At 41.8% G+C, this 44,799-nt stretch carries 39 protein-coding genes and 1 pseudogene; 19 read left to right on the plus strand and 21 right to left on the minus strand.

Annotation, left to right across the window (positions count from 1 at the left end; genetic code table 11):
* Positions 1-213 precede the first annotated feature (213 nt).
* Positions 214-672: a 50S ribosomal protein L9 gene (gene rplI / locus UYI_RS0120850; RefSeq protein ID WP_016868609.1), complete on the plus strand. Its 459-nt coding sequence runs from the start codon at positions 214-216 to the stop codon at positions 670-672.
* Positions 673-847: 175 nt separating this feature from the next.
* A complete protein-coding gene (dnaB, locus tag UYI_RS0120855; protein WP_016868610.1) occupies positions 848-2,200 on the plus strand; it encodes a replicative DNA helicase in 1,353 nt (450 codons plus the stop codon).
* Between the two features lie 79 nt (positions 2,201-2,279).
* Here dnaB and UYI_RS0120860 read toward each other — a convergent pair whose 3' ends face one another.
* Both UYI_RS0120860 and UYI_RS0120865 read right to left on the minus strand, forming a co-directional pair.
* On the minus strand, positions 2,280-2,804 hold the full coding sequence (locus UYI_RS0120860) for an FKBP-type peptidyl-prolyl cis-trans isomerase (protein ID WP_016868611.1): 525 nt from the start codon (positions 2,802-2,804) through the stop codon (positions 2,280-2,282).
* 149 nt (positions 2,805-2,953) lie between these two features.
* Positions 2,954-3,277, minus strand: a complete 324-nt coding sequence (locus UYI_RS0120865) for a phasin family protein (RefSeq protein ID WP_016868612.1) — start codon at positions 3,275-3,277, stop codon at positions 2,954-2,956.
* A 334-nt stretch (positions 3,278-3,611) separates the two neighbouring features.
* Between UYI_RS0120865 and UYI_RS0120870 the strand changes: the two genes are divergently transcribed.
* The 3 genes from UYI_RS0120870 to UYI_RS0120880 all read left to right on the plus strand — a co-directional run bounded on the left by UYI_RS0120870 (position 3,612) and on the right by UYI_RS0120880 (position 5,453).
* Positions 3,612-3,926, plus strand: a complete 315-nt coding sequence (locus UYI_RS0120870) for a TIGR03792 family protein (RefSeq protein ID WP_016868613.1) — start codon at positions 3,612-3,614, stop codon at positions 3,924-3,926.
* Between the two features lie 271 nt (positions 3,927-4,197).
* Positions 4,198-4,875, plus strand: a complete 678-nt coding sequence (locus tag UYI_RS0120875; RefSeq protein WP_016868614.1) for a potassium channel family protein — start codon at positions 4,198-4,200, stop codon at positions 4,873-4,875.
* Between the two features lie 5 nt (positions 4,876-4,880).
* A complete protein-coding gene (locus tag UYI_RS0120880) occupies positions 4,881-5,453 on the plus strand; it encodes a DUF3124 domain-containing protein (protein ID WP_016868615.1) in 573 nt (190 codons plus the stop codon).
* A 7-nt stretch (positions 5,454-5,460) separates the two neighbouring features.
* Here UYI_RS0120880 and UYI_RS33040 read toward each other — a convergent pair.
* The 3 genes and pseudogenes from UYI_RS33040 to UYI_RS0120895 form a co-directional block, all read right to left on the minus strand.
* Positions 5,461-6,243 (minus strand): annotated as a pseudogene (locus UYI_RS33040) (cation:proton antiporter domain-containing protein); the annotation flags it as partial.
* Between the two features lie 116 nt (positions 6,244-6,359).
* On the minus strand, positions 6,360-10,178 hold the full coding sequence (locus UYI_RS0120890) for a CHAT domain-containing protein (protein ID WP_026086078.1): 3,819 nt from the start codon (positions 10,176-10,178) through the stop codon (positions 6,360-6,362).
* 656 nt (positions 10,179-10,834) lie between these two features.
* On the minus strand, positions 10,835-12,019 hold the full coding sequence (locus UYI_RS0120895; RefSeq protein WP_016868618.1) for an NAD(P)H-quinone oxidoreductase subunit H: 1,185 nt from the start codon (positions 12,017-12,019) through the stop codon (positions 10,835-10,837).
* 440 nt (positions 12,020-12,459) lie between these two features.
* Here UYI_RS0120895 and rsmH point away from each other — a divergent pair, with 440 nt between their 5' ends.
* Positions 12,460-13,356 carry a 16S rRNA (cytosine(1402)-N(4))-methyltransferase RsmH gene (gene rsmH / locus UYI_RS0120900; protein WP_016868619.1) on the plus strand — a complete coding sequence of 299 codons (897 nt, stop codon included), beginning with the start codon at positions 12,460-12,462 and terminating at the stop codon, positions 13,354-13,356.
* Between the two features lie 491 nt (positions 13,357-13,847).
* On the opposite strand, the gene UYI_RS0120905 is transcribed toward rsmH, so the two are convergent.
* Together UYI_RS0120905 and glmS are read right to left on the minus strand one after the other, a co-directional pair.
* A complete protein-coding gene (locus tag UYI_RS0120905) occupies positions 13,848-14,483 on the minus strand; it encodes a hypothetical protein (protein WP_016868620.1) in 636 nt (211 codons plus the stop codon).
* A gap of 91 nt (positions 14,484-14,574) precedes the next feature.
* Positions 14,575-16,476, minus strand: coding sequence for a glutamine--fructose-6-phosphate transaminase (isomerizing) (gene glmS / locus UYI_RS0120910; RefSeq protein WP_016868621.1), 1,902 nt, complete (start codon positions 16,474-16,476; stop codon positions 14,575-14,577).
* A gap of 184 nt (positions 16,477-16,660) precedes the next feature.
* Here glmS and UYI_RS0120915 point away from each other — a divergent pair, with 184 nt between their 5' ends.
* Entirely contained in the window at positions 16,661-17,533 is an 873-nt protein-coding gene (locus tag UYI_RS0120915; protein WP_016868622.1) for a 6-carboxytetrahydropterin synthase, read from the plus strand.
* 26 nt (positions 17,534-17,559) lie between these two features.
* Here UYI_RS0120915 and UYI_RS0120920 read toward each other — a convergent pair whose 3' ends face one another.
* The 3 genes from UYI_RS0120920 to UYI_RS0120935 all read right to left on the minus strand — a co-directional run bounded on the left by UYI_RS0120920 (position 17,560) and on the right by UYI_RS0120935 (position 20,412).
* Entirely contained in the window at positions 17,560-18,519 is a 960-nt protein-coding gene (locus UYI_RS0120920) for a PrsW family intramembrane metalloprotease (RefSeq protein WP_016868623.1), read from the minus strand.
* Positions 18,520-18,668: 149 nt separating this feature from the next.
* Positions 18,669-19,295: a Uma2 family endonuclease gene (locus UYI_RS0120925; RefSeq protein ID WP_016868624.1), complete on the minus strand. Its 627-nt coding sequence runs from the start codon at positions 19,293-19,295 to the stop codon at positions 18,669-18,671.
* A gap of 193 nt (positions 19,296-19,488) precedes the next feature.
* Positions 19,489-20,412: a class I SAM-dependent methyltransferase gene (locus UYI_RS0120935; protein WP_016868626.1), complete on the minus strand. Its 924-nt coding sequence runs from the start codon at positions 20,410-20,412 to the stop codon at positions 19,489-19,491.
* A 42-nt stretch (positions 20,413-20,454) separates the two neighbouring features.
* Between UYI_RS0120935 and UYI_RS0120940 the strand changes: the two genes are divergently transcribed.
* The 4 genes from UYI_RS0120940 to UYI_RS0120955 all read left to right on the plus strand — a co-directional run bounded on the left by UYI_RS0120940 (position 20,455) and on the right by UYI_RS0120955 (position 25,434).
* A complete protein-coding gene (locus tag UYI_RS0120940; RefSeq protein WP_016868627.1) occupies positions 20,455-22,581 on the plus strand; it encodes a hydantoinase/oxoprolinase family protein in 2,127 nt (708 codons plus the stop codon).
* Positions 22,582-22,616: 35 nt separating this feature from the next.
* Positions 22,617-23,162: a protein-tyrosine phosphatase family protein gene (locus UYI_RS0120945; protein WP_016868628.1), complete on the plus strand. Its 546-nt coding sequence runs from the start codon at positions 22,617-22,619 to the stop codon at positions 23,160-23,162.
* Positions 23,163-23,236: 74 nt separating this feature from the next.
* Positions 23,237-24,793, plus strand: a complete 1,557-nt coding sequence (locus tag UYI_RS0120950) for a hydantoinase B/oxoprolinase family protein (protein ID WP_016868629.1) — start codon at positions 23,237-23,239, stop codon at positions 24,791-24,793.
* 314 nt (positions 24,794-25,107) lie between these two features.
* Positions 25,108-25,434 (plus strand): hypothetical protein, encoded by a 327-nt coding sequence (locus tag UYI_RS0120955; protein WP_016868630.1) that lies wholly within the window; start codon positions 25,108-25,110, stop codon positions 25,432-25,434.
* A gap of 136 nt (positions 25,435-25,570) precedes the next feature.
* Here the strand turns inward: UYI_RS0120955 and hisC are convergent, their stop codons facing one another.
* Genes hisC through UYI_RS0120975 form a run of 4 tightly spaced genes read right to left on the minus strand, consistent with a single transcriptional unit; the run spans position 25,571 to position 27,632 of the window.
* On the minus strand, positions 25,571-26,623 hold the full coding sequence (hisC, locus tag UYI_RS0120960; RefSeq protein ID WP_026086080.1) for a histidinol-phosphate transaminase: 1,053 nt from the start codon (positions 26,621-26,623) through the stop codon (positions 25,571-25,573).
* A 47-nt stretch (positions 26,624-26,670) separates the two neighbouring features.
* Positions 26,671-26,916, minus strand: coding sequence for a hypothetical protein (locus tag UYI_RS0120965; RefSeq protein WP_016868632.1), 246 nt, complete (start codon positions 26,914-26,916; stop codon positions 26,671-26,673).
* Between the two features lie 30 nt (positions 26,917-26,946).
* Positions 26,947-27,393: a type II toxin-antitoxin system VapC family toxin gene (locus tag UYI_RS0120970; RefSeq protein ID WP_016868633.1), complete on the minus strand. Its 447-nt coding sequence runs from the start codon at positions 27,391-27,393 to the stop codon at positions 26,947-26,949.
* A complete protein-coding gene (locus tag UYI_RS0120975; RefSeq protein ID WP_016868634.1) occupies positions 27,390-27,632 on the minus strand; it encodes a hypothetical protein in 243 nt (80 codons plus the stop codon). Before UYI_RS0120975 ends, UYI_RS0120970 begins: the two co-directional genes overlap by 4 nt.
* A 483-nt stretch (positions 27,633-28,115) precedes the next feature.
* Between UYI_RS0120975 and UYI_RS0120980 the strand changes: the two genes are divergently transcribed.
* The 3 genes from UYI_RS0120980 (at position 28,116) to UYI_RS0120990 (ending at position 30,925) form a co-directional block, all read left to right on the plus strand.
* On the plus strand, positions 28,116-30,149 hold the full coding sequence (locus UYI_RS0120980; RefSeq protein WP_016868635.1) for an FAD-dependent oxidoreductase: 2,034 nt from the start codon (positions 28,116-28,118) through the stop codon (positions 30,147-30,149).
* A gap of 120 nt (positions 30,150-30,269) precedes the next feature.
* A complete protein-coding gene (clpS, locus tag UYI_RS0120985) occupies positions 30,270-30,596 on the plus strand; it encodes an ATP-dependent Clp protease adapter ClpS (RefSeq protein WP_016868636.1) in 327 nt (108 codons plus the stop codon).
* A gap of 5 nt (positions 30,597-30,601) precedes the next feature.
* On the plus strand, positions 30,602-30,925 hold the full coding sequence (locus UYI_RS0120990) for a DUF2103 domain-containing protein (RefSeq protein ID WP_016868637.1): 324 nt from the start codon (positions 30,602-30,604) through the stop codon (positions 30,923-30,925).
* Between the two features lie 213 nt (positions 30,926-31,138).
* Here the strand turns inward: UYI_RS0120990 and hemW are convergent, their stop codons facing one another.
* Entirely contained in the window at positions 31,139-32,323 is a 1,185-nt protein-coding gene (gene hemW / locus UYI_RS0120995) for a radical SAM family heme chaperone HemW (RefSeq protein WP_016868638.1), read from the minus strand.
* A gap of 355 nt (positions 32,324-32,678) precedes the next feature.
* On the opposite strand from hemW, the gene UYI_RS0121000 reads away from it, so the two are divergent.
* The 3 genes from UYI_RS0121000 to glgB all read left to right on the plus strand — a co-directional run bounded on the left by UYI_RS0121000 (position 32,679) and on the right by glgB (position 36,786).
* On the plus strand, positions 32,679-33,755 hold the full coding sequence (locus tag UYI_RS0121000) for a PIN/TRAM domain-containing protein (RefSeq protein ID WP_016868639.1): 1,077 nt from the start codon (positions 32,679-32,681) through the stop codon (positions 33,753-33,755).
* Between the two features lie 168 nt (positions 33,756-33,923).
* The gene (locus tag UYI_RS0121005; protein WP_016868640.1) at positions 33,924-34,244 is read left to right on the plus strand and encodes a hypothetical protein; all 321 of its coding nucleotides are present in this window, start codon (positions 33,924-33,926) and stop codon (positions 34,242-34,244) included.
* A gap of 244 nt (positions 34,245-34,488) precedes the next feature.
* Positions 34,489-36,786, plus strand: a complete 2,298-nt coding sequence (gene glgB / locus UYI_RS0121010) for a 1,4-alpha-glucan branching enzyme (protein ID WP_016868641.1) — start codon at positions 34,489-34,491, stop codon at positions 36,784-36,786.
* Positions 36,787-37,006: 220 nt separating this feature from the next.
* Here the strand turns inward: glgB and UYI_RS0121015 are convergent, their stop codons facing one another.
* From UYI_RS0121015 to UYI_RS37730, 5 genes are all read right to left on the minus strand, one after another.
* Entirely contained in the window at positions 37,007-38,326 is a 1,320-nt protein-coding gene (locus tag UYI_RS0121015) for an ABC transporter substrate-binding protein (RefSeq protein WP_026086081.1), read from the minus strand.
* A 19-nt stretch (positions 38,327-38,345) separates the two neighbouring features.
* Entirely contained in the window at positions 38,346-38,999 is a 654-nt protein-coding gene (locus tag UYI_RS0121020) for a glycosyltransferase family 2 protein (RefSeq protein WP_016868643.1), read from the minus strand.
* Positions 38,999-40,105, minus strand: coding sequence for a class I SAM-dependent methyltransferase (locus UYI_RS0121025; protein ID WP_016868645.1), 1,107 nt, complete (start codon positions 40,103-40,105; stop codon positions 38,999-39,001). The genes UYI_RS0121020 and UYI_RS0121025 overlap by 1 nt, the downstream gene beginning before the upstream one ends.
* Before the next feature lie 82 nt (positions 40,106-40,187).
* On the minus strand, positions 40,188-41,231 hold the full coding sequence (locus UYI_RS0121030) for a S66 peptidase family protein (RefSeq protein ID WP_016868646.1): 1,044 nt from the start codon (positions 41,229-41,231) through the stop codon (positions 40,188-40,190).
* Positions 41,232-41,386: 155 nt separating this feature from the next.
* Positions 41,387-41,533, minus strand: a complete 147-nt coding sequence (locus UYI_RS37730) for a hypothetical protein (RefSeq protein WP_016868647.1) — start codon at positions 41,531-41,533, stop codon at positions 41,387-41,389.
* 321 nt (positions 41,534-41,854) lie between these two features.
* Here UYI_RS37730 and UYI_RS0121045 point away from each other — a divergent pair, with 321 nt between their 5' ends.
* Positions 41,855-42,985 (plus strand): M14 family metallopeptidase, encoded by a 1,131-nt coding sequence (locus UYI_RS0121045; protein ID WP_026086082.1) that lies wholly within the window; start codon positions 41,855-41,857, stop codon positions 42,983-42,985.
* A gap of 545 nt (positions 42,986-43,530) precedes the next feature.
* The gene (gene era / locus UYI_RS0121050; protein WP_016868650.1) at positions 43,531-44,442 is read left to right on the plus strand and encodes a GTPase Era; all 912 of its coding nucleotides are present in this window, start codon (positions 43,531-43,533) and stop codon (positions 44,440-44,442) included.
* A 120-nt stretch (positions 44,443-44,562) separates the two neighbouring features.
* On the opposite strand, the gene UYI_RS0121055 is transcribed toward era, so the two are convergent.
* On the minus strand, positions 44,563-44,772 hold the full coding sequence (locus UYI_RS0121055) for a hypothetical protein (RefSeq protein ID WP_016868651.1): 210 nt from the start codon (positions 44,770-44,772) through the stop codon (positions 44,563-44,565).
* Between the last annotated feature and the right edge of the window lie 27 nt (positions 44,773-44,799).

Below are 44,799 nucleotides of genomic sequence, written 5' to 3' on the forward strand. Positions count from 1 at the left end.
GAACTACTTCCTACAGAATTTAATAAATCTATAGCGAGTTGAACTTTTTCGCAGCTATGGGTTGCGATCGCACCGTGCATTTCGCTAGGATCTGTAGGCTTATTGGCTATAAGCAAAAGCTTGTTGGGGATAAAGCTACACTATATTGTGAACTATCTTGCCCAAACCCCAAGAAATTGAGATTTTAAAGACAACAACAGAAAAAGAGAAACAATGGCCAAACGTGTACAGTTAGTTTTAACTCAGGATGTCAGCAAGTTGGGTAAATCCGGCGACTTAGTAGAAGTAGCTCCCGGCTATGCTCGCAATTATTTACTCCCCAAAAGTTTGGCAACCTTTGCCACTCCTGGTATTCTCAAGCAAGTAGAACGCCGTCGAGAAGTAGAACGCCAACGGCAACTAGAACTCAAGCAACAAGCACAAGAGCAAAAAGCAACGCTGGAAAAAGCAGGTAGCTTCAGCATTGCTAAACAAGTTGGTGAAAAAGAAGCTATTTTTGGTACTGTCACCAGTCAAGATGTAGCCGATGTCATCCAACAAACCACCGGACTGGAAATTGACCGACGTGGTATTACCATACCCGATATTAGCAGGTTAGGTACTTACGAAGCAGAAATTAAGCTCCACAGTGAAGTAACAGCAAAAGTCAACATTGAAGTTGTAGCTAGCTAGAATCAGTGAACAGTTATCAGTTATCACTGGTAACTGCAAAACACATCTGTTCTCATATATTTGTGGTGTGAAGACGTTGCATTGCAACGTCTTTATATATTTAACATGTAAAAGAAATTTTGGACTATAAGGGAATATAGTCACATTAATCTAATATCTAAAATTTTATATGTCTATGTCTGAAGAACTTAATTTTCAAGGAATAGGCAACGATCGCCTACCTCCGCAAAATATTGAGGTGGAAGAAGCGATATTAGGGGGGATTTTGCTCGATCCAGAAGCAATTGGTAGAGTGAGCGATCGCCTAGTTCCAGAAGCATTTTATATTAGCGCTCATAAAGATATCTACCAAGCTGCCATTGTACTCCACAATCAAGGTAAACCTACAGATCTGCTCTCAGTCACAAGTTGGTTGGCTGACAACGACTTACTCAACCGTGTTGGGGGTAGAAATAAATTAGCAACGCTTGTAGATCGCACAGTTTCAGCGATTAATATCGACGCCTTAGCCTCATTGGTAATGGAAAAATATATGCGGCGTCAGTTAATTAAAGCTGGTAATGAAATTGTGCAATTGGGTTATCAAACAGAAAGCGAATTACCTCAAATTCTCGATCAAGCAGAACAAAAAATCTTCGCCGTTACTCAAGAACGTCCCCAATCTGGTTTAGTTCACATTTCTGATAGCTTGGTTAATGCTTTTGAAGAAATAGAAACTCGCCATCAAGGTGTAGCATTACCAGGTATTCCTTGCGGATTTTATGATTTAGATGCTATGACTAGCGGTTTTCAGCGTTCAGATTTAATCATTGTTGCTGGCAGGCCGTCAATGGGGAAAACCGCATTCTGCTTGAACCTTGGTTATAACGTCGCCGCTTTATATAAACTACCAGTTGCTATTTTTAGTTTAGAAATGTCTAAAGAACAACTGGTACAGCGATTAATCGCTAGTGAAGCAGAAATAGAATCTGGTTATTTGCGGAGTGGACGTATCAGTCAAGCTCAATGGGAACCTCTCAGCCGTGCGATCGGCTTACTTTCAGAAATGCCAATTTTTATTGATGATACGCCTAATATTACAGTTACAGAAATGCGTTCTCAGGCGCGACGTTTGCAAGCCGAAGTAGGTTCAGAACTAGGATTAATTATTATAGACTACTTGCAATTAATGGAAGGAGCAGGCGACAACCGTGTACAAGAATTGTCTAGAATTACTCGTAGTATTAAAGGTTTAGCTCGTGAATTATCTGTACCAGTAATTGCCTTATCTCAGTTGAGTCGAGGAGTAGAAGCACGTACAAATAAGCGTCCTATGATGTCTGATTTGAGAGAAAGCGGTTCGATTGAACAAGACGCGGATTTAGTAATCATGTTATATAGAGATGAATACTATAATCCCGACACTCCTGATCGAGGTATTGCAGAAGTTAATATTACCAAACATAGAAATGGCCCAACTGGAACTATCAAACTTTTATTTGATCCACAATTTACGAAGTTCAAAAATTTAGCTAGACCAAATTATTAATAGTTAGTAGTTGATTGTTATTTGTTGTTTGAAAAAATCAACAACCAACAACCAACAACCAACCATCAACAATCAACTATCAACTAACTTTTAACAACTCCACATCAAAAATTAGAGTGGCGTTGGGAGGAATGACACCGCCAGCACCACGAGCGCCATAACCTAATTCTGAGGGAATGATTAACTGACGTCGTCCGCCGACTTTCATAGTACTAAGTCCTTCATCCCAACCTTTGATCACTTGTCCCTGGCCAATCTTAAACTTGAATGGTTGGTTGCGATCGCGTGAACTATCAAACTTCTTACCGTTTTCGAGTGTACCAGTGTAGTGAACTGTAACCGTTTGCCCTGGTTCAGGAGTCGCTCCTGTCCCCTCTTCTAAATCTACGTACTTTAACCCAGAAGGGGTGGTAACGACATTAGCATCAGACATAGGAGCGCTCGCAATCAGAGTATTGTTTTCAATAACAGTAGTGGGTACTGGTGTATTGTCTGTGATTTGGGCAGCGATCGCAGACTCTTGCTTACCACTGCCAATTTGGGCTACCACCAAAACCACAACACAAATCAGCATGAAACCCACGCTGAGTAAAATCGCTTTCAAAATTAACCCTCCCTACTTAAGCTGGTTTTAAAATTTAGCATAACCAGTAGGATAAAATTCAGTGTAAATCAGAAAGCGCCCCTAAATGGAATATTAGATTTTAGATTTTGGATTACAAAACTGTTAATAGCACAATTAACCATTAGCTATTAGCGCCAGAGTTTATTTTCTAAATCTCGTACTTGACGCTCTAATCGGTCAATTCTACCCCGCAATTCATCTACTTCTGACTGGCGTGCAACGCCTAAGTCTTGCATCATATTCCGCATTTGCCGTTGCATATTAGCTTCCCAGTTGCCCTGCTCAGACTTTAACTGGTTTACCATATCATCCATTACTGCTTTAGCTTGCTCAGGATCGAGTTTGCCATCTTTGACTAACTGATCACTTACTTGTTTCATTTTCTCTGCTACCAAGGATGTTGTACCAATACCAAGCATTAATAGCTGCTGCATCCAGTTGTTGCTGTCCATACCTAATCCCTATTAATCTTTATCTCACCAGAAACAATAACCTTACTTTTGCATCTAGCCAGAAACCAATGCCGCAAGGATAATTATCAAGGTTGGGTGATGTGAAAGCCTTACTTTTAAAAGTGAATGGATCAAACAGCACATCACCCAGTAATTGGTAATTGGTAATTGGGAAGATTGCAAACAAGTTTTACCCATTACCCATTACCTATTAGCCATTACCGGGACAACCCCGCTACCAAAATATGGGCGAATTCCCCAAAATTTAATCGGGGTGTCCCCTCAATCTAGACTATAGCTCTATTGTGACAAACCTACACGGGGATTAAAAGGAGTGATTATCGAACTGCTGCGGGTGAAAGTACCACCTGAACATCGGGAACAATACATCCAAAAGGACGCCGAAATTTGGACAGCAGCACTTGCTCGTTATCCTGGTTTCCTCGGTAAAGAAGTTTGGATTAATCCTAATGACACTGGAGAGATTATTTTAGTAGTGCAGTGGGCGACAAGGGAGGAATGGAAAGCGATTCCCCAAGCTGAAGTAGATGCTATAGACCAAAAGTTTAATCAAGAATTAGGATTTGAGTCTGAGATCGTAGAGTTCTGTGAGTACCAGGTACGGAAATTTCCTAGAAAGAGTGAGTGAGCTTTGAGGATCACCCCTCTGTTAAGAAGCATCATAAATCTTCTAATACCAATTCAAAAAATATTTAAGAGCAGATAATCCCACCCGCTTGACGACACCCTCCCCGATCTCGGGGAGGATTGGGGAGGGGTCTGATACCATTCATGTGTTGCATTCTTTTTCCAAATTGGTATAACTGTGAACACTCCAGCGTTTGAGAATTGGCTCGGCCATGCAGATCTGGACTAACCTGTAAAGTGAAATAGGAAGTCGAAGAGTATCAGGAGCATCCATGTACGTGCTAATTGGTGGAGCAGGCTTAGTAGGGCTAAATCTGGCTCAAAAATTGGTAGAAATAGGGCACACTGTTGCCATGATTGACATTGATCCTAACGCTTGCCGCTATGCCCGCGAACAAGTGGGAGTAATGGCTTTTGAAGGCAGTGCTGTGAGTACAGAAGTATTGCTAGAAGCTGGAATTCGTAAAGCCGACGCCCTAGCCGCTGTCCTCAGAAGTGATGCTTTGAACTTAGCAATGGTAACACTTGCCAAACATTACGGTGTTCCCCACATTCTGACTCGGATGCGCCATTCCGATTTTGCTGAACCGCTGCGTTTGGCAGGAGCAAATCATATCATTAGTACTGTAGAGCTAGCAGTTTCAACGATGGTGAATGCCATTGAGTATCCGCAAGTAGAATCAATGATGCATTTTGAGCAAGGGCAGATTGAGGTGTTGAAACTTTCCATCCCCAACAATTGCTATGTTGTTGGTCGTAGTGTTGCTGAAATTGCTCAGGATTCTCGTTTTCCCACTGGCTCTCTCATTATCGGTTATCAACCTCATCCCCACGAAGCTTTAACGATTCCTAACGGGAGTACAGTACTCGAACCGGATTCAACTGTGCTGATTGTGACAAAACCAGGGTCATTGCATCAAGTGATTGATTTTATGGAAGGCTGTAAATAAATTTAATGAAATTATACCGACATTTTTATTTAGCAATTGCTTTTATTTTTCTTGTGTCTTGCACATCATCAGAGAATCCACCAAAATCACAATCGGATACTAATCAGCTAAATCCATCTCCAAAGGTGGTAACTCTGGATAAAAATTTTCAGATAGCTATGGGTCAAACTATTTATGTACCTGTTTATTCCCATATCTATCATGACGATCAACAAAAGATTTTAGATTTAGCAGCTACGCTCAGTATTCGTAATACAGACTTGACCAACTCTATCATCATTACTTCTGTTCGCTACTATGACTCAAACGGTAAATTAGTCAAGCAACATTTAGAGCAACCTATTCAACTAGATGCGCTAGCTTCTTATGATTTTTTTATCAATAGAACTGACACTAGTGGAGGTTTAGGAGCAAATTTTATTGTAGAGTGGGTAGCTCAAACAGAAGTTTCTGAACCTATAGTAGAGGCAGTGATGATTGCAACTGAATTCCAACAAGGAGTTTCTTTTGTTAGTCCTGGCAAGGTAATCAAAACTCAAAAAAATAACAAAAACCTGCCTTCAAAGCAGGGGTCATGAAAAATTATCAATCATCATCTAGTTTCAGCAATTGTTTATCTATTCTCGTTAACCTGCCACGGGCAATTTCTTCTGTGAGAATTCGCTTACGTATTGCCTCGTTGAGTGCTGCTTTCTCTGCTAGTAGTAATTGACGACGAATAGTATCAAGTTTTTTGTGTTCGCCACTTTTGGCATCAAATTCGTCCGGGCGGCGATTATAGAATTCTCGTAATGCCTTTTCTGCTCCTGCTATTTGCACTTGGTAGGCTGAACGCATCTCTTCATACACAGCTTTTGGTAGTACTCCTGTTTTCAATAAAGTCTCTAATTCATCCTGTGCTGCCTTAGCAGTAATTAACTGAGCTTGTAACTCTTCAACTTGCTGTTGAGTCTTTGAAAATTTAGATAATTTTAAACGTTTTACCAGCCAAGGCAAACTTAACCCTTGACCTACTAATGACACCAGGACACTACCGAAGACTAAAGCAATGAGACTTTCTCGCCCTGGCAGTGTGGCGGGTAAACTTAATGCCAGAGCCATTGAGAGTGAACCCTTGATGTTGCCTAAAAATAGTAAATGTTGCCAGCGCAGTGGAATTGGACGGTCAAGCCAACGCATCATAGCTAGCAGGGGATAGACTGTCAGAACTCGCCCGACTTGGTACGCCAAAACAGCAAGTACAATTGCAGGTAAAGCCCTCCAGAGTGTTACCAGGTCTATTTCTACACCAATCAGTAGAAAAATAAAGGTATTGGCAGTAAAACTGGCATATTCCCAGAAACTCAATAAGGTGATGCGACTAGAAGCAGGAGAATAATTGAAACAGTGATTAAGGAGGCAACATCCACTTTGGTTTAGGAAATTTGTTTTGACTTCTTTAATCAACGTCGTCAAAATGCGATCGCGTCTCACCAAAATATATCTCAAATATGGAAATTGCCTGTAATTTTGAATCCTGCCCAATAATAGGGATGACTATAAACTTTTGTATCTGCCGCCATTTGACTAGTTCTATACAGTTCTGATGCTAAATGGGTTTTAATTCTTAATCCCTCTGAAGGCATTTGCTTTAACAAATCTTCATACCATTGTGTCAGTTCAGCAGCAGTTAATTCCTTCAGCCATAAGATGGCTTCACCTAAAGCGAGAGCAGGTGATATATTTTGCTTGATTCGTTGGTAAAACTCTATCATTACCAAAGTACTAGCTGGTGATTCTACAGTCCAGAGATTACTAATAATATGAGGAATTCTCTGATTCAGCAGAAAGTTGAATAAGTCACTAAATTCAGTAGTTATACTTTGGGGACAAGCTGTTGTAGTTTCGATATTGCACAAGGTAACTAGTTTGTAGTTTGCCAGTTGATGAATATCGAGTTCTGCAAGAGTGATTTTCTCTTGATTTGCTAATACTAATTCTGAGGCATACGGCTGGCTATAATTAGGAATTACCTGCCCCAAAAAGTGAAATATATTGTAATCTTTTTGTAGAGAATTGAGCACAAACTCTTTAGTAGCTCGTGCTTCTTGAATGCATTGAGAATGAGTAAATATTTGACTAATTACTTCAGCTTCTACCTTAGCAAATTTGAGTTTCGACGAACCTGTAGCTTGTTCAACATATAACAGCAGCTTTTCATCTGTTTTTTCTATGGGTTTTGAATTTAACGATAAACCCATCTGAACGCTTGGTAGGTAGGTAATTGTGAAATGAGAGGACACATTTAAGGATTCTTCCTCACTCGCAGAGTGGAGATAGAAAAGCGCATGAAGAGGTAATTTGTGCAAGTCGCGGTGGGGAATCAAAATCAATTGGTTAATGTCTTCAAGTTCTTGCACAATCGCAGAAATATTGAGAATTTTTTTGAGTTGTAGCAGTTTGCGTTCAATGTCCGAGTCCCAAGCATACTTGTTTCGGCTTTGTTCTTCTTCACCGAGACTAGAATATTCTTGATATTGTTGATGCCATTGTTCTATCCAATCTTCAAATGCACTTAAACGTGCAACTGCTTCCGGTACAGGCAACTCATCAATTGAGGCAAAATTAAGTATTGGTGTAAAAATGGGTATAGGTTCAGGGGATTTGTATTTAATAACAAAAGTGCGTAATGTACAAGGGCTAATATGCCAGTAAATTATTGCTGTTTTGGGATTAAGTAGTTGGTGAATTTCGTTGTAACTGGGTGAGAAAATTTGCTCACGCCAACCAGAAAATAGCCAAGTAAAACAAGCATTTTTGCCGTATTCGGCAATTTCCCAACCTTGTGCTAACTCCCCAAATTGTATGGCTATATCAACAGTCAACTGCCATAAACCCACAAATTTTAAAGCCAGCTGCTTTTTATCTTCGTTGCTGCGAGTCGGTTCTTCTAACAGACTTTGCAATAAATCGGTAGCACGCTTTTGGTATTGGTGTGCTAGTTTTGTTTCTCCCAAAACAACTAAGGTTTTGATGAGATTTTGCAGAGTCTCTAAATGCAGCACAGGAAAGACTTCGGCTGTGAGGGTAGTCAGTGCATTTTCGTAAGCAGCAACAGCTTCTAGCCAATAATGACGGGGTACAGGATGTCTTTTACCTCGATCATAATGAGCATTACCAATTGCTAAATGTAATCTACCCCAACCTTCAGGGTGGGTATTTGAGCTAATATATTTGAGTCCTTCTTGATAACTGGCCAATTTTCCCTCATAGCCACGTTCGTTGAGGGCATGATTATCGGCTGCGATGCTGCTAAACACAGGCGATCGCCATTCCACCATAATTGCATTGCCAGCAGCGCTACCCCGACCTAGCCAAGCTTCCCAGTAGTCTGGTTTAATTTTTAAAGTGCCATCATAAGAGATAATCGCTTCTTCATATTGCCCCAAATAAAATTGGGCTACACCCCGGTTGTACCAAGCAAGATAAAAGTCGCTTTGAATTTCTATGGCTTTGTCGTAAGAGGCGATCGCTTCTTCTCGGCGTCCTAAATTGTCCAACGCCACACCCCGGTTAAACCAAGTTAAATAAAAATTAGGATTAATTGCTATGGCTTTATCCCACGAGGCGATCGCTTCTTCCCAATTTCCCAAACTGGCTAAGATGACGCCTCGATCAATCCAGGCTTCGTGGAAGTTGGGTTGAATTTGTGTAGATCGATCATAGGCGGCGATCGCTTCTTGGATGTTGCCTAATTTTTCCTTAACACCAGCCAATCCATACCAAGCTTGGTAACATTCAGGGTTAATTTGAATTGCTTGATGATAATTGGCGATCGCTTCTTCCCAGTTACCGATGTTAAATAATGCTACCCCTCGCTTATACCAAGCTAAATCAAACTCTGGATAACACTCAAGGGCTTGATCGTAACAGGCGATAGCATCATAATTTTGTCCGGCTTCTGCTAAGGCAGTCCCCCGGAAATACCAAATTTCTGGATCTTGGGGTTGCAGTTGTAATGAAGCATCAAAACTAGCAATAGCTTCAGATAACTGTCCTAGCTTGAGCTGTACTAGCCCTCGTCCAGACCAAGCTTCTTGATAGTCGTTTTTCAATTTTAAGGCTTCATCAAATGAAGCGATCGCTTCGGTAAAATTTCCTAACTCACTCAGGGCTGCGCCTCTGTTGTACCAGCCTTTATAAAAATCAGGTTTAATTCCAATCGCCCGATCATAAGAGGCGATCGCTTCTGGGAAATTTCCTAAATAAAATAGCGTTAAACCCCGGTTAAACCAATATTCATAAGCATCGGGATTTAATTCAACGCTCTTATTGTAATATGTCAACGCTCCTGCCAAATCTCCTATCTTAGCCTGTTGCAGACCTTCGTAAAACCATGCCTCTGCTTGGACACTGTTGCCATTTGATTCATCGCTAAGTGCTTCAATAATCGCATGAGTATCGGTGGTTTGAATTCCCAACCCCACAGCTAATTGTTGTACTAAATTAGTACTCTGCTCTAACCTCAGCAATAGATCATCAAGTGAAGTTTCTACAATTGGCGGTGAGTTTTGCCAAGTTTCGTCTAATGCTGTAGCTGCAAGACTTTCTCTGACCCAACTTTCTTCTTCGTATTCTTGCCAAGCAGTATCCTCTTTTACTACATCTAAAGGTGGAACAAAATGGTCGAGTGTTTTGCTTACTACACCATCTTCTTGGTACTCCCATAAAAGTTCCCCAAGATTGCGTATCAAATCTATCCCTGGAGTTGCCGATACAGGTGTGGGTATAGTATTTTCCTCATGCTGATTTGGCAGATTTGCGGGTAATTCTGCTTGTGGTAAAGGAATAGAGTTAGGTGTCGACTCTGGGGTTTCAAAATCTATGGTTAAATCTTCTGCGTCAGTGTGCCAATATTCTCCACCTAAATTCCGTGTTAACAGGCGTATACCAATATCGTAGGCAAGGTCTCCGACTGTTCCAATCCTCAATTCACCTAATTGCACCATCCTTTCTGCCAGCTGATTATTTGGTGCAGGTGAAGATAGTAATTTTTCACCAAAGTTTAATAGCCACTCTATCCAGCGATCTGTACTGATACGATGTTCCATCCGTTGCAGATACTTAATTGCCCAGTGCTGTCCTCGTGCCTGATACACGCCTTCCAGCAGTTGGGTGAACAAAAATTCCAGATCCGCGTTGGTCAATTCCGGTAGCTGCTGTTCCACCTGATACCCCGCCATAGCCTTGCTATAAGCAGTCTGCTTTCTGCTATAGGGGGACTTCCATAACCTTTTTAGCCAATGTACTAGCCACTTGAGCATTTGAGGGACTCTTGGATGCTTTTCATATAGATTTTAGCGATCGATGTTAAAAAAAACTCACCATTTACGTAAAATCTCGTTATAATTTTTACATAGAAAAATGCTAAATTTATCACTCCACGTCTAACTAATTCTACAGTAAGACACTGGTCTAAAATTTATAGCGATTATCTCAGTGATGGTCAAGTGCATAGTATACATAATTTTGTCTGGAAAATGGGTGTGGGGGTAATAAGGCTTGGTTAAGGGGAAAAGGGTAAAGGGTAAAGGGGGAAAAATAAGCATTATCCCCTTTTTCCTTTCACCTTTAACCCATAGGTTGACCAGATCCCCGACTTTTTGGAAAAGTCGGGGATCTGACGCCTTGCAAAGAGTCAAAACTTATGTGGTCGAGTACCAGAAATAGTAATTTTAAATAACGCGATCGCACTTCTTCCAATTCTTTCTCTGCGTCCTGGTGCAATTGATTCCAAAACCAACCCAAAAAATAAACTCGGAATTCGGAATCAAAATCAACTCCGACTTCCGAATTTCAAATTCATAACTAAACTAGTAGTTCACCAAATTGATTTTGACAGTTTGGCTAGATCCCCGACTTTTTTAAAAAGTCGGGGATCTGACATCTCGCAAGCTGTCAAAACTTGTGTGGTAGAGTACTAGCGGTCTACAGAACCCATAATTACGTCGATACTGCCCAGAATCACCACAATATCGGCTACCTTTACACCCCGCAGCAAATGAGGGAGAATTTGCAGGTTGTTATAATCTGCTGGGCGAATCTTCCACCGCCAAGGGAAGACATTATCATCACCAATCAAATAAATTCCCAATTCACCTTTACCGCTTTCGACGCGGCTGTAAATTTCGCCTTTAGGAATCTTAAAGGTAGGAGCAACTTTTTTGGCAATGTATTGATAATCAAAGTCATCCCACTCAGATTTTTTGCCCGCCTGCATCCGCTTCGCTTCTAAGTTCTCGTATGGGCCACCTGGAAGTCCTTTGATAGCCTGGCGAATGATTTTCACGGATTCGCGCATCTCCCGCATCCGCACCAGGTAACGGGCTAAGCAATCTCCGGCTGTTTCCCACTGTACTTCCCAATCGAAGTCATCGTAGCATTCATAGTGGTCTACTTTCCGCAAATCCCACTTGACGCCAGATGCACGTAACATTGGACCAGAAAGTCCCCAATTAATTGCTTCTTCGCGGGTAATAGTACCAACACCTTCTACACGTCGGCGGAAAATAGGATTATTGGTGACTAAGCGTTCATACTCATCTACTTTGGGTAGGAAGTAATCGCAGAAGTCTTGGCATTTATCTACCCAACCGTAAGGTAAGTCAACCGCCACTCCCCCAATGCGGAAGTAGTTGTTGTTAACCATGCGATAACCTGTAGCAGCTTCCCACAGGTCATAAATCATTTCCCGTTCCCGGAACTGGTAGAAAAAGGGAGTTTGAGCGCCCACGTCAGCAAGGAACGGGCCAAACCACAATAAATGGTTAGCGATGCGGTTTAACTCCAGCATGATGACGCGGATGTAGCTGGCGCGTTTGGGGACGGTAATCCCTGCTAACTTTTCTGGGGCGTTGACTGTGACGGCTTCGTTAAACATACCCGCCGCATAGTCCCAGCGACTCACGTAGGGAACATACTGGATATTAGTGCGGTTTTCCGCAATTTTTTCCATTCCCCGGTGTAGATAGCCAATTACCGGCTCACAATCAACAACGTCTTCGCCATCTAAAGTGACAATTAACCGCAGAACCCCGTGCATTGAAGGGTGATGAGGCCCCATGTTCAGCACCATTGGTTCAGTACGGGTTTCTATTCTTGCCATAGATTTCAGTGTTCTCCGGTTTGTGAACGATGAAGCCAGTAACCCCTACTTGAAAATTATTTGACGTTTTTGGTTTCGGGTGGCTTTTTGAAGATATATTTGCTACTAATACACATAAATTCCACAAGTTAGGATTGGAGAATTCATGCGTTTGCCTTGGATTCAACTAATCTAATTATATTGAGATGGGTGTAGACAAGCCGATTCACACTTACAGAACTATCCATAGGCATTCAAGAAGATTACTATAAGCTATCCTAGTGTTTTCTCGCACCAAATTCAAAAAGTGTAGTTTCAATCAGTAAACAGACGTATGGTGTAGTGTTACCGCCCACCAATGCTTTCGACCAATTCGTCGGGAACTTAAACCCAAACCGAAGATGCGCTCTTTACTGATAACTGATAACTGTTAAAGTCGTCTATTTTTATGTCCAGTTAACATGAACTCTCATGCCTCCGAACCAATAGATATCGAAGAATCGGCTTTTTCCCATATTCCTGTGTTACCTCAAGCAGTGATTGAGGGTTTAGCGGTACGTGCAGGGGGACACTATCTTGATGCCACGGTAGGGGGTGGAGGTCACACTCGTTTAATTTTAGAAGCTGCGCCCGATGTACGAGTAACTGCTATTGATCAAGATGAGGATGCTTTAGTGGCGGCGCAAAAGGAATTAGCAGAGTTTGGAGAATGTGTTACATTCATCCACACTAATTTTGCTGCTTACGAATTTCCACCTAGTACTTTTGCTGGTATTCTCGCAGATTTGGGCGTGAGTTCTTACCATTTGGATACAGCAAACAGAGGTTTTAGCTTTCGCCACGAAGCTAATTTGGATATGCGAATGAATAGGCAACAATCTCTGACAGCAGCAGATGTGATTAATGAGTGGGATGAAGCTGAATTAGCAGATATTTTTTTTAAGTACGGGGAAGAAAGACTATCACGACGCATTGCTAAACGCATCGTCGAACAGCGTCCCTTTGAAACTACTACAGAGTTAGCACAGGCGATCGCTTACAGTGTCCCCCCGAAATACCGTTATGGCAGAATTAATCCTGCTACTCGTGTTTTCCAAGCACTGCGAATTGTTGTTAACGACGAGTTAAAGTCTTTAGAAACCTTTCTGGATAAAGCACCACAAGCACTTGTCCCAGGTGGCAGAATCGCGATTATCAGTTTTCATAGCTTGGAAGACCGTTTGGTTAAACATGGTCTGAGGAATTCACCCTTGTTACAGGTTTTGACCAAAAAACCAATCACAGCACATGAAGAGGAAATTGTCAACAATCCCCGTTCTCGTTCTGCAAAATTGAGGGTTGCCCAGAGGGTTGGGTGATGGGGGGCTAGGGGTCCCCACTTTGTGGGGTTGGGGGGCAATGGGGAACTCACCGGCCCCCACTCCCCTAAGGCAGGACTGTTTCATTCTCACAAGAAAAATGGTTGAATCAGGATGATAACAGTATTGAATCAGAGTGCTATGACTGCCAGCTTAATTGTAGAACTCAAAAAAGTACCAGATTTCTGGTCACTGGGGTATTGAAAATCGTCTTCATTGGATTAAGGATGTTGTTTTTGATGAAGACTCTTCCCAAATGATTGATGGCTATGCTGCTGCTAACTTCTCGATTATTCGTAGTTTTGTCATTAACCTCTTGCGTCACAATGGTTTTAATTCCCTAACCAGACCAATACGACATTGCGCCCATGATATTAAATTACTTTTTTCCTTTCTAGAATGAAACAGTCCTGCTTTGTAAGGGGAGGGAACAGTTTCCCCCATGTTGCGAATAGGGTTTTTCTGACCACGCACCACTAATAACTACTCCCTTAAGTCAAATCTCTTCTAATCCGAGTTAATGCCTGGTTTAAACCTTCGCTGTGAATCCAACCGACAAACCCGCCGTAAATCATTCTGTCATTACGATCGCCTAAAAAAACATGGTCAACTCCAAGGAGGTTTTTCCAAGTCCTCACCACTGTCCCATCCCTGAGTCTCATCATCGGATGAGAACTTTTAAAATCTCTGTGGTGGGCGCGAGTCATGCCAGGGACATTCTCTAAAATCGCGATCGCTTCTGTTGCATCATCTGTTGTATTAGAGTGAACTACCGTTGCACAACCGCATCCATCAGTTACAGTCGTCTTGAGTCTATCTTTCATATCACCGTCAAACAGCGACAAAGACTCAATCTCTTCTAGCAACTTGCCATGTGGTTCATTCTGTCGGCGCTGGCAATAAATTGCTGTAAGAAAATCCTCGAGACTGACTTTTGCCAAAGCATCGGTAATCAAACCTGTCAGACCCAAAACTGCAATTCCACCCAACATACCCGCAGGCCCACCCAGAAAAGCTAAAGCTGCCGTAATGGCTGCTGCACCTGTTAAACCTGTAGCTGCCATTGTGATTACCAAAATTACACCTGGTAAACCTAAAGCGGCTACTTTTTTGACAACCTCATCCATAAATATACAACCTATAATAAAATGACTTCACAGAAGCGATCGCACTTCTTCAGAAGCCATTTTATCATCCAATATTAAGTATAATTTTACACTATTCTACAGTCACACTCTTCGCAAGATTACGGGGCTGGTCGACATCTAAACCACGGCGGGCGGCGATATGATAAGCCAGTAATTGCAAGGGAATTACCGTCAGGATGGGAGAAAGTAATTCATCCACAAAAGAGACAGGAATTAAATCATTAAAAATTTCTCCTGCTTCTCCATCTTTGACGGGGGTAACACCAATTAAGCGAGAATCACGGGCTTTTGCTTCTTGGGCGTTGGAGATCACTTTTTCATAGACACTACCAGGCATAGCGATCGCTACTACTGGCACTTTTGCATCCAATAAAGCAATGGGGCCGTGCTTCATTTCTCCGGCTGGGTATCCTTCAGCATGAATGTAGCTGATTTCTTTTAATTTCAATGCCCCTTCCAAAGCAATCGGGAAGTTTATCCCCCTACCCAAAAAGATAAAATCTGTGGTTTCAGCAAATTCATGTGCTAATTGTTCGGTTAATTTTTCCTGACTTTCCAACGTTGCTTCTATTTCTTTGGGAATCTGCCGTAATCCTTTGAGGATATCTTCTAAGCTTTCGTGGGGAAGCGTTTGGCGACTATAAGCCAAATCCAACGCTAAAGCGTAAAACGCCATTAATTGCGCAATAAAAGTTTTTGTCGCTGCTACTCCAATTTCAATACCAGCAAGGGTATTAATAATATGGGGAACCATATGCCCCAAACTACTTTCGGGACGATTGGTAATACCTAACAGTCGTGCTTGATACTTTGGTTCTCGACCCTGACGACGTTCCTGTTCCATTGCCAAGGCTGCTAATGTATCAGCAGTTTCACCTGATTGAGTAACGCCAATAGTTAGGGTATTGGGTGTCAGGGGTGAGGGAGCGTAGCGAAATTCAGAGGCATACTGTACCTGAGTGGGAATTTGTGCTAGTTGTTCGAGTAAGTATTTACCGACTAAAGCTGCGTGCCAACTAGTACCACAAGCTACAATTTGAATCTGTTCTAAATCTGCGTAAACTTCAGTTGGTAAACCAATATTGATTGGAGAATTGCTACTGTTTTCTGGATGCGAATTAGTGTTAAAGTACGCTTCTAAACTTGCCCGCACTACTCCTGGTTGCTCGTAGATTTCCTTGAGCATGAAGTGCTTGAATCCTTGTTTTTCCACCATCATTGGATTCAAGCTGAGTAGGCGCGGGTGTTTTTTGAGCCTCTGCCCAGCAAAGTTGTAAATTTCTACGCCCAAAGGAGTAAGACGGGCCAATTCACCATTTTCTAGGGGTAGTACCGCCCTAGTATGGGAAATAATTGCTGGAGTATCGGAGGCGCAGAAAAATTCCCCTTGACCAAAACCAATAACTAGAGGAGCCTGTTGCCGAACGACAATTAATTCATCAGGGTAGTCAGCATTGATAATTGCGATCGCAAACGCACCATGTAATTCGTTAACAGCTTTTCGCACAGCCTCCAAGAACAGAGAATCAGAGTTAATCTGTCCTAAGGCTATTTCTTCTTTGAGAAATTGAGCGATTAAGTGGGGTATAACTTCTGTATCTGTGTCTGAGCAAAACTGATGTCCTTGGTTTTTGAGTTGTTCGCGTAGTTCGCGGTAATTTTCCACAATCCCATTTTGTACTACAGCTATGCGCCTTGCTGTATCTATATGGGGATGAGCATTATACTCTTCTGGTTTACCGTGAGTCGCCCAGCGAGTATGACCAATGCCAATTTGGGCAGGAGTTTGTAAATGTTCTAACTTGGAACGTAGGTTAGATAGTTTACCTTTAGCTCGGACACAATGAACTTCTCCTTCCCAAATCGTAGCAACTCCAGCAGAATCGTAACCTCGATACTCCAGTTTTTCCAGCCCAGATAAGAGAATTTCTGTCGCCGCTTGAGTCCCTACATAACCGACGATACCGCACATTACTCACACCACTAGAATTTTCAGGATGATCAAATTCCAGTATAGATGCTAAGTAGAGGGGAGGTGGGGCTGACGGGTGTAGGTTTTTTACAATTAATTTAGGGAGAGGGGTGTCGTGCCAAAATTATTGAAACTAGAAGCGTTAAAATATTAAGAAATATTAAATAATACTCCCAGTACACTCATGCAATGCGTTGTAAATCGCCGCGCTCAATTTTCGGCCAGCCATCGCTATTGGTTGCCAGAATTGAGTGAAGCTGAGAATTTAGAGAAATTTGGTGCTTGCTCTCGCTTTCCGGGACATGGACACAACTATGTCTTATTTGTCTCCCTAATAGGGGAACTAGATAAATATGGCATGGTGTTGAATTTGTCTGATGTCAAACACGTGATTAAGCAAGAAGTAACTAGCCAACTGGACTTTTCCTACCTCAACGATGTGTGGTCAGAATTTCAACAAACTCTGCCTACTACAGAAAATATTGCAAGGGTGATTTGGCAACGGCTAGCACCCCATTTACCTCTAGTCCGTGTGCAGCTATTTGAAAATCCTGAACTTTGGGCAGACTATATGGGAAACGGAATGGAAGCTTATCTCAATGTTAGTACTCACTTTAGCGCCGCTCACAGGCTAGCGCATCCTGATCTTAGCGATCAGGATAACTTCGAGATTTATGGTAAGTGTGCCCGTCCTAATGGTCACGGACACAACTACCATTTAGAAGTGACAGTAAAAGGGGAAATAGATCCACGCACTGGCATGATTGTAGATTTAGGTGCTTTAAATCAAGTGATTGAAGATTATGTGGTTGAACCATTTGATCACACTTTCTTGAACAAAGATATCTCCTATTTTTCAGAAGTTGTACCTACTGCTGAAAACATAGCACTTCACATTAGTAATTTATTGCGATCGCCTATTCAGAAATTGGGAGCAAGTCTTTATAAAGTCAAATTAATCGAAAGTCCGAATAATTCTTGTGAAATTTACTGCACACAGACAGAATCCAACTCTGTTAATGTCGCAGCTAATCAGCCAGTTTTAGCGCGTATTTAGTTAAAGATTGGTTCGTAGTAAGGACTTTAGTCCTTAAGTACGCAAGCGCTAAAGCGCTTACTACGAACCTGATTTCGTAAGTAGCGATAAATTTTCCAGGCTATTAGTCCAAAAGTGAAATTTAGTAAGAGGCGACTAAATATAAACCAGAGAATCTTAGGCTCAAAAAGCTGTGTTAAAGTGACAGAATTCAAACTTCTGAGCAACAGAAAAAATCCAAAAATTGCATTACCACCCAATACAAGCGCAAACATCACCAAGCCCCTCTGCCAAAAACGGTGCTGTGGTGTATAACCACTAATTAAAGCAATGGGTGGTATTCTTTGTACTTTTCGCAGCAACTGTTCTAGTCGCCAAAACATCCACAACAAAAAGGGAAATAAACCATAGCTGAGGAAAGACAATGGTTGTGGATAGCGCCAAGCACTAGATAAAACATTAACTAGAGCATGACAAACAACAGAATTGAGCCAAGCTTTGGCAACCCTGGGGTGATATCGAGGAAAAGATAATGCTAAGGCATAACCCCAAGGTGCAGAGAACATAGCATGGACTGGTGTGGTGAGCGATCGCTCGAAAACTGATGCTGTATCATGGATAAAATAAATCCAGTTTTCTTCAGCGGTGAATCCCAAAGCAACAGCTATGGTAAAGAGGAAGACTGTAGTGGGGCGTAAGCGATATTGACGATGCTGAAAATACCAGCCTAAAGCAACTACTACTATTAACTTACAACCTTCTTCTATTGGCCCCACCTCTAGCAACTGTCGCAAAGCAACACCCACAACAGTAGTGCGAATTTGTCGCCAGAGTGCAAATGAGTTGACTTGTGTTTCCACCAGCCACTCTAAACTAAGGGCAACGACACCAGATATTGCTCCAGCAACAAAAAATAACAGCAGTCGCAGCAGCGATGGGCTATTGGCTAAGCGCCAATAATAGTAAACCAGAAGCAACAAAGGGGGTGCAACTGCCCATAGAAACATATTATACAGAACAATTTAGGGAGCAATTCAAAAGGAAACCAGTATCAAGACAGTTAACTCCAGAAGCAGTAGACGCTGATGCCCATGAGCGTGACCGCTTGTTAACATATGATCGAGATTACATTGAGGGTAGTCGAATCATGGTGATTTTACCTACCAGCCCTCAACACCTGTTCAGCCGTCAGCTTTAAATCTAGGAAGGTTAGAGAGACGATGGTTTGATTGCCCCGAAACTGCTGAATTTCATACTCTCCATTCACTAGTGTGCACACAGAGAGGGTGGGTTGTTTGGGCTTCCCAATGTGTCGAGTACCACCATTACCTGCGTAGTCTGCAATCCAGTATTCGGGAATGCCTAAAACCGCGTAGTCCTCGACCTTACGGGCATAATCATTTTGCCAGTTGCTACTAACAACTTCCGCCACAAATTTAATCGAACTGCCCAATGTCAGGATCGACTGGTCAGACCACAGCGGTTCTTTGGTAAGTTCATCTCGATCAACAACTGCAACATCAGGTCGAAATGCTGTCATACTAATATTAGAAGGACGCAACAGTCCGCGCTGAAGGACAAACCAAGGTAAGCCTGTTCTGTCGATCTGAACGCAGAGCCTTGCTGTAATGAAGGCTGCTGCTTCTTCATGTAGGCCTGTTGGTTCCAAGTCGAACACCTCTCCATCGATCAGCTCATAGCGGTTATCGCCACCATAACGGGTGAGAAATTCCTCAAAGCTGAGTGGCTTTTGTTGTATTGGTTGGTTGATCGCAATACTCATAGGTCAACTTAGCCCAATCTAATGACTTCAGTCTACCAGACAGAACACGATTGGAATTTTAAGCAACTGGCACAATGGTAGTCCGTCTAGCATTGCTATTTGCAGACCTTGGACATCAGGTTGTCCTGGGTTCATGCGATCGCGATCAAGCCATCCAAATTCTCCAGAAGCTGATGATGGAACTGTAATGCACTTACTCCCCAATGAACTGAGCAATAATAGTGCGGTGACGAGGACTGTTGCAAGTGATGGTAGGAGTTTGGAAACCCGCCTCTACTATTGCTTGCTCAATATCCAAACTGAAATATTCATCTAAATATGGCTCAGTACTTTTAAGCAGCGTCAAAATGTAGGGAGGCATTTTTTTATAAGCTTCCGCTTGAGGATTCATATCCATGATTGCCAAATGTCCACCGGGACGTAGCAACCGTCTTGCTTCAGCAAAAATCTGCCGGGTAGGGGACTGGGGTAATTCGTGACACACCAAAAAAATAGAGACTAAATCAAAAGCAGCGTCTGGTAAGCCAGTTGATTCAGCCGCTGCGTGAACCCAATTGACGTGACGTTGCTGCTGTTGGGAACGGTAGTTAGCAACAGCTAAAAAGTAGGGAGATAAATCTACGCCAGTAACTTGGGCTTGGGGGTAAAGTTCTTGTAGGGCAAAAGTACTCATACCCACACTGCACCCTAAGTCGAGGATATCTCGCGGTGGGGTGGTAATTTGTTGCTTGAGGATATCATGGTAACTCTGACGCAGCTTAGCATCACCTTTAGCTCCTGCACCAGCCCAGATAGTAGCATGGACGGCGTAAGCAGCAACTTCTACTTCTAGGGCTGCATCCCAGCTGAGATTGCCTTTGTCGTAAGCGTGAAATGAAGTGAAGTAGTAGTCTGGGTATTTGAGTTGGGGATTTTGTATTTTTGCTAGTTCGTTTTCCCAGTTATGCGATCGCAGCGCCTGTACTTGTTTTCTCCAAGGCACTCCAATTTTCTCTGCCCGTTTGATCATCATTTGCCGGGCTTGATGTTTGGCAAGGTTGTACAGTGGCTTGATTGCCAGTACTCCGTTTACCAAGCGCGAAGCAAATCCTGGAGTATTATTTACAGCCGTATTCATCAGTATGTTACCCTACTTTTAGACCAATGACAAATAACTAATATGTTAAAAGTCTTTGCCGATCGCGGTGGTACATTTACAGATATTGTTGCTGTTACTGATAATCAAGCCATCATCAACAAACTCTCCCAACACCAAGAACGTTTTTTGATTGTTCCCCTGCCCAATCAGCAATGGATCATAGTTTACAAATTACTTTCAGAAAATCCCGAACAATATCAAGACGCTGTCATTCAAGGTATTCGAGATATCATCGGACTTTCTCGTAATCAACCCATACCCCAAGAAGCCATCGAAGTGGTAAAAATGGGAACAACAGTCGCTACAAATGCCCTGTTAGAAAGACATGGCGATCGCGTAGTTCTCCTGATTACCAAAGGGTTTAAAGATGCATTGCGAATTGGCTACCAAAACCGCCCTCAAATCTTTGCCCGACATATCATTTTACCCACAATGCTCTATGAACAAGTGATTGAGGTAGACGAACGCTATGATGCTCAAGGTAACGAATTAACCCCCGTCAACATTGCCCAAGTCAAAAAAGACCTACAAACAGCTTACAACACAGGCATTCGTAGTTGTGCCATTGTGTTTATGCATGGCGATCGCTACCCTCGTCACGAACAACAAGTCGCCCAACTTGCCCAGGAAATTGGTTTTACGCAGATATCTATCTCCCACCAAGTTAGTCCTTTGATGAAGCTGGTAAGCCGCGGCGATACAACAGTTGTAGATGCATATTTAACTCCAATTCTGCGTCGCTATGTCAACCAAGTAGCTAGCCAGTTACCTGGTGTAAGATTAATGTTCATGAAATCCGATGGTGGCTTAACCGATGCACAGCAATTTCAAGGTAAAGATAGTATTTTAAGTGGGCCGGCTGGGGGTATTGTCGGCGCAGTCCAAACCAGCAAAAGAGCAGGTTTTGATTTAGTTATAACCTTTGACATGGGCGGAACAAGTACAGATGTCGCCCACTTTAAAGGAGAATATGAACGTCAACTAGAATCAGAAATTGCTGGTGCACGGATGCGAGTTCCGGTATTAGCAATTAACACCATTGCTGCTGGCGGCGGTTCAATTTTGTTTTTTGATGGTTCTAGTTATCGTGTCGGGCCAGAATCAGCGGGATCAAACCCTGGCCCTGCTTGTTACCGTCGTGGTGGCCCCTTAGCCGTCACCGATGCTAATGTCATGTTAGGCAAAATTCACCCCCAATATTTTCCCTCTGTCTTTGGCACAGACGGCAATTTACCCTTAGATAAAAATATAGTTGTTGAGAAATTTACTCAACTAGCTCAAGATATCCAAAATGCTACAGGTAACACCCGTACTCCCGAACAAGTAGCCGCCGGATTTATTGCGATCGCTGTCGAGAATATGGCAAACGCAATTAAAAAAATCAGCTTACAACGAGGCTATGATGTCACTCAATATGTGCTTTGTTGTTTTGGTGGTGCAGGCGGTCAAGTTGCTTGTTTAATCGCCGATACTTTGGGAATGAAAAAGATATTTTTACACCCTTATGCAGGAGTTCTTTCAGCTTACGGTATGGGATTAGCTGATGTGAGGGCAATCAGAGAAAGCGGAGTTGAACGACCTCTCACCCAAGAACTAATCCCACAATTACAACAATTAATGCAAGTTTTAGAAACCCAAGCTAGAAGTGAACTAGATAGCCCCCTTACTAAAGGGGAACAGAGGGAGGTTAAAGCAAGCAACGAACAAGAAATAGTCCGAAAAGTTAACTTGAAATATGAAGGAACCAACTCGATTTTGACAATTGATTTTGCCTTAGATGTAGCAATGATGCAGCAAGAATTTGAAGTCGAACATAAATCGCGCTATGGTTTCATTCAAATAGAAAAAACCTTAATTGTCGAATCCGCCTCAGTTGAAGTAATTCAAAAAATGGATACCCCAGAAGAACCATTAATTACTCGTACCCATCCTCTTAATCAACCTGCCAACTCTGTTGAGACAGTACAGATGTTTACTGCTGACCAATGGCATAATACACCTGTTTATCGGCGAGAAGATTTACAACCAGAAGATAATATTAATGGACCAGCAATTATTGTCGAAAAAATTAGCACAATTGTCGTTGAGCCTGAATGGCAAGCAAGCTTAACTGAACGCAATCATTTAGTTTTGCAACGTCTTGATTAGGACTATTGTTTTTGAGTTAAATAATAAAAACAATTATGTACAAATTTGCTGCGGCTTGCCAAAGTGAACCCATTGTATTTGGTTCAGCCAGACCTGGATACAGTAGTGAGCAAGTTAACCAGTGGATTGAATTTATGCAAAATCAAGACATAAAACGCATTTGCTGTTTACTCCCTCATACTCAGCTAACTCGCTATTCAAATTTACTGGAAATCTACCGACAGAAATTTGGAATTGATCAAGTTTGTTGGACACCAATAGAAGATTTTCAATATGGCGATCGCCAAACCCTAACCCAGCAAATCCTACCCTTCCTAGCAGTTGCAGATCAGCGAAAAGAAAAAGTAGTAGTTCATTGTTCCGGGGGAGTGGGACGCACAGGACACGTCTTAGCCGCTTGGTTAGTCAGCAAAAGAGGATTCTCAAACCAACAAGCGATCGCAGCAGTCAGAAAAACAGGAAAAAACCCTTATGAAGCAGCAATTGCTGGCGTCCTCAAAGGAAAAAATCCTTGGAAAATGGTTGCAGAACTAAACGCACTTTTAGATGATTGTCGTCGTGCTGGAATAATCTTTATCTAACTCAGTAAACCAAAAAAATCCACACTTTCCTCTGCGTTCTCTGCATCTGGTGCGGTTATTTTATAAATAAAAATATGTACACAACATCTCAACCCGATCCTGTCCGCCTCGAAATCTTCAAAAACCTCTATCAATTTATCGCCGAACAAATGGGAATTGTTCTGCAAAACACAGCAGCATCAGTCAATATCAAAGAACGTTTAGATTTCTCCTGCGCAATTTTTGATGCATCCGGATTACTAGTAGCTAATGCCCCTCATATTCCCGTACATTTAGGCTCAATGAGTGAAAGTGTTCGTAGTTTAATTAATGATAAAGGTGACACCCTCAAACCAGGAAATGTTTATCTATCTAATAATCCCTATAACGGCGGCACCCATCTCCCCGATGTCACAGCAATTACCCCCGTTTTTAATGAAGACGAAAAACAAATTATTTTCTATGTAGCTTCCCGTGGACACCAAGCCGATATAGGCGGAATTACCCCTGGTTCTATGCCTCCCCACAGTACCACAGTCGAAGAAGAAGGAATTCTCTTTGATAATTTCCTCTTAGTAGAACAAGGCAATTTCCGAGAAAACCAAGTACGAGAAACACTCTTAAATCATCCCTACCCGGCTCGTAATCCTGAGCAAAATATTGCTGATTTTAAAGCACAAATTGCTGCCAATGAAAGAGGAGTACAAGAACTCCGAAAAATGGTTTCTCAATATGGACTCGAAACCGTCCAAGCTTACATGAAATTTGTTCAAGATAATGCCGAAGAATCTGTCAGAAGAGCAATTGATGTTCTCAAAAATGGCTCATTTATTTATGAAATGGATGACGGCGCACGTATTCAAATCAAAGTCACAATCAACAGAGAAAAACGCAGCGCTACTATTGATTTTACAGGCACATCTCGACAATTAAATACTAACTTCAATGCTCCGAAAGCCGTCACTCAAGCAGCAGTTTTATATGTCTTTCGGACTCTAGTTGATGATAGCATTCCCCTCAATGCCGGCTGTCTCAAACCTCTAGAAATTATTATCCCTGAAGGTTGTATGCTGAACCCAACCTATCCAGCAGCAGTGGTAGCCGGAAATGTAGAAACATCGCAAACTATTGTCGATGCTTTATATGGTGCTTTAGGCGTCATGGCTGCTTCTCAGGGAACCATGAACAATTTTACTTTTGGTAACGATCGCTATCAATATTATGAAACTATCTGCGGTGGTTCTGGGGCAGGCGCTAACTTTGATGGTACTGATGCAGTCCATACCCATATGACTAACTCCCGCCTTACCGATCCCGAAGTTTTAGAAACTCGCTATCCTGTTTTAGTAGAAAGCTTTAGTTTGCGTCCTGATAGTGGCGGTAAAGGAAAACACTCAGGTGGGAATGGCGTCATCCGCCGCATCAAGTTTTTAGAAGTGATGACAGCTAATATTCTCTCTGGACATCGAGTTATTCCTCCCTTTGGGTTAAATGGTGGAGAAGCAGCACAAGTTGGACGCAACTGGATACAACGTCAAGATGGAACCCAAGAGAACTTAAACAGCACAGCGACAGTACAAATGCAACCAGGAGATATTTTTGTCATCGAAACTCCCGGGGGAGGAGGATTTGGGGAAAAAGCTGAGAGTTAAACACTGAGGAGTTACCACCTAACCACCAACGGAAATTTTATCTGTGACCATCAGTGTTAATCTGTGTTCATCGGTGTACCCCTTGGGAAGCCTATGAGCGCGTCTACGACTTTCAAGTTAGAACACTTGGTATAGTTTTAGTTCCAATCCTACCAAAACTCCGAATTCATTAGGCATAAACTAAAATTATTAATTTTTAGCAGTTATTTACATACCTTCTAGAATCTATTTCAGTTTGTAACTATTTGCCTATGTCGTTATATCTATTCCTTTAGACTGATCTAAAAATAGAAAAAAATTTGGAATAAAGAAAAATGTCTTCAGTAAACTTTCTTTGTCATGGTTTTTTTGTTGCTGTTTCTTGTGTAGCCTGTATGATTGGTTTGCTTCTACTTTGGCAGAACAAACAGCAAAAAGAAAAAGATGATGCAGATGCAACAGAGGTAATTTTATTTAGAATGACCTTTTGTTACTGGCTAGTTTACTGCGTTGCTTTTGGTATTGAAAAATTAGTATTTCCTCACTGGGAAGCAGTACATATGACTTTGAGGATTACAACTGCTTTGTCATATTTCTTAACATTTTCTTGTATTGTTAGTTTGCCTCTACATAAGTTTGCAGTCCGCCAAGTAGAGGAATAGTGATTAGTTGTTGAGGATTGTCTGTAGTAAGCACAAAGGATGCTTACTACGAACTGAGTAGAGTAGTAATTTTAAACGCAGAGGAGCGCAGAGTTAGCGCGGAGGTTCGCAGAGTTTTTCACGGTTGTAATCGATTTTATTTGAGCAAGCTGACTAAAGCTTCAATTAATGTTTGATTCTGTTCATCAGTGCCGACTGAAATTCGTAGTTTATTATCTAATCCCGGTTGTTTGAAGTAACGCACTAGAATTCCTCGTTCCTTCAATCCTAAATAAAGCTGTTCTGCATTGCCTTCGGGAGGTGTAGCAAGGACAAAATTTCCTTGGGAATCAAGAACAGTGAAACCTAAGTTCTTTAAGTCAACAGTCAACTTTGCTCGTGATATTTTTACTTTCTCAGCACAAGCATTTTTATAAGCTTGATCCCGCATCGCAGCTGCACCAACTAAAGTGGCGATCGCATCAATGTTGTAACTATCTTTGACTTTAAACAAGCCTGTCAGTAATTGGGGATTAGCTACAGCAAAACCCATGCGTAAGCCTGCCAGAGAGTAGCCTTTGGATAAAGTACGCAAGACAATTACATTCTCAAATTCCTGTACCAACGGCAAAGCAGAAGATTCAGCAAAATCAACATATGCTTCATCGATCGCGACAATTCCTGCAACTTGCCGTGCTAAAGTACGCAAATCATCTAAGGGTACAGAATGACCAGAAGGACTGTTGGGAGAAGCAATAAAGGTAATCGCGCCATTAGCAGCAACCAGTTCATCAATAGGCAGTGTAAAATCTTGGGGATAGGGAACCTCAACAACTTCTGCTGGTTGCATCGCTGCTAGGGTACGATACAAAACGTAAGTCGGCATCGGGTAAACAACTTTGCGATCGCGTCCTTCCGCACAAGCACGCACCAGCACATTCAGCACATCATCACTACCGTTACCGACAATGATCCAATCTGTGGGTACACCCAATGCTTCACTGACAGCAGCACAAAACTCACGCGCAAAGGGATCAGGATAACGCCGTAACCACTCGCTGTCTAGGGTTCTGAGGATATTGAGTGCGTCTGGTGATGGCGGGTAAGGATTTTCATTGGTATTCAGCTTAATAATTTTGGTTCCCGGTTTCGGTTGTTCTCCGGGAACGTAACCAGTCATAGCATCAATGGCGTGACGGAAGTAACTCATGAAGTTCAAGTTCGCAGACTACTAGGATGATTATCGCTTCAGATGCTTTAGTGTAAAACACAGCAGGTTATGGGTTTCATTGCCAAAACTCTAGCTACTGAGGGGGTGACAAAGGGGATGTAACTTAGGCTTGGCTTGCCTTTCACTTTAATCACTGCTGAAAAGATGAGAATTAATTGAGCGCGATCGCGCTTTGTGAAAATAGGAGTTTTGAGTGCTGATGAATAAGAAAAATCTTGCTGTTGCTTTTTATCTTTGAGGGCGTCCGTCACCTGAAAGGCTTGCCCTGCCACAAGTTGACTGCGGTTGTCACCCCCTCAGCTCTAGCTATTTATGCTGTTGGGATGAACAATAGTAATTCCTTCGACTTCTATAAAGTCTTTTGGATTTAAAGTCAGAATATGGCCGATGTTATGGGCAAGCACTATTGCTTGTATGCGTAAATCGTGGATGCGTTTCCCTGAAATCTTATGAGTTGTAGCGAGGCTCAACCAAATGCGAAATATATCTGGTGTTTCTTCCAGCCACTCAAACTGATTTATGAGCATTTGCACTGCTCGTTCGGTTTCTTCTGGTGTCCATCCCAACCCATTTACAGTAACGGGACGGGTGGCTACAACCCAAAATTCAATTAAAACTTGAGGTGTAATAAAACACTGACCACCTTGTAGCAAGATTTGAAAAATAGCATTATTAATAATTTCGTACTCAGAGGAATGGGTCTCAGTAAACCTAAGAATAATATTCGTATCTAGTAAATAGCTTGTCATACACCGCGATCATCATAAATATTCTCACGCAGGCTTGCTTCAGCAGGCAAACTTATACTACTTTTCGGGAATTGAGCCATCCATTGACGAAACTGCTCGGCTTTTTCTGTTGGTGTTAAGTTTTTGTTAGTTGCTGTCTCTAGCTGTCTACTATGGAGTCTTGATTGAAAGAGTTTCTGGTCTTCGGGGGAGAGGTTTAATACCACTTCTACAAGGGAATTAACAAGTTGTACATTCATGGTTGTGTGTGTGATTTACTCTTTCTTACACTACGCGATGCGGTAGCCACTCCTATAGAGTATCGCTTTATTATAATATTCCACTCCATTCTTTTCTTAGCAACGCGAACCTACCCCAAAAAATTACATTTTTTACGTTTCTGTAACACAACCCTAAATAAACTAAAGAAAAAATTGCCCAGTAAAAAACACTAAAGCAGTCTTCTCTACTTTCAGTATTATTTTTTCTGATAATACTTTTCACTAAAATTGGGGAATGTAGGCTATCTGTCATCAAGAGCTGATAAAGTACGTAGCGAAAGTAAAATCGCGGCTTGTCATATTTAGACACCCGTAGCGGTTGAATTTACTTGCAAAAGAAGCCGTAAAATAAATTTCCGGCTTCTATATTCAACCTGTTAAAACGGGTTTCTACTTTCAGCTTGAACTTTAGTTCCAGGCTAGGAAGCCGTGATCGAGGAGTTGAGCGGAATTTTATTTAACATGAAGCGTAAACGTCTAGCATCTCGTCACTACACCTCTTTAATTAGTCTCACTCTCATTTCGAGTTTTGTTGCACCTGACGCAGCGATCGCAGCACCACCCAGAACACCAGACAAAACGGTAAACTGTGAAATTCTGGTTGTTGGTGGTGGACTGTCTGGTGTGGCGACTGCTTACGAAGGTTTACTAGCCGGGAGAACGGTTTGTCTGACAGAAATTACCGACTGGCTGGGAGGACAGATTTCTGCTCAAGGAACTTCAGCACTGGATGAACGACCAACCCAACGAGCAAAGTTATACTACTCTCGCGGTTACTTAGAACTGCGAAAGCGGATTGAACGCAAGTACGGCAAACTCAACCCTGGTGACTGCTGGGTAAGTGATTCCTGCTTTATGCCTAAGGATGGGCATGAAATCTTGAGTTCCATGCTCAAAGATGCGGAAAGAAAGGGTAAAGGGAAGTTGCAATGGTTCCCAAATACAGTCATTAAGGAATTGAATATCAGTTCTGATGGCAAAATCATTAATAATGCGATCGCCATCCAACATAAACCAGCACCTAATGCCCCCCCACTCAATACTTTTACCCTATCCCAAAGTATCCAAGACGCTTATACCTATCTCAATTCTTCCCGCTTTACCAAAACAATTATTCGCCTGGCTCCCAAACAAGCACAAAAAGGCAATGTTCCTAACTGGTATATTGTAGATGCCAGTGAAACTGGAGAAGTTGTTGGTCTTGCTGATGTTCCCTATCGTCTGGGTATTGATGCGCGTTCTTATTTAGAACCTTCATCTTCCAGCGCTACCAACGATCCCTATTGCACTCAAGGCTTTACTTACACCTTTGCAATGGAGGCAACTAAGGAACCGCAAAAGCAAACCATGCCCCCATTCTACATGCAGTACTCGCCCTACTACAGTTATGAATTGCAACGACTGGCAAGCTTTCCTTTAGTATTTACCTACCGTCGCATCTGGAGTCCCCGCAGAGGCGAAGAAATGAAATTTGGCGGTGTAACTTTTACGGCTCCCGTACCTGGCGACATCTCCATGCAAAACTGGACTTGGGGAAATGACTACCGTCCCGGAACCGCCAAAGATAACCTGATTTACACTCGTGAGCAACTCAAAGCCACCGGACAGCTTAACCCTGGTGGTTGGATGGGCGGACTGCGAGTAGAAACCTTGCGTAAAGGTGAGGAAAATGCCCTTGGTTATTATTACTGGTTGACAGCAGGGACTACAGATTCTCAATTAGGAAATGGCGTTAAGCAGCCACAACCAAACAATCGCTTCCTTTCTGGGTTAGATTCCCCGATGGGAACAGCCCACGGTTTGTCAAAATATCCATATATGCGTGAAGGCAGGCGGATCATCGGCCGTCCCAGTTGGGGTGCGCCTCAAGGCTTTAGTATTTGGGAAGTTGATATTTCTCGCCGCAAGTATGATGATCCCTATTATCGTCAGGTGCTTTCACCTGGTGAATATCGCCGTTTACAAGCAACCTTGGCAGGTTTAGAAGCTTTATCAGTCCTTTCAGGTCAAAAACCTCCAGAAACAGTTGCTCGACGCACTCGTTCTACAGTTTTTCCCGATGGTGTCGGTATTGGACATTATGCGATCGACTTTCATCCTTGCATGACAAAAAGCCCACCAGAAGCACCAGGAAACACAGAACGCGAAGGTGAAAGACGCGGTGCAGGCCAAGCTTATCCCTTCCAGATAGCTCTGCGGGCAATGATCCCACAAAAAATTGACAATTTGTTGGTAGGAGGTAAAAGTATTGCTACCAGTCACATTGCAGCAGCAGCTTACCGCGTCCACTCCTTTGAATGGTCTGCTGGTGCAGCAGCAGGGACTACAGCAGCTTTCGCTTTGAAAAACAATATCGCCCCCTACCAACTAGTAGATGAATTACCAAAAATAGAACCGCAATTACTAAAATTGCAACAACTACTCAAGAATAACGGCAACCCCACCGCTTTCCCTGATACCTCAATTTTCAATCAAAATTGGGAAGATTGGAAATAATTTTGTTGGGTGTTGGTAGTTGATTGGTGGTTGTGCCAAACAACAAACAACAATCAACTACCATAGACTAAACTGTTAATTGTAGTGTAGTTTTGTAAAGACCTGTTGGTTAATTCTTTTATGATTACCAAACTTTCAGCAGCTGTTTACGGGATGGCAGCGACACCAACTATAGCTCCTGAACGGTCAACTCAAGTTACCCGCAAGACCTATCCAAATTACAAAGTCATCGTTTTAAACGATGATTTCAATACTTTTCAGCACGTTGCTGAGTGCCTGATTAAGTATATTCCGGGAATGACTAGCGATCGCGCTTGGGAACTCACAAACCAAGTACACTACGAAGGCCAAGCCATTGTTTGGACTGGGCCCCAAGAACCCGCTGAACTTTACCATCAGCAATTACGTCGAGCCGGTCTCACGATGGCTCCTCTAGAAGCAGCGTAAAATTTATGACAAAACCCACCCCAGACACCCGCAAAGCAACACCTGTTAAAGATGGCAGATTAGTTTGGAATCACTCAACCCATATTCCTGGACTTATTCCCATTCTTGAACGTCTGTGCAAACTAGATGGCATTCAAACCGTCACACCAGGACAACTTGGACGAGTAAAAGGTCACAGCCCAAAGTTGCAATTGCGGGTGTCTGTACCCATTCGGGGCGGGTTTAAATTAATTGCACGTCACGGTAAAACTGTACAAGAAGTATTTATTTTAACTACCCTACCGCAGCAACAACTCGAAGAAGCGATCGCATCTGTAATGCAAAAGTAGTCAATTGTCAATTGTCAATTGTTAGTAGTTAGTAGTTAGTAGTTAGTAGTTGGTAGTTGTTTGTTGTACCAGACGTGCCATGGCACGTCTGTACAGTAGTTGGTAGTTGGTAGTTAGTAGTTAGTAGTTAGTAGTTTATTGTCTCCCCACCTCCCCACTGCCCCTAATCCCCACTCCCTTGGGGGAGTGGGGGCCGGTGAGTTCCCCACCTCCCTATTCCCCCAATTCAGCAAACAACTTTGCCAAAATCACGTTAGAAAACAAAAAGCCATCGGGATCACTCAAACGCAACTTTTCTCCCTCGAGTTTTACCCAGCTTTTTTGCAAGTACGGCTGTAAACATTTCTCAATCTCTTCTACCTTCTTTTCTCCAAACTGTTCTTTTAGCACTGCTAAATTGACGCCTTCTGCTAACCGCAACCCTAGCATTAAGGTTTCTAACAAAATTTCATCTGCTGATATTACTTCACAATCAATTACACAGCCAGTTTCTACCCACTGATAATATTCTTTGGTTTTACGGGGACGAGTATATCTTTTCCCTTCCACATAACTGGCTGCACCCATGCCAAAGCCATAGTAAGGGCGATTTTCCCAGTAAACTCGATTATGCCGACACTGGTGTCCTAGTTGGGCATAGTTGGAGATTTCATAATGTTCATAACCTGCACCAGTAAGGATTTGCTGCGCCATCTGGTACATTTTGACTGTAGTTTCATCTGTAGGTAGGGGATGAGTACCCCCTTTGTAATAACGACCAAAGGCAGTTCCAGGTTCTATAGTCAGGTCATAAATAGATATATGGGTTGGTGCGATCGCAATTGCTTTTTCTAATGACTCCTGCCACCTATCTAGGGTTTGATGCGGTAATCCTGATATGAGGTCTATGCTAAAGTCAGCAAACCCAACTTGCGAAATTAATTCTACTGCTTTGTAAATTTCGTTAACAGAATGCGATCGCCCACAAGCTTGCAATAAATCTGCATCAAAAGCTTGTACACCCAAACTCACACGGTTGACGCCTGCGCTACGATAACCTTGAATATGTTCTAAATCAAACGTACCTGGGTCTATTTCCATAGAAATTTCTACCCCAGGAGAAATACCAAATTTTTGCTCTAACGCTTTTAATATATGTTGCAATTGTTGCACAGATAAAAGCGAGGGAGTACCGCCACCAAAGAAAATTGTCTGCAAAGATTGACCAAAAACAGGAGCAAGGGCAATTTCTTGACACACAAAGTCTACGTATTGAGAGATTGTACCCGATGTTTCACCACGCAAGCGATCGCCTACGACAGAAATAGGAAAATCACAGTAAAAGCATCGGCGTCTGCAAAAAGGAATATGTATGTAGGCAGAAGTTGGAATAGCTGAAAATATATCTTTTTGTGCCATTTTAAGTGAAAATTAAAATATGATTATTAGAATTACAAAACATGAAAATTAATAAGTTAAGTAAAAGACAAAATCCAGAAGATATAAGCCCAGAGGTGAAAACAGCTTACTGCCAGTGTTCTTGGAGTTAGCATTTTATCTTAATTATTTCTAGCTATTTATTAACAATTTTTTATCGTTTTTCAGCAAAAAGATGGCAATAATAGAGCATAAAAATCTTTAGTTATAATGAGTGCAGATGTTGTCAGTCTCAACTTCTAGAATGAGCGTAATTATTCTAAATCGCTCTTAACGATGAGATAAAAATTACTTTACTTCTTATCGACTAACACTGTTGCAGGAAAACAACACAATTATGCTAGATGCAATTATCATTTTCTCATTCATCCTAGCAGCAGCAGGGGTAGGCTTCTATAGTATCGAGTTTCTACCAAACGGGGCACTCGAACGGGTGACAAACGAAGAAGCTCTGCGCTTAGTTTTTGCTGCTTTTGCTGCTATTATTGGCGGTGCAGTCGGTCTGAGATTTCAGACTGCATATCGTCGCCTAGAAAGTCAAGTCCGGGAGATGCCCTTTGAAATCATCTTAACCCGTGCGATCGGTCTAGTCATTGGGTTACTAATTGCTAATTTAATGCTAGCACCTCTATTCTTGCTACCGATCCCCACCGATTTTAGTTTTATTAAGCCATTGGTAGCAGTTGTTGGCAGCATCGTGCTGGCATACACTGGTATGAATCTGGCAGATACCCACGGACGTGGTTTATTGCGTTTGATCAATCCCAATACTGTAGAAACAATGGTGGTAGAAGGGACACTCAAACCAGCTAGCACCAAAGTATTAGACACCAGCTGCATTATTGATGGTCGTATTGAAACACTTCTAGAAACTGGCTTTTTGGAAGGACAATTACTTGTACCGCAATTTGTCTTACAAGAACTGCAACAAGTAGCGGATGCAAGCAAAGACCAAAAACGGGTACGGGGAAGACGGGGACTAGAAATACTCAACCGGATTAAAACAGTGTACCCCGATCGCATTTTGATTAACTCAATAGACTACGACGATATCACAACCGTAGATGCGAAGTTAGTTAGGTTTGCCCAAGAAATCAACGGCACACTCTTAACCAACGACTATAACTTATCCAAAGTCGCCAGTGTGCAAAAAGTGCCTGTTTTAAACGTTAACGATTTGGTTAATGCTGTACGTCCTACCTACTTACCAGGCGATAACATTGACCTTAAGATTCTCAAAGAAGGCAAAGAACCCAGTCAGGGTATTGGCTACTTAGACGATGGCACAATGGTTGTGGTTGAAGAAGGAAGCAATTATGTAGGTGGTGAATTGCGGGTAGTTGTCACCAGCGCCCTCCAAACCTCCGCCGGTAGAATGATCTTCGCCAAACCCCAAGCATCTGCATTGGCATGAAGGAAATGTCCAGTTCAAGTTTGCTAAATTTTTTTCTTGCCGATGCAATTTGATTGCATCGGTTATTTTTTGGTTAATTGCTCAATATATACAAGTTGTGCGGCAGCAACTGTGGTATAAACTGTCTAGCAATAAATAACCGAAATTAAAAATCAAAAATTAATCAAGATGAAATATATAAAATACATTTGTTTGACAGCTATTAGTAGCATTGTTGTAAGCATAACGAACTATCAGGGAGCAATAGTAGCAGCATTACCACCACCAGAAGACATACCAGAAGAAATATTACGGACAGAAATTATCTTAGCAGCGCGATCGCCGATTGATGGCAAACCCCTATCCGCAGCCGACTATGCACAACTGCAAGCCCAACTACAACAAGCCCCACCACCAAAACTAAGTCCTAATATCAGAGAAAATATCTTTTTGCTGAGACTGCGTAAAGCTTTACTTCAGCTTTTCCCATTTTTGGATACATTGATTTAGTCAATGGTCAAGTGTCAATTGTCGATTGTTAGTGGTTAGTGGTTAGTGGTTAGTAATTACAACTTCCGACTTCTGACTTCCCCCAAGTCGTCGTCCGACCTGTCCCCTTTCCCTTGTCTCCCCCCAAATTGATGATGACCCTCAAGACAAAATTTGCAAATAATTGTAAAGAATAATATATAGAACTTAATAAAGCAGTTTTACTTAGCCACTTTATTCAACCAACATAGGTAGCTCCATGTCTATGACCATGATTGCCCCCGAACAAGTAAACCGCATCGTTTGGAATCAACATCAAGATCCTTTTGAAATATTGGGTTCCCATCTTGTAGAAGCAAATGGCAAAACTGTCTGGGCTGTGCGAGCCTACCTACCCAATGCCAGCGAAGCGTGGGTGATTCTTCCCGAAGAAAGAAAAGAATATCCCATGCAAAGCGTGCATGATCCTCACTTTTTCGAGTGCGCGATTGAAACAAAAGAATTAGCTAACTACCAACTCAAAATCAAAGAAGGGGAACACGAACGAGTCATCTACGACCCTTACGCTTTCCGTTCTCCCCGCTTAACTGAGTTTGATTTGCACTTGTTTGCTGAAGGAAACCATCACCGGATTTACGAAAAACTAGGAGCGCACCCCATAGAAGTAGACGGCGTTAAGGGTGTTTATTTTGCCGTTTGGGCTCCCAATGCCCGCAACGTTTCAGTGATCGGCAATTTCAATCAGTGGGACGGACGCAAACACCAGATGCGTAAAGGACAAACTGGGATTTGGGAATTATTTATTCCTGGGCTTGGGGTAGGAGAACATTACAAATACGAAGTCAAAAATACAGAAGGTCACATTTACGAAAAATCTGATCCCTACGGTTTCCAACAAGAACCGCGTCCCAAAACAGCATCGATTGTCACTGACTTAAATAGTTATCAGTGGAACGACGAAGACTGGATGGAGGTGCGGCGTCATACTGATCCTCTGACTCAACCCATCTCAGTTTACGAAGTACATTTAGGTTCTTGGTTACACGCCTCTAGTGCAGAACCACCCAGACTGCCTAATGGGGAAACCGAGCCTATCGTTCCTGTTTCTGAACTTAATCCTGGTGCGCGTTTTCTGACTTATCGAGAGCTAGCAGACAGGTTAATCCCCTACGTCAAAGATTTGGGCTATACCCACGTGGAATTATTGCCCATCGCTGAACATCCCTTTGATGGTTCTTGGGGTTATCAAGTCACAGGCTATTACGCCCCTACTTCCCGTTATGGTAGCCCAGAAGACTTTATGTATTTTGTTGACCAGTGCCACAAAAACGGTATTGGCGTAATTGTAGATTGGGTTCCCGGTCACTTCCCCAAAGACGGTCATGGTTTAGCTTTCTTCGATGGTACTCACCTTTATGAACACGCTGATCCCCGTAAAGGCGAACATAAAGAATGGGGAACTTTGGTGTTTAACTACTCACGCAACGAAGTCCGTAATTTCTTAGTTGCCAATGCTCTATTTTGGTTTGATAAATTCCACATTGACGGTATTCGCGTTGATGCGGTCGCTTCCATGCTTTACCTTGATTATTGCCGCAAAGAAGGCGAATGGCTGCCCAACCAGTATGGAGGTAGAGAAAACCTAGAAGCAGCGGATTTTCTGCGTCAGGTAAATCACCTCATCTTTAGCTATTTTCCGGGAGTTGTTTCTATTGCTGAAGAATCTACAGCTTGGCCAATGGTTTCCTGGCCAACCTACACTGGTGGTTTGGGCTTCAACCTAAAGTGGAACATGGGCTGGATGCATGACATGCTGGATTATTTCAGTATGGATCCCTGGTTCCGTCAGTTCCACCAGAACAATGTTACTTTTAGTATGTGGTATCACCACAGCGAAAACTTCATGTTGGCATTGTCTCACGATGAAGTTGTGCATGGTAAAAGCAACATCATCGGTAAAATGCCTGGTGATAGATGGCAGAAATTTGCTAACGTGCGTTGTCTGTTCACCTATATGTTTGCTCACCCAGGCAAGAAAACCATGTTCATGAGCATGGAGTTTGGGCAGTGGAGTGAGTGGAATGTTTGGGCTGACTTAGAATGGCATTTATTGCAGCATGAGTCACACCAACAACTCAAAGACTTTTTCAAGGATTTAAACCATCTCTACCGCAGTGAACCGTCTTTGTATACCCTAGATTTTGCCCGAGAAGGGTTTGAGTGGATTGACTGTAGCGATAACCGCCACAGCGTTGTGTCCTTTATCCGCAGAGATAAGGATTCAGAAGATTTTGTCATTGTGGTTTGCAACTTCACCCCTCAACCCCATTCCCACTACCGCATCGGTGTACCGGAACCCGGATTTTATACCGAGTTGTTCAATAGCGATGCACGTAAATACGGTGGCAGCAATATGGGCAATTTAGGTGGTAAATGGACAGATAATTGGTCGATGCACAATCGCTCTTATTCGCTGGATTTATGTTTACCACCTTTGGGTGTGTTGATTCTCAAGTTGGATAGGGAGAAGACTGCTGAGGTGATGGAGTCTCAACAAGAATAATCTTAATTTTTGTTTCATCTGGTAGAATTTAGGTTAAATTATCCTTAGATAGGTCTTGTTGAGAATACTTGACCTATCTTTTTTTACACCAAAACTGTGACCCGCTTTGTCACCCCGTCAGTTCTCAGTATTGCGATCGCAAACTCTCCAAATATTAGTCGCTGTTTTATCTAATACATTAACAGGCTTAGTTGGTCTAGGAGTTGGAGTTAATGGGATTTTACTTTCCCCAAATCATATCTAAACGTTCTTGAGCAGCTTTGAGAGCCTTTTCAGGAGATTCACCTAACAAAGTCGCCTCAATAGCTCTCCCCAGACTATCAGAAAGACGGCTATATCCAGCAATTATTGGTCTAGCACGTGTCACAGACATTTGGTCTAAAAAGACTTTCAACACTGATTTTTGGTTGATCAGTTCCTGGAAAGCTTGACTTTGAGCAGATTTAATGTTTACTGGTAAAAAACCTGTTCCAATACTCCACTCAGTTTGAAATTCTTCACTCAACATGTACTCAAGAAACTTGAGTGCAGCTTGCTCTCTTTCTGGCGTGGTTTTCATGACGTACATGTTACCAGTACCAGCGACTGTAGCTTGTTGCAAATTTCCAGGAATAGGAAAGACATCAAAATCAACATCAGATTTCATGATGTAAGTCCAAGGCCCCGTAATTTGCATAGCCACGCGACCAGAGGTAAAATTATCTTCCTCGTAACCCCGCTCTGGAGGAGATAATTTAGCTGAACCATCTTTAATTAAATCTTGCCAGAATTGCAAAGCTGCGATCGCTCCTTTGTTCAGCAAATCTGGTTTGTCATTTTTGATTACCTCTCCCCCAGCACCAAATAGGAAAGGGAACCAACTAAACACAGTCCATTCTCCCTTTCCCAAGGGTAATAACATTCCGTATTGTTCAGGATGGTTGTCGCCATTACGATCTATAGTTAATTTATTAGCAACTTGCCGCAATTCTTCCCAAGTCTTCGGTAGTTCAGTTATTCCCGCAGCTTTAAATAGATCCCGTCGGTAAAAAATGCCCATATTGCTGGTATATAGTGGCACTGACCAAGTGTGACCATTTAACTGTAATTCTTCAAATAAATTTGGGATAATTTCTGATTTAATTGACAATTTATCTAACCAATCTTCTAACGGTCGAATTGCACCTAATTCTACCAACTGACCTGTAATTTGTGGGTAATATGTCAAAATATCGGGTGGAACATTACCGACCACTGCTGTTAAAACTTTCGGCAATTGTTGGTCAAGCTGACCAGCATAAATAGATTCTACTTGAATATCTGGATGAGTTTGATTAAACTTATCCACCAATTTTTGAAACACATCTCGATTGACAGGGGGATTAATTCCCTGCCAAAGTGTTAAATGAATAACTCCATTGTCTTTATTTTGTGTAGCTTGACAACCATATATAACTAATAACAAACATAAGCAAACTCCCACAATTGAAATTTGCCAAGCCGAACTCATAAACTGGCGTACATAATTTCTAATTTGGTATATTAAAAATTTTATGTTCATGCTCAGCAGTAAATATAAATCAGGATAGATTTTCTAACACACTCTTAGTAATACTAGTTTCTGCTCTTGTATAGTTATAAGTTTGGGGTTCAGCTAACTTGTAAGTTTTAAAGATTTTTTCTGCTCGTTCCCACAAGTCTGTATCTTCTCCATAGGAGATATTATTAAACCCATGCAAATCCAAAAATACCTGTCTTTTTCCAAAAAAAGTAGGACCTAAGACACATTCCCTTAAATTAATTGTTTTTCCTGGTTGAAAATAATCTGCTACCCAAATTTCTTCATCGCTTGCAAATCCTCCTTGAATCAAATCAATTTCTGGGTTAGCTTGCATGAATTGCAGCCGGGATTCTAAATGATTTGGTTGATAAGTATCATCACTATCGATAAATGTAATGTACTTGCCGAATGATGCTTGAATTCCAACATTTTTAGAGTAGGCTAACTTACGATTTTGATGTTTCAGATAACGAATATTCTGGAACTTCTGAAGATAAAGATTGACAATCTCAAAAGTATTGTCTTGGCTACCGTCGTCAACTACAATCAATTCCCAATTTGTAAAAGTTTGATTGATAACACTATCAATACAGTTATTTAAATATTTTGCTCGGTTGTAAGTACATAAAATTACTGATATTTCAGGCGTGTAGTCGAAAATTATACTACTCATTATTTTTCAGCTACGATACAAGTTGCGACGGGATAATCTGGATGAAAAGCGTCTAGTTCTTCGGGGGTTAATTCTTCAACGGCAATACCATGATAACTAGCTATGACAGTAATAGGATTGCCGTAAACATACAATTTCTGCTGAGAAAAATTTCTAAACATCCAGGCAAAAGCATCTGGTAAAGGTCGCCAATAGTCAACCGGGGTAGCATGAACTCGAATCGCATTTGGAACCATCGCAAAACATTTGCCACCAGGTTTTAACCAGGTATGGATATTTTCAATAGCAATCCAGGGTGCGTAACAATGTTCTAAAACATTAAAGATAATCACTGAATCTAAAGACTTTGGTTCGATTACAGATACATCGTGAACATCCCCCACTATATCTACCCCTGGCCCTGATTCTAAATTGAGAATCCGATAGGAACTACCTGGATTCATTTGATAGAAATCTTTATCTTTGGGAGTACCACCTATTTCCAAAATATTGCCAACTACTTGTGGATGAATATCGTCAATAAATTTCCGGAGATAGTAGCGATCCACAGGAGTTCCTCTTGTCAACCCAAATGCTTGACAAATAGGAACTGTTTTTTTCAAATCTCCCCAATCAATAGAGCCTGTGGCAGGAGATAATAAACCTATATTTTCTAGTTTTTCTACTAACTGGCAAAAGTCTTTGATATTCTGAATTTTTTCTAGGTCATCTTCTAATTGCAAATGAGCAAATAATTGTGGAAGAACTTGGTAAGTTTCTCGACTTAATGAACCAAGTTCAAACTGCATATCTTTTTCGATAAAACTCCGAAATCCTTTGCCATAAATTGTAATTTGGCTATCTGCTACAAATACTATGGCATTGGCAACTAAATCTGCATATTTATTGATTTCATCTATGACTTTATTGGCAGTTGGAGCTAATTTAATTTTTTGAAATATTTGATAGGCTTTTTCTAGAGAATGTTCGTGAACAAATATCTCCATTAAAGTCAACCATGATTTTGCCGGAATTATTTCCGCTTGTCTTTGGCTCCAAGCAAAAATAGCATACAGCTTGCTGTCATGCTGCTGTAAATAAGTGGTAGATATATATTGTTTAGCCATGCAATTAATTCCTCAAAATATTTGAAGACTTGAGGACAACTTGCGTATTATAAGCTATTTCTGGATTGCTCTCGGCAATAGTTCATTTGACAATATCCAATATGCCTTGATCTGCATCTAAAATCACCTGTACACCTACTGGTAATGCTGCATTTGGTGCTTCATGACCAAAGGGTAAATCCGAGACAACAGGAATACCCAAATCACCCAACCGATCGCGTAAAACTTCTTCCACTGTAAAACTAGGAATACCCACTGGCACTTCACATTTAGTAAAGCTACCCAAAGCGATACCACGAACTTTAGACAAAGCACCACACAGGCGCCACTGCGTCAACATTCTATCAATCCGGTAGGGTGCTTCTGTCACATCTTCAAAAGCCAGGATGACCCCATCTAAATCCGGTTGGATGGGTGTACTCAAAAGATGGGTCGCCACAGTCAGATTAGCTGGTAGCAAAATACCAGTAGCTACACCACCTCCCCAACCACAACCTTTGATAGGAGGAAGGGAATGTCCTTCCACCCAATCAAATAAACGTTGAACTGACCAATCTGGTTCGTCAGCGATCGTGGTTAACAAAGGCGCGTGTACACCAGAAATTCCCACCTGATAAAGACTCCACAGTAAAGCGGTAATGTCAGAAAAGCCGATCAGCCACTTGGGAGAAGAAATTGGGGAGATGGGGTGATGGGGTGATGGGGTGTAGACGCGCAAGCGGCTTCCCGTAGGGTAGGGGTGATGAGGAGAACTTAGAGTGAAACTCTCCCCACCTCCGGTTCTCCCCACCTCCGGTTCTCCCCACCTCCCCACTGTCCCTACTCCCCAACTCCAATTTTCCAAAACCCGCGTACTACCAAAACCACCCCTAGCGCAGAGAATACCGCGACATTCGGGGTCTTGCCATGCTAATGCTAGGTGGTGACAACGAGTTTCATCTTTACCAGCTAAATATCCCCATCTGTCATCTATATCTGGTATTACTTCTACTCGATAGCCGCGCGATCGCCAAATTTCTACTCCTCGTTCAAATGCTGTAAGTTCTCGCAAAGCACCACTAGGTGCAATAACTCGTAGTAAGTCACCAGGTTGGAGGGGTGGCGGAATGATAACTTGAGATTGCATTGATAAGTAGAGATGTTAAGAAGTAGATGGAATCACTAAGACAGTGAACCATAAAGTTATCACAAAGAAAATCTCAACATCAAAAGAATAATGAGAATTTAGTTGTTGGTTAGTGGTTGATTGTTGATTGTTGATGGTTGGTTGTTGGTTAATGGTTAGTGATTGTTAACCATCTCCAGTACCCACTCCTCACACTCCACGCCAGTCGCTCTTTGTTGGAAACCAACAAGACCGCGCTGGCTCCCCCACTCCACCCTTACGGGAAGCCAAGCCGCCCTCCGGACGTCTACGGGGGTTCGCATACCCTTACCTTAAGCCTATGAGCGCGTCTACGTGACCCAAAGCCCAGCCACTGCGGTGGACTCTTCTGCCGGCATAAAGGAGCCACTGCGCCCTTGGGAGTTCCAACAGTTGTAGCACGTGGCGTCACGTGGCGTCCAAGACTGCGACCCCCTCACCGTTGTTGCGTCTACACACTCCTTACACTCCCCACACCCTCTTCCTAAATTTTGAATTTTGAATTGTTTTCTCCCCATCTCCCCACCTCCCCTAATCCCCACTCCCTTGGGGGAGTGGGGGCCTCGAGTTACCCACCTCCCCATCCCCCTTTCCTCTTACTTAAAATGCTGCCTACTATTTCTACAATTCCTCTACGCCAGATGGCTTCTGGTGATTTTTTGTCACTGCAATTATATAAATTTACTGGTGCTTATCCAGGCAAGAAAGTTTACATTCAATCTAATCTGCATGGTGCAGAAATAGCTGGTAATGCAGTCATTCACCAATTAATTGAGTTTTTATTGACACTAGATGCTACCAATTTAATTGGGGAAATTTGGTTAGTTCCTGTTTGTAATCCGATGGGAACGAATACACGTATACATCACTTTTCTCCTGGTAGATACTGTCTTTATGAAGCCAAAGATTGGAACCGTATCTTTTGGGATTACGAAAAAGAAGCTGATGATTTAGCTATATTTGCTAAATCTCAACTTCATCTAAATTCGGAGGTCGTCAAACAAAATTATCTTGCCTTAATTCAGCAAAATTTTACTAAACTTTTAGAAAAAATTAATTCTCCTAGTAGCGTACCTTATACTGAGAAGTTTCGCTACAAACTACAATCTCTAAGTTTAGATGCTGATTACTTAATTGATTTACATAGTTCTACCAATCAAGGTTTAAATTACCTTTATTACTTTCCCAATCGAGAAGACAGCGCTAAATACTTTTTACTCAATTTTGGAATTGTACTTGATGAATATGATGGAGATGCTTTTGATGAAGCATTTATTAAGCCTTGGTTAGCATTAGAAAAATATTTAAAACAACTAGGAAGAAATATCAAATTTGATGTAGAAGCCTGGACACTTGAGTTAGGTATGGGTATGCAAATGAATCCTGATTCAGTAGCCAAAGGTATTTTAGGAATCAAAAACTATTTAGCATCCAAAGGAGTACTTAAAATTACTGGCTTTCCTTTAGCAAATAGTGAATCTCACAAAATGACGTTTAGAGCCAGAAGTCAAATTAAGAAATATTATGCTCCTGTCGGTGGAATGATTCAAGCGAGAGTTGAATTAGGCAGTGAAATTAAACCTGGAGACAAGCTTTATCAAATTTTGAGTTTTAATAAAGCAGGGAAGTTACCTCAGTTAACTGATATTTACGCTGAACAAGATGGATTAGTTTATGATGTTGCAACTAATCAAGCCGTAAATGAAGGGGAGTTTGTATTGGGAGTAATTCATTAAATATATATTTATGGAGATAGGAGTGTAGCGGTATAGGCGTTATGCAGAAATTTGATTCAGATTATTTCCCTTATACCAAATTGCGATAGTTAGTGTTGTTTGAGATTCCAGAAATAGCCTTTTAGCAAAGGCTCCCAATCTAAAATCCTGTTGGGTAAAATCCAAAATTGGTATTATACCCTCTCTATTGATAGATAGACAAAATTCAATAAAGGTACACAAATATATATATTCATAAATAAATATCTATCCTATAGGTAGTTTTAGATAGCTGGTACTAGGGTATTATTTAGTTTAGCTTTGTTAGTGATTCTTAACATTGTCTGAGCCAAATGTTTTGATATTTGGTGTGTGAAATGTATTTAGGTAGTTAAATATATTTAGTAGTAGATTAAACTTAAGCAAAGGCAATAGCTAAAAACGTCAGGGTGATTCTATGTTTCTTTTGTCTCTACACACTAAATTACTTCTTGCAAACGTAGAGTAAATCGGAGTCACAGGTGAATAGTAGTAATAATGACATCTTCTCTTTGGCAGGGGAAGTAATGATCCCACAGGCTCCTCCTGGTTTTAAATCAGGCTTTATCGGTATTGTTGGTCGTCCCAATGTCGGTAAATCTACGTTGATGAATCAGTTAGTTGGACAAAAAATAGCCATTACATCACCAGTAGCCCAAACTACACGCAATCGATTGCGGGGCATCTTAACCACAAAAGAGGCACAATTAATTTTTGTGGATACACCAGGAATTCATAAACCTCATCATCAATTGGGTGAAGTGCTGGTGCAAAACGCCAAAATAGCGATTGAATCTGTGGATGTGGTGCTGTTTGTGGTTGATGCTACAACTTTTTGTGGTGCAGGCGATCGCTACATTGCCGATTTACTGAGTCGCAGCAGTACACCTGTAATTTTAGGTCTAAACAAAATCGACCAACAGGTAGCAAATTCTCTGGCTATAGATGAAAGTTACACGCAGTTAGCAAGTACTCATCAATGGCAGACAGTAAAATTTTCTGCCAAAACAGGTACAGGATTGGGCGAATTACAACAATTACTCATTCAAAATATAGAACCCGGGCCTTACTACTATCCTCCCGACTTAGTCACCGATCAACCAGAACGCTTTATCATGGGCGAATTGATTCGAGAACAGATTTTGCTGTTAACACGCGAAGAAATTCCCCATTCTGTAGCAATATCCATCGATAAAGTAGAAGAAACAACAACCATTACCCGCGTACTAGCCACGATCCACGTCGAACGTGATTCTCAAAAAGGAATTCTCATTGGCAAAGGTGGTTCGATGCTAAAAGCTGTTGGTAGCGCAGCCAGAGAACAAATTCAAAAGTTAATTGCAGGCAAAGTTTACCTAGAATTATTTGTAAAAGTGCAACCAAAATGGCGTCAGTCGCGCATTCGTTTAGCAGAGTTTGGATATCGGGTAGAAGAGTAAAGTTAATTGTCAATTGTTGTTGGTTAGTGGTTAGTGGTTAGTGGTAAAAAACAACTACTAACCAATGTACAGACGTGCCATGGCACGTCTGTACAACTACCAACTACTATCTACTAACCACTAACAATTGACAACTGAGGGGGTGACAAGGGGGATGTAACTTAGGCTTGGCTTGCCTTTCACTTTAATGACTGCTGAAAAGATGAGAATTAATTGAGCGCGATCGCGCTTTGTGAAAATAGGAGTTTTGAGTGCTGATGAATAAGAAAAATCTTGCTGTTGCTTTTTATCTTTGAGGGCGTCCGTCACCTGAAAGGCTTGCCCTGCCACAAGTTGACTGCGGTTGTCACCCCCTCA

Source organism: Fischerella muscicola PCC 7414 (assembly GCF_000317205.1).
Classification (GTDB): Bacteria; Cyanobacteriota; Cyanobacteriia; order Cyanobacteriales; family Nostocaceae; genus Fischerella; species Fischerella muscicola.

Excerpts from the sequence above, each read along its gene's own strand:
- rplI (WP_016868609.1), top strand. The coding sequence starts at position 214 with ATGGCCAAACGTGTACAGTTAGTTTTAACTCAGGATGTCAGCAAGTTG.
- dnaB (WP_016868610.1), top strand. The coding sequence starts at position 848 with ATGTCTGAAGAACTTAATTTTCAAGGAATAGGCAACGATCGCCTACCT.
- UYI_RS0120865 (WP_016868612.1), bottom strand. The coding sequence starts at position 3,277 with ATGGACAGCAACAACTGGATGCAGCAGCTATTAATGCTTGGTATTGGT.
- UYI_RS0120875 (WP_016868614.1), top strand. The coding sequence starts at position 4,198 with ATGTACGTGCTAATTGGTGGAGCAGGCTTAGTAGGGCTAAATCTGGCT.
- UYI_RS0120880 (WP_016868615.1), top strand. The coding sequence starts at position 4,881 with ATGAAATTATACCGACATTTTTATTTAGCAATTGCTTTTATTTTTCTT.
- UYI_RS0120890 (WP_026086078.1), bottom strand. The coding sequence starts at position 10,178 with ATGCTCAAGTGGCTAGTACATTGGCTAAAAAGGTTATGGAAGTCCCCC.
- UYI_RS0120895 (WP_016868618.1), bottom strand. The coding sequence starts at position 12,019 with ATGGCAAGAATAGAAACCCGTACTGAACCAATGGTGCTGAACATGGGG.
- rsmH (WP_016868619.1), top strand. The coding sequence starts at position 12,460 with ATGAACTCTCATGCCTCCGAACCAATAGATATCGAAGAATCGGCTTTT.
- UYI_RS0120905 (WP_016868620.1), bottom strand. The coding sequence starts at position 14,483 with ATGGATGAGGTTGTCAAAAAAGTAGCCGCTTTAGGTTTACCAGGTGTA.
- glmS (WP_016868621.1), bottom strand. The coding sequence starts at position 16,476 with ATGTGCGGTATCGTCGGTTATGTAGGGACTCAAGCGGCGACAGAAATT.
- UYI_RS0120915 (WP_016868622.1), top strand. The coding sequence starts at position 16,661 with ATGCAATGCGTTGTAAATCGCCGCGCTCAATTTTCGGCCAGCCATCGC.
- UYI_RS0120920 (WP_016868623.1), bottom strand. The coding sequence starts at position 18,519 with ATGTTTCTATGGGCAGTTGCACCCCCTTTGTTGCTTCTGGTTTACTAT.
- UYI_RS0120925 (WP_016868624.1), bottom strand. The coding sequence starts at position 19,295 with ATGAGTATTGCGATCAACCAACCAATACAACAAAAGCCACTCAGCTTT.
- UYI_RS0120935 (WP_016868626.1), bottom strand. The coding sequence starts at position 20,412 with ATGAATACGGCTGTAAATAATACTCCAGGATTTGCTTCGCGCTTGGTA.
- UYI_RS0120940 (WP_016868627.1), top strand. The coding sequence starts at position 20,455 with ATGTTAAAAGTCTTTGCCGATCGCGGTGGTACATTTACAGATATTGTT.
- UYI_RS0120945 (WP_016868628.1), top strand. The coding sequence starts at position 22,617 with ATGTACAAATTTGCTGCGGCTTGCCAAAGTGAACCCATTGTATTTGGT.
- UYI_RS0120950 (WP_016868629.1), top strand. The coding sequence starts at position 23,237 with ATGTACACAACATCTCAACCCGATCCTGTCCGCCTCGAAATCTTCAAA.
- UYI_RS0120955 (WP_016868630.1), top strand. The coding sequence starts at position 25,108 with ATGTCTTCAGTAAACTTTCTTTGTCATGGTTTTTTTGTTGCTGTTTCT.
- hisC (WP_026086080.1), bottom strand. The coding sequence starts at position 26,623 with ATGAGTTACTTCCGTCACGCCATTGATGCTATGACTGGTTACGTTCCC.
- UYI_RS0120970 (WP_016868633.1), bottom strand. The coding sequence starts at position 27,393 with ATGACAAGCTATTTACTAGATACGAATATTATTCTTAGGTTTACTGAG.
- UYI_RS0120975 (WP_016868634.1), bottom strand. The coding sequence starts at position 27,632 with ATGAATGTACAACTTGTTAATTCCCTTGTAGAAGTGGTATTAAACCTC.
- UYI_RS0120980 (WP_016868635.1), top strand. The coding sequence starts at position 28,116 with ATGAAGCGTAAACGTCTAGCATCTCGTCACTACACCTCTTTAATTAGT.
- clpS (WP_016868636.1), top strand. The coding sequence starts at position 30,270 with ATGATTACCAAACTTTCAGCAGCTGTTTACGGGATGGCAGCGACACCA.
- UYI_RS0120990 (WP_016868637.1), top strand. The coding sequence starts at position 30,602 with ATGACAAAACCCACCCCAGACACCCGCAAAGCAACACCTGTTAAAGAT.
- hemW (WP_016868638.1), bottom strand. The coding sequence starts at position 32,323 with ATGGCACAAAAAGATATATTTTCAGCTATTCCAACTTCTGCCTACATA.
- UYI_RS0121000 (WP_016868639.1), top strand. The coding sequence starts at position 32,679 with ATGCTAGATGCAATTATCATTTTCTCATTCATCCTAGCAGCAGCAGGG.
- UYI_RS0121005 (WP_016868640.1), top strand. The coding sequence starts at position 33,924 with ATGAAATATATAAAATACATTTGTTTGACAGCTATTAGTAGCATTGTT.
- glgB (WP_016868641.1), top strand. The coding sequence starts at position 34,489 with ATGACCATGATTGCCCCCGAACAAGTAAACCGCATCGTTTGGAATCAA.
- UYI_RS0121015 (WP_026086081.1), bottom strand. The coding sequence starts at position 38,326 with ATGAACATAAAATTTTTAATATACCAAATTAGAAATTATGTACGCCAG.
- UYI_RS0121020 (WP_016868643.1), bottom strand. The coding sequence starts at position 38,999 with ATGAGTAGTATAATTTTCGACTACACGCCTGAAATATCAGTAATTTTA.
- UYI_RS0121025 (WP_016868645.1), bottom strand. The coding sequence starts at position 40,105 with ATGGCTAAACAATATATATCTACCACTTATTTACAGCAGCATGACAGC.
- UYI_RS0121030 (WP_016868646.1), bottom strand. The coding sequence starts at position 41,231 with ATGCAATCTCAAGTTATCATTCCGCCACCCCTCCAACCTGGTGACTTA.
- UYI_RS37730 (WP_016868647.1), bottom strand. The coding sequence starts at position 41,533 with ATGCGAACCCCCGTAGACGTCCGGAGGGCGGCTTGGCTTCCCGTAAGG.
- UYI_RS0121045 (WP_026086082.1), top strand. The coding sequence starts at position 41,855 with ATGCTGCCTACTATTTCTACAATTCCTCTACGCCAGATGGCTTCTGGT.
- era (WP_016868650.1), top strand. The coding sequence starts at position 43,531 with ATGATCCCACAGGCTCCTCCTGGTTTTAAATCAGGCTTTATCGGTATT.